This is a genomic window from Nocardioides sp. Bht2, from assembly GCF_047308515.1.
Taxonomy (GTDB): domain Bacteria; phylum Actinomycetota; class Actinomycetes; order Propionibacteriales; family Nocardioidaceae; genus Nocardioides.
In genome coordinates this window covers 788084-843938 of record NZ_JBLBWI010000001.1, presented here as the reverse complement: position 1 = coordinate 843938, position 55855 = coordinate 788084, and the positions used below count along the sequence as shown (strand labels likewise).

Sequence of the window (55855 nt, the reverse complement as noted above, 5' to 3'; positions counted from 1 at the left end):
TTTTCGAATCAAATCCTTCGGTGGCAACGAAGTCCATGCCCAAAAACTCTTCGACTTGCTCCTCGGTGGCTTCCTTGTAGAGAGTGTCGATCCCTTGGAAAAGTCCTGAGATGCTTGCTAGGTCGCGAAATACCAAGGTATCCGCGGCGGGGAAGTAGGCAGCATCGGGAAGGTCATTGACAATGATCCTTCTCGAGGAGGTGTCGATGATCGCCACGTCGCCGAAAGTGACAGTCTTCTTCCGCATAAAAGCGGCAGGCCTGACTCGCTGGAAATAGTAGGCGCCGTCTTGAGCGGATATTAGGACATTGATGTCGTCAAATTCGGTCCGAGTAAGATTCGCATAATCGGCAGACATGGTCCCGGCTGGCATGAAATTCGGATAGTAATCTCTAGCGCTGAAATGTGGGACGCCGAACCATTCGTCCTCGCTCAGCGTGGTGGCGCTGCTGTACTCGATGGTGGAGTCTACGGCGATATCGAGCGGAGTGTATAGCCGCGCGTCGGAGGCAACCTTGCGAATGGGGTCACGCCTGAGTCGCTTGAGTTTCGCGTAGACATTATCCATTTGGGTTCCTCTCGAAGAAGGTGTAGCCATTGATGCGGCGTGCAACAGGAACTTGAACCTCGCTGGGGATGCGGTACTGGCTCTTTGTGATCAAAAAGATTGCCGTTCCGGACCGGGTGGTTGCGTCGTAGAACGAGTAGCCGTACAGCAGGAATAGCGGATTGAAGTACAGTGCTTGCGACTTATATGTAAAGGCAAAAAGGACGAGGTAGACGAAAATGAGAGTCTTGATGTCGGGAATGCTAAGTGATACAAAGAAGTAACCCAGATAGCTCGGCAAGAAGGCATTGTTTGCATGCGAAATCGTCTGGATGTCACCGGGCTCAAAAGCGTCCTTCGAGAGGCCTTTGCTTGCAATAATGCTGGCACCCGTGAGTGCTATCGGCACAAAAGCGTAGCCTAGGAACAAGGTAACCTGAAGGTATCCAGATGAGTCGGCAAAGAACAGTGGAGATTTGACCTGATAAACGACGAGAAGAAGTGATGTCGCGTTAAAGGTAAGGAGTAAGCGAAAAGGAATCTCGAGGATCTGCTTGCTTCCCTTCCCGGTTTGGCGTCGTCTTCGCCAGCTTCCTGATTGCGCTAGCGGCGCTGTGCTCTAGGCTCGGCGCATATAGTACCGCGATGCGTCGTGATGCTTTGCAGCTTCGATCAAAGTTCTGGATGGTGGTCTAGTGCGCCCTCGTGCATCTGTCTTGGGTCCGAGTGCGATTGAACTGCTCCGCTGCGCGTCGCCGGGCGGACTTCTCTGCGGCGCGAGTGCTTGGTGCGCCTTGATCTAGCTCGGTGCGACCAATCTAGGCCTTGCATTCGCAGCGTCACCTCCTGCGGGTGCGTCTCTTCTCTTTCCTGTGAATCGCTGCATTGAGGTTTGCCGTTGCCGCTGCAAGAAGCCTTCACCTGATGGTTGAGAGCGTCATTGCGCGCTGCGTAAGTCCTGCTCGATCTGGTGTCTTGGACAGATAAGTGGCGCCGCAGGTTCCTAGTTCTCGCCCGCCTTCAACCCACCCACTGCCAGCTCCACCAGATGCCCGACGACCGCGTCCAGTTCGCGTTCGCCGTTGACGATCGCCAACGCCCACTGCTGTTCGAACGCGGCCAGGGCAGAGGTCGACATGTTGAGCACCAGGCTGATCCGGGTCAGTGCGGTGGTTGGCGCGAGGTGGGTGAGTTCGCGCTGCATCCGGTTGGCCAGTTCGGTGTGCAGGGTGCGGACGGCGAGCAGGGCCGGGTCGGTGAAGTCGACGGTGGGGGAGACGCGGGCGAGGAACTGCAGGTAGGTCGAGTTCGGTCCTGCTGCGCGTAGGTGCTCGGCCAGCGGCAGGATCATCGCTTCCAGAAGAGCCCGCAATGGATCGTCGCCGGTCGCGTCGAGTGCGGCGACCATCTCTTGGCGGCGCTCGTTGATCACCAGCATCCGCCGCCGGAACACATCGCGCACCAAGCCGTCGCGGCCGCCGAAGTGGTAGTGGACGGCGGAGTTGTTGCGTTGCCCGGCCGCCTTGGCGATCTCGCGCATGGAGACGCCGTCCAGGCCGTGCTCGGCGAAGAGTCGTTCGGCGGCGTCGACGAGGGCGTCCTTCGGCCCCGTATCGCCCGCTACACGCTCGCTCACTCGGGAACCGTACCCAATCCACACCCCGAGTGAGACGCCGCGTCCCAACATTTAAAGCATTGACTTAATCTGGCGATGTCGAACATCCGTCCACCCTGGAGTGACCCATGACCGAGCCCACCTTCCAAGGCCGCATCGTCGACGCGATGTCGCAGTCCGAACCCTGGTGGCCGCCGCGCGCAGCCGCTCCCGAAGGTGCGCCGAACGTCGTCGTGATGATCGTCGACGACATGGGCTACTCCGACCTCGCCTCGTTCGGCTCGGAGATCCCGACCCCGCACCTGGACGCCGTCGCCGGTGAAGGCCTGCGACTCGCCAACTTCCACGTCACCCCGACCTGCTCGCCCACCCGCGCAGCCCTGATGACCGGGCGCAACTCCCACGCCGTCGGCGTCGGCGGCGTCGCCAACATCGACCCCGGCTTCCCCGGCTACGCCGCCGAACTGCCCGCCAACCAGCCCACCATCGCCGAGACCCTGCGCGACCAGGGATACAGCACCTTGATGATCGGCAAGTGGCACCTCTGCAAGGAGAGCGATCTCGGGCCCGGCAGCGACCGGCACTCCTGGCCGTTGCAGCGCGGCTTCGACCAGTTCTACGGATTCCTCGAAGCGCAGACGAACTTCTTCCACCCGCACCAGATGTACGAAGGCAACAGCCTCGTCAACGTCGACCAGTACCCCGACGGCTACTACCTCACCGACGACCTCACCCAGCGCGCCGTCGAGATGATCTCCGAGGTCGTCACCGACGAACCCGAGAAGCCGTTCTTCCTCTACTTCGGCCACGGCGCCGTGCACACCCCGCTGCACGCCAAGCCCGAAGAGATCGCCAAGTTCCGTGGCGCCTACGACCAGGGCTGGGATGCCGTCCGGGAGCAGCGTTTCGCGCGCCAGAAGGAGCTCGGCCTGGTCTCTCCCGACGCCGTCCTCGCGCCGATCAACGACGAGACCGGACCCGACGTACCGACCTGGGACGAACTCGACGCCGACGGCCGGCGGCTCGCCGCGCGCTATCAGGAGGTCTTCGCGGCGATGGTGACCTCGATCGACGACTCGGTCGGTCGGATCCGCGATCTCCTTGCCCGCTTGGGGAAACTCGACAACACGATCTTCGTCTTCCTCTCCGACAACGGTGCGGCCAGCGACGGCGGCACCGACATCGGCAAGTTCAACCACCTCTCCGCGATGCACAAGCCGTCGCAGCGTTCGGTCGCCGAACGGATCCCCGGCGACCTCGCGCGCATCGACGAGATCGGCGGCCCGACCAGCTGGCCCGCCAACCCCGTCGGCTGGGCCACGACAGCGAACACGCCGTTCCGTCGGCACAAGTTCTCCTCGTTCCGCGGCGGCAACCAGGTCCCGTTCCTGATCTCCTGGCCTGCCGGACTGGACGGCGTCGGCGGCGAGATCCGGCACGAGTACGCCCACGTCACCGACCTGATGCCGAGCCTGCTCGATCTGGCCGGTGTGCCGGTCGCCACCAGTCGCAAGGGATTGGCGGCCGAGCCCCTCGATGGCGTCTCGTTCGTGCCGACGTTGCGTGACGGATCTGCGCCGACCGCGCACACCGAGCAGTACCTGGAGTGCTTCGGTGAGCGCTCGTACTACCGCGACGGTTGGGAGGCGGTGGCGATCCGGAAGCCGGTGACGCCGTTCGCGAGCGACCGGTGGGAGCTCTACAACACCCTTGCCGACCCGACCCAGATGCGTGACCTGGCAGCCGAGAACCCTGACCTGGTTGAGGATCTGGTCGCGGCGTGGACCGCGGCGGCGGGCGAGAACCAGGTGCTGCCGATGGCCGACGGGACGCCGGTGCACTGGTTCCAGCGCCCGCCCAGCGACGAACGTTTCGTCCGTGAGACCGTCCTGCTTCCCGAGGTCGGGATGGTCGAGCGGTTCCGTTCGGCGCAGCTGATCGATGGTCGCGGCTTCACCATCGAAGCGACCTTGCCCGGCTACCGCGCCGGCGACGCAGGTGTGTTGGTGTCGCACGGCGGGCAGGAAGCCGGCTATGTGCTGTACATCGAGGATGGCTCCGTCATCTTCGCGCAGAACGCCTTTGCCGACTCGACCCTGGCGACGACCCCGGTCCTGGTGCCGGAGGGTGCGCGGTCGATCGAGGTTCGGGTCACCGCGCCCGGGGGCAGCCGTTGGCTGGTCGACCTGGCGATCGACGGAACCGTCGTCGTCGAGCAGGCCGAGATGGCTCAACTGACCTGGCTCGTTCCCTTCAACGGGATCAGCGTCGGGATGGACCGCCGTTCGCCGGTGCTGTGGGAGCTGCACCAGAAGTACGGCACCTTCGCCTGGACCGGCGCGCTCGACGCCGTCACCTATCGTCCCGGTGAGCTCGCACCGGACGCGTTCGCGGTGATGATCGACCACTTCCGCAAGCTGGGGCGCGCCACGCAGTAGGGCGACCCGCCGCCCGACTGCTCGCGCTCGCGGGCAGTCGGGGGCAGTATCGAGCCCATGGCGCGACCGGTGGGTTCACTGCGGGCATGGATCGCCACGCATCCCGAAGAGATCGTGGACGTCTTCGTCTACGTCGTGGTGCTCAACCTGGCGATCCAGTTCCTGCCGCAGGTGATCAGCGAGAGCTTCCTGCACTCGTTGCTCACTGCGGTCCTGCTGAAGATCGCTCTGGAGGGTGTCCTTCTGTTGAAGGGCGCGGTCATGGCTCGGCTCCGCGGTGCGCCGACGCGACGCGGGAAGGTCGTGTTCGGTGTGGCGCTCTGGGGCGTCGCCGTGGGTAGCAAGCTCGTCGTGCTGTGGCTGATCGACGTCGCCTTCGGAGGCGCGGTGAGCCTCGGTGGTTTCCTGCCGGTCACTCTGCTCGTGCTGGTTCTGCTGGCGTCGCGCTCGGCTGTCCGGAGGCTGCTCTATGGAGATTCCGGCGGCTGAGTACGGGCGTCAGTCGGCAGTGTTGGTACCGATGTTCTTGGACCAGAGGGGCGTGGTGCCGACCACCTGCGGCGGACCGGCGAGCAGGTGCTCGGAGTCGGCGAGGTAGGCGCGGTACTGCTCGGTGGTGAGGAAGGCGGCAGCGTCGGCCCGTGATCGGTACTGCTGGAAGACCATCAGCGCGTCAGGGTCGTCGTCGATCGCGGTGTACACGTAGGCCTCATGGGCGTCGTTGGCGGTGACGGCGGCAGGCATGTGCCGCTCCCAGGCGGCGATCAGCTCAGCGCGGCGGCCGGGAAGGGCGTGGTGGGTGAGGAAAAGTCCGTAGCTCATGGGTCGAGGCTACGAAAGACCTCCGACGGAAGTGGTGCGGTTTTCCGCGGTCCAGCGGGCTGGCGACGTTGTGTCGGAGGTCACTTCTAGTGTCGTGGTGTGCTCGGACGAAGGGTTCGAGCCGCTGGATCTGACGGTGCTGGAGGTGTGTGATGCCGCGACTTCTCGACGTTCCCGGAGGGCGTCGCGTCATCGGCCAAGCGCGCTCCTGTGCCTTGCCGCGACCGCGGTGCACCGTCGATGAGGTGCCGCCGACGACGGAGCACCCGATCTGTGCGGCGCTCGGCTCGATCGCGGAGGCCCTGAGGGACGCCGACGCTTGTAGTCCCGTCTTCCTCTCCACGGTGGAGAAGGCAGTGGTCCTGCTCCAACTACCGGGTTTGTTGGCGCGGCTCACCGAGCTGAACCTTCGGGTGATGGCGTGCGCCGACGACGTCGCCGAAGCACACGGTGCCCGCAACATCGGCGACTTCATCGCCCACGAGACCCGGCAGAGCCCGGGTGCCACGGCCCGCGAGCTCCGGCTCGCCAAGGAGCTCGACGACCGGCGACCGCTGTTGCGGGCCGCGCTCAACGAAGGCCGGGTCAACCTCGCCCAAGCCGTCGAGATCGTCCGAGCCCTGCACGCTCTCCCGGGTGACCTCGACATCGAGATCGTCGCCAGGGCAGAGGCAGCGCTGGTCGAGCACGCCGCCACCTTCAATCCGGCCGAACTGCGCCGCCTCGGCAAGCGGATCATCGACGTCGCCGCCCCTGAACTCGCCGAAGCTTTGGAGGGTGAACGGCTGGCCGACGAGGAGCGGTCCGCGCGCGAGCGGCAGCGGCTCATCCTGAAGCCACAAGGCGACGGCACGACCAGGATCTCCGGTCTGCTCACCGATCTGTGCGCCAACCGGCTCGCGACCGCCCTGAATGCGATCACCAACCCGCGACGAGATCGGCTCGCTCCGCCGCCGTGTGGCTGTGTGCCGGCCGACGACGGGCGCTACGCCGACTCCTGCGGCGATCTGGAGTGCCCCGGCCGCGACCCGCACCACGACAGCGACCTGCGTCGCGACGAGCTGGGTGCCGTTTCGCCTGCCGGCGCGGCGCCACTGCGCAGACTCTCCACCCCGCAACGCAACGCCCGCGCGCTCAACACCTTGCTGGAGAGCCTCGACCCGAAGCGACTCCCGCTCCACGGCGGCGATGCGACCACCGTTGTGGTCACGATCGGCCTCGACGCACTGCGCACCGGTCTCGGCACGGCCGCCATCGGCAGCCAGCGCGACGCGTGGCATGACCGGATCTCCGCGGGCGAGGCGCGGCGGTTGGCCTGTACGGCACAGATCCTGCCGGCGGTGCTCGATGGGCGGTCGCTGCTGCTGGACCTCGGCCGAGCCAAACGGCTCTACTCCTGGGCACAGCGCCGGGCGTTGGCGATCCAACATCCCTACTGTCAGGCCGAAGGCTGCCGCATCCCCAGCAGTTGGTGCGAAGCGCACCACGCGATCCCCTGGTCCGAAGGCGGTGCGACCGACCTCGCCAACGCTCTCCTGCTCTGCAGCAAACACCATCACTTCGCGCACGACCCTGCCTATCGGCTGGAGCGACATCCATGCGGTGTCGTCCGCTTCACGCGGCACACCTAGCGCCGCCCGGGCAGCCGGGTCGGTCGAGGAATGCGGAGGCGCAGCATCAATGACTCGACCTCTTAAAGCAACAAAGCGTTGCTTTACAAAGTCGAGTGCAGGCGCACGCGTTCGGCTCGCCTAGGATTTCTCCGGCGATTGGAGGGGTCATGACCGTCAAGGAGCGGCAGCGCAGCGGTGGGCGCAGCGAGCAGGTCCGACTCGCGGTCGGGCGTGCGGTTCTCGAACTGCTGGCCGAGGAGCGGATCGCCTTCACCACCGTCGAGGTCGCCGAGCGGGCCGGGGTCAACCGGCGCACGATCTACCGGTGGTGGCCGACCCAGGATCTGCTGCTGGCCGAGGCGCTCAGCCAGCACGCCCGCGACCTCGACGTCCCCGACCTGGGCTCCCTCGCCGACGACGTCCGCGCCTTCGCGCACCGGGTGGCACTCTTCGCTGCCGACCCGGTCGACCTCACGATGACCCGGATCATGGTCTCGGGCAGCCACCCGGAGTTCAACCAGGCGATCATCGACCACTTCGCTCCGATCATGGCCGGCTGGTACGAGATGCTCGACCGCGCGGTCGAGCGCGGGGACGCCAACCAGCGTCACCTCCCGGAGACGGTGATCAACTCGTTGGTCTCGCCGCTCTTCCTGGCACCGCTCACCGGGGGTGAGGCGCTGATCCCGGCGCGGGTCGACCAGGTCGTCGACCTGATCCTGGACGCGGTCGGCGCGGTCCCCCGCTGAGTGGCGCCGACATCCCAGTTTCTTGGACGTAGTCCGACATTCGGCCTCGGTGGCAGTAGATTGTTGCCCGTTCCCGTGCGGATCTCGGGGTCGGCTGACTGTTCCGCGCGACCCCTGCGCTGAGGACCCTCGTGAACTTCAAGAAGAGTCGTACCGCTTTTACCTCCGCGATCCTGACGTTCGGTGTCGCGTTCGGCACCGTGGCGACCGGGCTGGTCGTCACGGCACCTTCCGCAGAGGCGGCGGTGGTGCGGCCCTTCGCCTTGAACTACAACGAGACCGTCCCTGGCGACGTCATGCAGGTCGGCAACGGCAACATGATCTGTCCTGGGGCCACTGCGCCGGTCGACCCGTTCGGCGAGCCGATCGCCACCTGCGCCGGCGCCCAGGCCGGAACGAACACCTCTGCGTCCGCTATCAACGACTCGTACTACATGCAGTGGGTGGACGTCGACTCCAGCGCGGCCACCTACAACTCCAGCCAGGCCACTGTGACGATCCCCTCTGGTGCGAGTGTCTCCTTCGCGCGCCTGCGCTGGAGCGGGGACACCGGCACCATCCGCCTCGCGGACAGCACCATCTCCACTTTGCCCGGGTGCAACACCCGCCAGTTCCTTGGCGGAGCGGGAACCGCGGTCCTGCCGAGCGGCACCCCGGAGAGCACCTCGGCCCGCCTCACCGTCGGCGCGGGCAGCACTACCGCCGTCGCCCCGCAAGTGATCAGCCGCGACGCCCTCGCGAATGTCCCGGCCAGCCAGCCCCAGCTCTACGCCGCCCAGGCAACCGTGACCAACCAGTTCGCGGGAATCGCGACGGGAGTTCCGGTGCCGATCACGGTCGGCAACCTGTGGACTCCGCAGGGCTTCGGGTGCTACGCCGGGTGGTCGCTCACCCTGGTCTACTCCTTCGGCGACGACGACATGACGACGCCGTCGAAGCAGATCTTCATCTACGACGGTCACGTGCGGCAGTCCTCGGTGGACCCGCCGACCAGTGTGCCGGTCTCGGGGCTCCTGGCAGCGGGGCCAGGCTCGCGCGTCTCGCTGACCGCCTTCGAGGGTGACGGCAACATCGGCGGCGACCAGTTCCTGGTTAACGGCACCAACACCGCCGAGCCCCTGACCGGCGCCACGTCGAACTTCTTCAACTCCAGAGCCGAGGGCGCCACCAACCCGGCGGCCGTCGCCAGCAACCTGAGTGTCGACTCTAAGAGCCTGACGGTTCCGATCGCCTCGGGAGCGACCGCGGCGACGTTCAGCTTCACCAGCGCCGGCGACACCTACCTCGCGAGCGGCCTGGTGTTGGCTGTGCCCCGCGCCACGCTCAGGATCAACGCCTCCGCCCCCGCTGGCCCGCATCGTGCGGGCGACTCGATCGAGTACACCATCACCGTGCGTTCCCCGGCGCACGCCGCGAGCGGCGTGGCCGTCGACAGCGAGATCCCGGGTTGTGACCGCAATATCGGCGCTCTCGCCGCGGACGTGCCGCATACGTACACCTGCACCGCGCCAGCGCCAGGAAGTGATACCACCTACGCCAACGTGGTGAGTGGCGACGGTAGTTTCGGCCAGTCCATGGAGGCCAGCCGGAACGTCGCCGTCGCCGTCGTCAACCCGGCGATCGAGATCACCAAGACCGCGGACAAGGCCAACTACCTGGCGGGCGAGACGATCACCTTCTCCATCGAGGTCGTCAACGCCGGCGACGTTCCCCTCACCTCCATCGCGGTGACCGACGCCAAGGTGCCTGCCTGCGACAACACTCATGCCGCGTTGGCGGTCGGCGCCTCGCTTACCTACACCTGCACCGCGATCGCGCCCATCGCCGGGAACTCGAACACTGCTTCGGTGAACGCGACCTCGCCTGTCGGCGCCGTCAGCGACAGCTCGACCGTCGCCGTCCCGATGGTCGGCACGATCAGCGGTCGGGTCTTCGCGGATCGCAACGGCAACGGGCAGATCGACGCCGGCGACACCGGGATCAGCGGCGTCACGCTCACCTTGACCGGTCCACAGCCCAACCGGACCACGACCAGCGGCCCGGACGGCGGTTACTCCTTCGCCGGCGTTCCGGGCGGAACGTACACGCTCACCCAGACCCAGCCCGCCGGATTCGACGACGGCATCGACACGGCCGGCAGCAATGCCGCCCTGAACGGCAACGACACCATGGTCGTCACCCTGAGCGACGGCGCAAGCAGTGCCGGCGCCCTCTTCGCGGAGCGGCCGACCGCCAGCCTGGCCGGAGCCGTCTATGTCGACCGGGACCGCAGCGGCACCCGCGATGGCGGAGAGCCCGGGGTCCGTAGCGTGACCATGCTGTTGAACGGTGAGGACGAGGACGGCAACGCCGTGACGCTGAGCACCGTCACGGATCCGGGCACCGGGGAGTACCGGTTCGCCAGCCTGCGCGCGGGCAGCTACGAGATCGCCCAGATGCAGCCGACCGGGTACGGCGACGGCTCCGCGGTGGCGGGTACCGCGGGTGGCAGCGCCGACAACAACGCCATCTCCGACATCGACCTGTCGGCGCGGACGGCGGGCACCGGCTACCTGTTCGGCGAGACCGTCGGCTCGCTCGCTGGCGGCGTCTATGCAGACAGCGACCGCGACGGAACGCGTGACCCCGGCGAGTCCGGGATCGGGGGTGTGACCGTGACTCTGACCGGGACCGACCCGGACGGTTCGATCTCCCCGATTCAGACGACCACCCGAACCGATGGCAGCTACCGGTTCGAAGACCTGCTGGCCGGCACCTACGCGATCACCAAGACGCCGCCGTCCGGCTATCGCGAAGGCTCCCCGACGCTCGGCTCGGCCGGCGGCAATGTCTCGTCGTCCACCCTCATCTCCGGGATCGACCTGGAGGCGGCCGGGCGGGCCACCGGATACCTGTTCGGGCAGGAGCGCGGGTCGCTGGCCGGGACGGTCTGGTCCGACGACAACGGCAACGGCGTCCGCGACGCCGGCGAGAGCGGCGTCGAGGACGTGGCCGTGCGCCTCTACTCCGCAACCCCCTCGGCTCCGGCGACCCAGGTCGCCGACGCCGGTGCGCCGGTCGCGACCGTGCGGACCGACGCGGACGGCGACTACTCGTTCGGTGACCTCGCCGGCGGCTCCTACCAGGTCGGGGTGGAGCTCGCCGCCGACCAGGCGCTGACCGTTCCGGGGCGCGGCGACGCGCAGACCGGATCGGACATCGACTGGATCGCCGGGCTGAGCGACGAGCTCGTGATCGACTACGCCAGCGACGTGAGCGCGAACCTGCGCGACCTCGACGCCGGTCTGATCGTGCGGGCCGACGACCTCGCCGTCGATCTTCAGCTGCAGCAGGGCGCTGCGAAGGCTGCCGGCAAGGCGCGGATGAAGGCCGGTACAGGCCTCAAGGTGGGAGACACCGTGGACCTGGCCGCGACCGTGACCAACCGGGGAGCTTCGCCCGCGATGGGCGTCCGACTCACGGTGACTCTCCCGTCAGGTCTGCGTCCCGACAGCGCGGACGGCGACGACTGGACCTGCACCACCGCCGCCCAGAGCACCGAGTGCCTCACCGCGGAACCTGTGCTTCCCGGCGATGCGCTGCCGACGGTGACCCTCAGAGGTACCGCGGTCTCGACGGGAACCGGCTCGATCTCCGCTGTGGTCGCCTTCACCAACGGATCCACCGACGTCACTCAGGCCGACAACGTCGCCGCCGCGGCGCTCACCATCAAGGCCGCCCCGGTCCCGCCGGTCGACCCGGACGACGAGACCGACGACCCCGAGGAGACCGACGACCCGGACGGCACGCCTGGGCCGACCGGCACCGGCGCCCTCCCGCAGGTCGGCGCCGGGGCGACGATGGGCCCGGCGATCGGCGCCGGCCTGGTGCTCCTGGCAGCCGGCCTGCTGGTGATGCGCCGACGCCGGAGGTTGACGGGACGCTGAGCCGGCGTGGGTCTACTCCTTGTCGAGGCCTAGGGCGATCGCGGCCTCCAGGATGAACTGCGGGTCGGTCAGTCGCTCGCCGTAGACCTCGCGCAGCTTGCCGACGCGGTACCGGATCGTCTGCGGGTGGACGAAGAGCGCGGTGGCGATCTCGTCGCGGCGTCCTTGGTGCAGGATCCACGCCCGTAGGGTCTCGGTGAGCCGGGCCTTCGTGGTGGGACGCACGGAGTCCAGCGGCTCCAGGACCCGGTCGCGAAGATCCGCCAGAGCCGCTGAGTCGGCGGTCAGTACCAGCGGGACCAGATGGTCCTCGGAGTCCGACGAGATGCCGGGCCGGGCGACGTCGAGGACGATCGCCCGCAGGGCGCGCCGGTACGAGGTGCGTGCGTCCTGCCAGGGGCGCGGCGGACCCACGATCGCCTGGCGTTCGGCCAGCTGGGTGACCAAGGCGCTGCGGCCGGCCGGCGACAGGTCGGGGATCAGCAACACGGTCAGGTCCTGGTGGGCCTCGAGCCCGGGTGCATCGGAGCCGGCGTGCAGGGTCCGCGCCTCGTGTTGCGCGCGGACGATCGCGCTCGCCGACGACGGAGCGATCACCGCCGTCAGTGTGGACGGCGGTGCCCAGTCGGCGCGTTCGGCGAGCGCTGCCAGGCCGGCGGGGTCGAGGCCGGTCAGGATGCCGTGCGCCAGCCGCTCCCGATGGCGTTCGCGGACCCGGCCGGAGGTGGCCAGTTCGTCCGCGTGGCCGGAGACGCTGGCCGCCGAGAGTTGGTCGATGTAGTCGAAGACGAACTCGGCGAACTTCGCCACGTCGGCGGCTGGGAGGTCGTTCTCGACAGCGGTGTGGGACAGGTCGTGCCAGGCGGCTCGTCCGCCGACGCGGTAGGCGGCGGCCAGGGCGTCCATGCTCCGTCCGCTGCGCGCCTCGCCGCGGCCCAGTGCGTAGGCGGCCTCGAAGACCGACTCGACCATCGATCCGCGCTCCACGCCGGAGGCGGTGGTGGCCATGTCGAGGAAGCCGCCGAGTGCCAGCGTCACCGCATTCTCGATGTTGCGGCCCATCCGTCCGCGGAACGGTTCGGAGTACTGCGGGACCTCTTTGATCACTGCCGCGATGCACCGTTCCGAGGCGGCCGGGAGCTCGGCGCGGATCGCCGCGACCACCGTTTCTGGCAGGCGGAGCCCTGACGTGGACCGAGAAACCATCGAATCAGACCCTTCTTTATTCTCTACGTACAAAAGACTAGCGGGGATTCACGCGGGCAAGGTCATGAGTTCACCGAGATTGCTAGGCAAGATAGCTACATGGCCACCCTGGATGCTCACCGTGCACCTCGCCGGATGCGGGACGTCGTCGTCCGCGCCGTCGAGGCCGCGACGACACCTCTGCTTCCCGCCGACTACCTCGACCTCTTCGCGCCGCTGCGCTCCGGTGCCGACCTGCGCGGTCGGATCGTCTCCGTCGAGGCTGAGACCGCGGACGCCGCCACCCTGGTGATCAAGCCGGGTGCGGACTGGGCCGGCCACATCCCCGGTCAGTACCTGCGGATCGGCGTCGACGTCGACGGCGTCCGCCAGTGGCGCGCCTACTCGCTCACCCACGGCCCGCGTCGCGACGGCAACATCTCGATCACGGTCAAGGCTGTGCCCGACGGCCTGGTCAGCAACCATCTGGTGCACCGCGCCAGCGCCGGCACGCTGGTCCACCTCGAGCAGGCCACCGGCGACTTCGTCCTCCCCGAACTGGAGGCACAGGCGCACAAGTTCCTCTTCGTCACCGCGGGCTCCGGGGTCACCCCGGTGATCGGCATGCTGCGCAATCTCTTCCCGGTCACCGACGCGGGCGTCGTCCGGTTCGAGCGCAGTAATCGCCTCGACATCACTGTCGTCCACGTCGCCCCCAGCGAACCCGACTCGATCTTCCTGCAGAACCTACGGGAACTCGACGCCGCCGGTGCAGTGAATCTGATTGCTCGCTACGACGACGTACACGGCATCCTCGACGTCGCCCAACTCGGCGAACTGGTCCCGGACCTCGCCGAGCGGACCACCTACGCCTGCGGCCCGGGTGGGCTCCTCGACGCGCTGGAGGCGCACCACACCGAGCGTGGCCTCGACCTCTTCACCGAGAAGTTCCGCGCGGCCCCGATCGTCGCCGGCGAAGGCGGCTCGGTGAGCTTCGGCGTCTCCGGTGTCGACCTGGAGCTGGACGGCACCACCACGATCCTCGACGCCGCCGAAGAGGCCGGCATGTTGATGCCCAGCGGATGTCGGATGGGCATCTGCATGGGTTGCGTGCTGCCGATGAAGGAAGGCGCCGTCCGCGACCTGCGCAACGGCGAGATCACCACCGCCACCCCCGGCGAGACCGACCCTGGCGGCGTGATGATCCAGACCTGCATCAGCGCCCCCGCCGGAGCCTGCCAGATCGAGCACTAGCCAGGCCCGCGTCACCAGCCCGCATCACCGCCCCGATCCACCCCACGAACTGCCCGAACGGCAGAAGCGGAGTACCCGATGACCACGATCACCAAGAAGCCCGTCAACCCGACCGCGCACCTCACCGCGGCTGACATCGAAGCCCTCGGCGCGGCGCTGGACGCGATCCGGCAGGACGTTCTGGACACCCGCGGCGAGAGCGACGCCCGCTACATCCGCAAGGTGGTGGACGTGCAGCGCAAGCTCGAACTCGGCAGCCGCGCCGTCCTGCTCTTCAGCATCTTCCCGCCGGCCTGGATCGTCGGTACCGCCGGTCTGAGCGTGGCCAAGATCCTGGAGAACATGGAGATCGGCCACAACGTCATGCACGGTCAGTGGGACTGGATGCGTGACCCGAAGATCCACTCGACCACCTGGGAGTGGGACAACGCTTCCACCTCGGAGAGCTGGAAGCACTCGCACAACCAGGTGCACCACACCTACACGAACATCGTCGGCAAGGACAACGACCTCGGCTACGGCATCATGCGCGTCGACGAGGACCAGCGTTGGGCGCCGATGCACCTCGGCCAGCCGCTGTGGAGCTTCATCAACGCCTGCTTCTTCGAGTACGGCATCGCTGCCTACGACCTGCAGCTCGGCAAGAACCTGAAGATCCCCAAGGAGAAGCGTTCCGCGGAGTTCAAGCGCAACGTGAAGTCGACCCTGAAGAAGATCCGCAAGCAGGCCACCAAGGACTACGTCGTGCATCCGGCGCTGTCGATTCCGACCGGCTCCTTCCTCCCGACGCTGGCCGCGAACTTCACCGCCAACCTGGTCCGCAACCTGTGGACCAACTCGGTGATCCTCTGCGGTCACTTCCCCGAAGGTGTCGAGACCTTCGAGCGGGCCGCGATCCCGGAGAAGGAGACCCGCGGCGAGTGGTACCTGCGTCAGATGCTCGGCTCGGCCAACATCTCCGGCTCCAAGGCGATGCACCTGATGACCGGCAACCTCTCGCACCAGATCGAGCACCACCTCTTCCCGGACCTGCCCTCGAACCGGTACGCCGAGGTGGCTCCGAAGGTGAAGGCGCTCTTCGAGCAGTACGGCCTCAACTACCACGAGGCGTCGCTGCCCAAGCAGGTCGCCAGCGCCTGGCACAAGATCTTCCGGCTCTCGCTGCCCAACGGCTGGATGGCCAACACCAACGCCAAGAACCTGCCGCAGCAGCTCGGAGTTCTGCACAAGCTCGCGACCGGTGGACCGAAGGTTCGCCGTGCCTACGACGCCGTCCAGCGTCGCGCCGAGCGTCAGCAGCGTGAGGCTGCTCAGGCGGCCTGAGTCAGCCTGCCGTCTTCTCCGACGGCCCGAACGGGTGATTGCCGAAGTGGGCGATCACCCGTTCCATCTTCTCCGCGGTTCTGGTGAAGATCACGTACCGCTTGTTCCCTGCCCCCTGTACCGGACGGAAGTCGACCTGCGCGTCGATGCCGCGAGCGATCAGCTGCAAGGAACGCGGTGTGTAGAGCGACGTGTGGTCGGGGTAGAACGCATAGCGCTGCTGCACCAGCGGCCTGGCGCTGCGTAGCGTCGTGCCGCAGACCAGGACGCCGTCCTCGCCGACGAACTGCATCAACTTCGGGAAGTCGGTGGTCGGGTTCCGGAAATGCTCGATCACCTCGCTGGCCACCACCACATCGAAGGTGCGGGTCGCGGGCCTGTTCGCGTCGTGGAACTCCATGTCGGCACGGGCGTTCATGATGTCGCCGATCGCGACGTGGCCGGTGGAGTCCAGGGCGGCGATGTGGTGGTTACGGAGCTTCGCGCGGAGCCTGCTGGCGAGCGGTCGGGCACGTGCCATGGCCTTCGTTCCTTCAGGATCGACGCATTCGCAAGCACTGTAACCAGCGCTCGGTGGCTGCGCCGGCGGATTCGGTGAAGAGGGGAGGGGCCGCGTTGCGTGGCATTCCCGGCGATCGCCTGCGGGATGCGGCTGCTCGGAGCCAGAGTTAGCGGCGACGTACAGAGGCGAGCCGAGGAGCGTGCGCGATGACCGATCAGCAGGCAGGGGCCGATCTGTCGGGAGCGGCTGAGCCGGGCCCGAAGATCGCGCTGACGGCGGAGGAGTCCACCCCGTGGCACCCGGCGCGTCCGCGCCCGGCAGGAAAGCCCAACGTGCTGGTGGTCCTGCTCGACGACGTCGGCTTCGGTCAGTTGGGGGCGTTCGGCGCGGAGATCGCAACGCCCAACATCGACCGGCTCGCTGCCTCCGGCCTGCGCTACAACCGGTTTCACGTCACCGCGATGTGTTCGCCGACCCGCGCGGCGTTGCTGACCGGCCGCAACGCGCACGCGGTCGGCGTCGGCTTCCTCGCCGACATGCCGACCGGATACCCCGGCTACAGCGGGCGCATCCCGCGCTCGGCGGCGACCATCGCCCGGACCCTGCGTGACCAGGGCTGGAGCACGATGGCCGTCGGCAAGTGGCACCTGACCCCGCGCAACGATCGCAGCGCTGCCGGACCCTACGACACCTGGCCTTTGGCGCAGGGGTTCGAGCACTACTACGGCTTCCTGCACGGCGACGCGAACCAGTGGACCCCGACGCTCTACCGCGACAATTCGCCGGTTGAGCCGCCGAGCACCCCGGAGCAGGGCTACCACCTGACCGAGGATCTGGTCGACCAAGCGTTGCGGATAGTCCGCGACCAGAAGCATGCCGCGCCTGAGAAACCGTTCTTCTGCTACTTCGCGCCCGGCGTCGGCCATGCTCCGCATCAGGCGCCGCGCGAGTGGATCGAGAGGTACGCCGGTCACTTCGACGACGGCTGGGAGGCCGTGCGGGAACGGGTCTTCGCGCGGCAGGTCGCCGACGGAGTGGTGCCGGAGGGAACCGAGCTGAGCCCGCGGCCGGAGTGGATCCAGGACTGGGCGGAGCTCAGTGACGAGGAGCGCACCCTCTACGCCCGCTATGCCGAGGCCCACGCGGGCTTCCTCAGCCACTTCGACCACCACTTCGGTCGCCTGCTGGCGGGGCTGGAGGAACTGGGCATCGCCGACAACACGATGATCGTGCTGACCAGCGACAACGGCGCCAGTGCAGAGGGCGGCCGCCACGGCTCCCTCAACGAGCACCGCTTCGGCTTCGGCGTCGCGGACTCCCTGGACGACAACCTCGCAGCAGTCGACGAGATCGGTGGGTTCGAGGCGTACAACCACTATCCGTGGGGATGGGCCTGGGCGGGGAACGCGCCGTTCCACCTCTGGAAGCGGTACTCCTGGTTGGGCGGCACCCGGGTTCCGATGATCCTCAAGCCGGCTGGCGGCACGGCCGACGCCGGCGCCATCCGCGAGCAGTGGTGTCACGTGGTCGACCTCTTCCCGACCATCCTGGAGACCTGTGGTGTCGAGCTGCCGGAACAGGTCGACGGCGTCGAGCAGCAGCCGCTGGCCGGGGCTTCGTTGTTGCCGAGCGTCCGCGACGGTTCGGCGCCGCCGGCCCGCGAGACCCAGTACTTCGAGACCCTCGGCTCGCGCTCGATCATCCATCGGGGGTGGAAGGCGACCACCGACCACCGTTCGCTCGGCGTCGACGACGAGGAGATGATCCCGGGCAGCCGAGAGTTCGGCACCGACACCTGGCACCTCTTCGCCCCCGACGACTTCGCCGAGCGGGTCGACGTCGGTGCCGAGTACCCGGAGCGGCTCGCGGAGTTGGAGCGGCTCTGGTGGGCGGAGGCTGAGGCGAACCACGTGCTGCCGCTGACCGACGGGCTCTACGGTCACCTGGTCGGCCTCGAGCCGGCGTTGTGGCCGATCAGTGACCGCCTGGTCGTGGTGCCGGGGGCGAACCCGGTGGTCGACGAGGTGGTGCCGTCGCTCGCGGCGGGCACGCTGTTGGAGGCGGAGACCGAGGTTCCCCCGGGTGGCGGTGAGGGGGTTCTGGCGGCGATGGGCGACTGGTCGAACGGGTGGGCGCTGTTGGTGCGCGAGGGGCGGCCGGAGCTGCTGCTCAACGTGACGAGTACGCCGTACCGGGTCCGCGCCGAGTTGGTTCTGGAGCCGGGCACGCGGGTGGTGGGCTTCCGGTTCCTCGGCGCGCACGGCGTCGGCGTCCTCCTCGTCGACGGCGTCGAGGTGGCGCGGACGGTCCTGCCGCAGGGCATGGGGGCGGGCGGTATCCAGATCGGCGGCGGCGGGCTGCGCCTGGGCCACGACGCGGGCTTCCCGGTCAGCGCGGACTACCTGCCGCCGTTCGCCTGGACCGGGCAGTTGCGGCGGGTGATCTTCACCGGCGGCAGCGCCCTGGCCGAAGCGGACGCCGTCCGGTTGCGGGCCAGTCTGGCTGCCGAGTAGCCCACGCGGGGTGGACCGGGTCAGAAGGAGAAGGTGGTCTGCCCGTGCGGGGACTTGGCGAAGGCCAGAACCTTGTGCGGCCGGACGACGAAGACATCGGCGTGGTCGTCGCCCTCGCCGAAGCCTTCCTCGGTCGCCTCGAACGCCCAGTCGTCTCCATACTTGGCCAGGTAGGCGGCGGCCAGCGGCGACAGTGCATCGCGGCCACGGAGCTGGACGGCGTCACCCTCGACGACCACGTCCAGGCCGGCGTCCCAGGTGTTGTCGCCGACCGTGACACAGAGTCCGGGTGAGGTCGCCAGGTTGCGCCGCTTCTGCTCGTCGGGGCCGGTGCAGAAGACGAAGGTGTCGTCGGTCCAGAGACCGACCAGGGGCGTGACGTGCGGGCGTCCGTCGGCACGCACTGTCGTCAGCCAGTAGAGCGGCGCGGCGGCCAGCCGATCGGAGGCGGTCGGCCACGGGAGAGCCTCCGCGCCGTCGCTGCTGAAGCGGGGGTCGAGCCGGGCGGTCGGTTGTGCGGGCATGGTCGCTCCAGGGGTAGTCGGTACCAGGTGGACCCCTCCGGCCACACGGAATCATCGGACCGGGTGCCTGCCGCACGACCCTTCCCGAATTGAATCTCGTTCAGTAAGCTCGGTCGGGTGACCACTCCAGAGCATGTTGACGTCCTGATCATCGGTGCCGGCCTGTCCGGGATCGGTGCCGCCGCGATGCTCAGCACCGAGCACCCCGACCGGAGCTACCTGGTGCTCGAACGGCGCGCCGCGAGCGGTGGCACCTGGGATCTCTTCCGCTATCCGGGGATCCGGTCCGACTCCGACATGTTCACGCTCGGCTACCGGTTCAAGCCGTGGACCGACGACCGCGCCCTGGCCGACGGGCCGTCGATCCTCGAGTACGTGCGCGACACCGCGATCGAGTACGGCGTCGACAAGCGGATCCGCTACGGGCACTACGTGCAGGGTGCGGACTGGGACAGTGCGAAGAAGCAGTGGACCCTGACCGCCACAGTCGACGGCGAGGAGGTCCAGTACACCGCGAACTTCCTGTGGAGCTGCAGCGGCTACTACGACTACGACCAGGGCTACAGCCCCGAGTTCGCCGGGCAGGAGCAGTTCACCGGCACCGTGGTCCACCCGCAGGCCTGGCCCGAGGATCTCGACTACAGCGGCAAGCGGGTCGTGGTGATCGGTTCGGGCGCCACCGCCGTCACCCTGGTGCCGTCGATGGTGAAGCCGGACGCCGCGCAGCGGGCCGCCCACGTGACGATGCTGCAGCGCTCGCCCACCTACATCCTGGCGGTCCCGTCGAAGGACCCGCTCGCCAACCGGTTGCGCAAGGTGGTCGGCGAGAAGCGTGCCTACGACCTGGTCCGGCTCAAGAACGTGGCCCAGGCCAGCCTGCTCTACAACGTCAGCCAGAAACAACCCAAGCTGGTCCGCAAGGCGATCCGGGCGATGACCACCAAGATGCTGCCCGACGGCTACCCGGTCGACGTCCACTTCAAGCCGACCTACGGTCCGTGGGACCAGCGGCTCTGCCTGGTCCCCAGCGGTGACCTCTTCCGGGCGATCAGCCGGGGCGACGCTTCGGTGGCCACCGACACCATCGAGACCTTCACCCCCGACGGCCTGCGGCTCAGCTCCGGCGAGGAGCTCAAGGCCGACATCGTGGTCACCGCGACCGGGCTCAATCTGCTCGCGTTCGGCGGCATCGAGCTCTCCATCGACGGCGAGAAGAAGCCGCTGCCGGAGACGATGGCCTACCGCGCGCTGATGCTCAGCGACATCCCGAACTTCGCCTACACGATCGGCTACACGAACGCCTCGTGGACGTTGAAGGCCGACCTGGTCGCGGAGTTCGTCTGCCGTGTCCTTGGCCACATGGACGCCACCAATACCTCGGTCGTGGTGCCCCGGCGGGACCCGTCGATCGGCGAAGAGCCGTTCATGGACTTCGAGGCCGGCTACGTGCTCCGGGCCCTGGATCGCCTGCCCAAGCAGGGATCCGTGGCTCCCTGGAAGCTCAAGCAGAGCTACTTCCACGACGTCCGCTCGATCCGGAAGTCCGAGCTAGACGACGGCGTCCTCAGCTTTTCCTAAACCTCATCATCCGGCGGGCGTGGGCGATCTCACGTCCGCCGGATGGCTGTTCTCTGGACGCCATCCACTACCGTGGCAGGTAATCGGGCCGACCAGTCTTGCCGTGGCCCGATCGACGTTGCCCCCAACGGTTGTTCCAACCCCCGGGCGCCACAGTCCCTCGATCACGAGGCACTTTCTCGCTGTCACAGCGAATGAGTTTGGTGAGACAACACCAACGAAGAGATTCCCCTTGTCTGCACAGTCCTTCTCCGATCTTGGCGTGCCCACTGACCTGGTCATCGCGCTCTCCAAGCTCGACATCGTTACGCCGACCCCGATCCAGGCCGCGACCCTGCCGGACTCGCTCGCTGGACGCGACGTGCTCGGCCGTGGCCGCACCGGCTCCGGCAAGACCTACGGCTTCCTGTTGCCGTTGGTCGCTCGGCTCTCCGCTTCGAAGCGCCAGGCCCGCAGCGGCGCACCCCGCGCGCTGATCCTGGCTCCGACCCGCGAGCTGGTCGGCCAGATCGAGGCCTCGCTGGAGCCGCTGGCCTATGCCGCCGGTCTCACCTCGCGCACCATCTTCGGTGGCGTCGGGCAGAACCCGCAGGTCCAGGCGCTGAAGAAGGGCGTCGACGTCATCATCGCCTGCCCGGGTCGCCTCGAGGACCTCATCAACCAGGGCCACTGCACCCTGGCCGACATCGAGATCACCGTGCTCGACGAAGCCGACCACATGGCTGACCTCGGTTTCCTGCCGGCCGTCCGCCGTCTGCTCGACAAGACCCCCGCCAACAGCCAGCGCCTGCTCTTTTCGGCGACCCTGGACAAGGCGATCGACGTCCTGGTCAAGCGGTTCCTGAACAACCCGGTGACCCACGAGGCCGACTCGGCTCAGTCGCCGGTCGCCACCATGGCCCACCACGTGCTGCACCTCCACCGCGACCAGCGGGTTCCGGTCCTCGTCGACCTGACCAGTGCACCCGGCCGCACGGTGGTCTTCACCCGGACCAAGCACGGCGCCAAGGCGCTGGCCCGCCAGCTCAACAAGAACGGTGTCCCCGCCGTCGAGCTGCACGGAAACCTGAGCCAGAACGCCCGTACTCGCAACATGGACGCCTTCCACAGCGGCCAGGCGACCGCGTTGATCGCGACCGACATCGCTGCCCGGGGTATTCACGTCGACGACGTCGCACTGGTCGTGCACGCCGACCCGCCGGCCGAGCACAAGGCGTACCTGCACCGTTCGGGCCGCACCGCTCGGGCCGGCAACGAGGGTGTCGTGATCACCCTGATGACCGACGACCAGGTGCGCGACGTCCGGGACCTGACCCGGGCTGCGGGCATCAAGCCCACCACCACCCGGATCGACGGCCCGAGCCACCCGGTGCTGGTCGACCTCGCTCCCGGCGAGCGGAGCCGCCCCGGCGCGATCATCTTCGAAGGCGTGCAGGCGACGCAGCCCAAGACGTCGGCCGGCAACGGTCGACGCGCCCGGCGGTCGGTTGCCAACGCCAACAACAAGGCCGGAAGCGGCACCAAGTCCGGCGCGGGCGAGGGCGGACGCCGCAGCGGCGGCGAGCGTGCCGCAGGCGGCCCCGGCCGCAGTCAGCGCAGCGGCGAGGGCCAGCAGCGCTCGCAGAAGCCTGCCGGTGCCGGCTCGGGCGGTCGTCGTGGCGGAGGCCGCTCCGGCGGTCGCGCCGGTGGCCAGGCCGGTGGGTCCGGCCAGGGCGGCGGGCACAGCGCCGCCTCTTTCAGCACGGGGCGCCGCTCGGGGCGCTGAGCCCAACCAGCACGCACGCGAGCCCGCTGTCATCGTGACGGCGGGCTCGTCGCGTCTCAGCTCCGGCTGGCCAGGCGGAACGGGTGGCCGGGGTAGACGCCGAGGACGGTGAGCTCGGTGGTGTAGAACTCCAGCTCCTCCAGCGCCCGGGCCAGGCCGATCTCGTCGGGGTGGCCCTCGACGTCGGCCAGGAAGACGGTCGCGGTGAACTCGCCGTCGACCATGTAGCTCTCCAGCTTGGTCATGTTGACGCCGTTGGTGGCGAAGCCGCCGAGCGCCTTGTAGAGCGCGGCCGGCAGGTTGCGGACCCGGAAGACGAAGGTCGTCACCGTCAGGTCGCCGTTGACCGGGGGGATCTCCGACTCGCGGGCCAGCACCACGAAGCGGGTGGTGTTGTGCTCGGCGTCCTCGACGTTGCTGGCCAGCGGCACCAGGCCGTAGACCTCACCGGCCAGCGGCGGGGCCAGCGCGGCGACGGTCGGGTCGCCGAACTCGGCGACCTCGCGGGCCGAGCCGGCGGTGTCGCCGGCGATCACGGGACGCAGCCCGTACTTGCTGATCACGTTGCGGCATTGACCCAGCGCATGCACGTGGCTGCGCACGGTCTTGAGCATCTCCGGGGTGGTCCCCGGCAGCGCCAGCAGGTCGAAGTGGATCGGCAGGAAGTACTCGCCGACGATGTGCAGCCCCGAGGTGGGCAGGTAGTGGTGGATGTCGGCCACCCGGCCCGCCAGCGAGTTGTCGATCGGGATCATCGCGAGGTCGGCGACCCCGTTCTGGACCGCGGTGAAGGCGTCCTCGAACGAGGCGCAGGGCAGCGACTCCCAGTCCGGATAGACGTCGCGGCAGGCGATGTCGGAGTTGGCGCCCGGCTCGCCCTGGTAGGCGATCTTCTTCGTGGTCACGCCGCCTATCGTCGCAGTTCTCGGCCGACGCCGTCGCGGCGGTCACCCAGCGGGCGGTTCCGGGCGCCCTCCGTTCAGCTCCGTCGGCGGCCGGACCACGTCCACGGGTACTGCTCGTCCCGACAGGCGGCGGCGGCCTCGCCGAGCAACAACGGGGCGAAGGTGTCGACCATGACGGCGGTCTCGTCGAAGTACTCGGCGCCGAGTGAGGCTTCGATCGCCGCGGGCTGGGGACCGTGGGCGTAGCCGCCGGGGTGCAGCGAGATGGAGCCCAGCCCGATCCCGGATCCCTTGCGCGCCTCGTAGTCGCCGGCGACGTAGAACATCACCTCGTCGGAGTCGACGTTCGAGTGGTAGTAGGGCACCGGGACCGATAGCGGGTGGTAGTCGACCTTGCGCGGCACGAAGTTGCAGATCACAAAATTGTGGCCTTCGAAGACCTGGTGCGCGGGTGGCGGCTGGTGCACCTTGCCGGTGATCGGCATGTAGTCCTCGATGTTGAAGGTGTAGGGGTAGAGGCATCCGTCCCAGCCGACGACGTCGAACGGGTGGTCGGCATAGGTCATCCGGGTGCCACCGATGCCGCCCGGCAACGTGGCGACCCGATGCTTGACGAGGACCTCGACGTCCTGACCTTCGGCCAGGAACAGTTCGCTGGGTCCGTGCAGGTCGCGCTCGCAGTACGGGGCGTGTTCCAACAGTTGACCGAAGCGCGACAGGTAGCGCTTCGGCGGAGCGATGTGGCTGTTGGCCTCGATGGCGTAGAGCTGCGACGTCGTCTCGGGCACCCAACGGTGGGTCGTGGCGCGGGGGATGAGCACGTAGTCGCCGCGGCGGTAGGGGAGGGCGCCGAAGATGGTCTCCACGACGCCGGAGCCCTCTTCGACGTAGACGCACTCGTCGCCGATCGCGTTGCGGTACAGCGGGGACGGGGCTGCGGTGCGGACGTAGTAGAGGCGGACGTCGGAGTTGCCGAGCAGGAGCCGCCGACCGGTCACCGCATCGATCGCCTCCGGGTCGAATTCTGCGGTCAGCTGGTGGAGCCGCAGGTGGTGGACGAGCAGCGGGTGGTTCGCGACCATCTCGTGGGGCCCGAGATCCCACGGCTGCGAATCGACGATCGCCGAGGGCACCGTGCGGTGGTAGAGCAACGACGAGTCGGAGGAGAACCCCTCCTCGCCCATCAGCTCCTCGTAGAGCAGGGCGCCCGCGTCGTCGCGATGCTGGATGTGTCGCTTGTTCGGCAATGAGCCGACTGCTCGGTAGTACGCCATCTCCCGCTCCGTTCGAATATCGACCATGAGAGTGCGACCTTCGAACAGATTGTGCCACGGTTGGCTAGTGCCGAGCGGGCGGAGCGTTCAGGCGCCGTCCGGCTCGTTCTCTGCGACCATCCGCTCGATCCGGTTCCGCACCGACTTGGTGACCGCCTTCTCGTAGGCGTTGACCAGGCCGGCTGTGGTGATCGGCTTCATCGCCTCGACGGCGGTGCGGAGGTCCTCGGGGCTGGCGCCTGAGGCCCGGTAGGCCGGCCAGACCAGGGTATGGAACATCTCGTTGAGGGTGTCGGCGATCGCGGTGGCGTGCTCGTCGAAGAGGTTCCGTGCCAGCAGCGCGGCCTCGGCCGGGTAGTCGTAGCGGATCAATGCGAGCGAGGTGTCCAGGTTGCCGATCGAGACGTCATAGGTGTCGGCGTCGGGCTCCTCGCCGTCGGCGGCCTGGTGGGGCGCGATCACGTCGAGCATGTGCAGCACCTCGATCTCCCGGTCGCTGATGCTGCGACCGGCGCGGGCGTCCAGCTCGCTACGGTGCATCACCCCGGGGTGGCCCGCGGCCCAGGGTGCGAGCAGGGTGCGGTGCAGCCGGATCGCGTCGGGCGTGGCGTTCTCCGGGATCCGCGCCACGTAGCGCTCGATCGCGGCCAGGGTGAACCCGTGGGCCTGCAACTCGTTGACGAGCTCCAGGCGGGCGACGTGGGTCGAATCGTAGTAACCCTGGCGGCCGCGCTTCAGCGGCGGCGGGACGAGGCCGCGGGAGGTGTAGAAGCGGACGTTGCGGACGCTCATGCCGAGCCGCTCGCAGACCTCGTCGAGGGTCAGCAGCTCCGCGGCTCCGGTCAGATCCGACAATGCAAACACCTCATTTTGTGACTCAGGACACTGTTCTTGACCACGCTGACACCAATAGTGTCACAATCTATGGTGGTGGTGCCGCAAGGTGGCGCCAGCAATCAGGTACCGACTCTAGGGATGGTCATGGCAGAAGCATTCGTGTACGACCACATTCGTACGCCGCGAGGTAAGGGTAAGAAGAACGGCTCGCTGCACGAGGTGAAGCCTGTCGATCTGGTGGTGGGCCTGATCGACGAGCTGCGGGATCGCAACCCGAACCTCGATACCGAGCGCATCGACGACGTCGTGCTGGGTGTTGTCTCCCCGATCGGTGACCAGGGTGGTGACATCGCCAAGACCGCCGCGCTCAAGGCCGGTCTCCCCGAGACCACGGCCGGTGTGCAGCTCAACCGCTTCTGCGCCTCGGGCCTGGAGGCCGTCAACCAGGCCGCATCCCGTGTCCGCGGTGGCTTCGAGGACCTGATCGTCGCCGGTGGCGTCGAGTCGATGAGCCGCGTTCCGATGGGTGCCGACGGTGGCGCCTGGGCCTCCGACCCGGCCACCGCGCTGCAGGCGAGCTTCGTCCCGCAGGGCATCGGTGCCGACCTGATCGCCACTATCGAGGGCTGGAGCCGCGAGGACGTCGACGCTTACGCCGCCGAGTCCAACGCGCGTGCCGCCAAGGCCTGGGCCAACGGCTATTTCGCCAAGTCGGTCGCTCCCGTCAAGGACCTCAACGGCCTGACCATCCTGGACCACGACGAGTTCATCCGCCCCGGCACGACGGTGGAGAGCCTCTCGACCCTGAAGCCGAGCTTCGCCCAGCTCGGTGCCGACGCCGGCTTCGACGACGTCGCGCTGGAGAAGTACCACTGGCTCGAGCGGATCAACCACGTCCACCACGCCGGTAACTCCTCGGGCATCGTCGACGGCTCCGCGCTGGTCGCGATCGGTTCCGAGCAGGTCGGCAAGGACCTCGGCCTGACCCCGCGCGCCCGGATCGTCTCGGCAGCCGTCTCCGGCGCCGACCCGGTGATCATGCTGACCGGCCCCGCTCCCGCCGCCCGCAAGGCGCTGGCCAAGGCCAACCTCACCGTCGAGGACATCGACCTCTTCGAGATCAACGAGGCGTTCGCCGCCGTGGCGATGCGCTTCATGCGCGACATGGGCATCACCTCCGACATCACCAACGTCAACGGTGGCGCGATCGCGATGGGTCACCCGCTCGGTGCGACCGGCGCGATGATCCTCGGCACCCTCATCGATGAGCTTGAGCGCCGCGACCTGAAGCGCGGCCTCGCCACGCTCTGTGTCGGCGGCGGCATGGGCATCGCCACCATCGTCGAACTCGTCTGACCCGGACCCGGAACTCGAAGGACTCACCAGAAAATGACTGAGAACAACCAGAGCGCGGTCCGCTACGAGCGCGACGCCGACGGCATCGTCACCCTCACCCTGGACGACCCGGGTGCCAGCGCCAACACCATGAACGAGCTGTACCGCTCCTCGATGAACGAGGCTGTGGACCGGCTCTACGCCGAGGTCGACGACGTCACCGGCGTGGTGATCGCCTCGGCCAAGAAGACCTTCTTCGCCGGCGGCAACCTGAAGTCCATGGTGCAGACCACCAAGGACGACGCCGCGGACGTCTTCGCGATGGCCGAGGACGTCAAGGCCGGCCTGCGCCGGATCGAGCTGTTCCCCCGCCCCGTCGTCGCCGCGATCAACGGCGCCGCCCTCGGCGGTGGCTTCGAGATCTGCCTGGCCACCAACCACCGCATCGCCGTCGACGACCGCTCGGTCAAGGTCGGGCTGCCGGAGGCCTCGCTGGGCCTGCTGCCCGGTGGTGGCGGCGTCACCCGCGTGGTGCGTCTCCTCGGCCTGCAGAGCGCGCTGATGGACGTCCTGCTCCAGGGCCCGCAGTTCAACCCGGCCACGGCCAAGGAGAAGGGTCTGGTCGATGAGCTCGTCGCGACCCGCGAGGAGCTCATCCCGGCCGCCAAGGCGTGGATCGCCGCCAACAAGGAGAACGCCGACGCGGCGCTCAACCCGTGGGACCGCAAGGGCTACCGGATGCCGGGCGGCCTGCCGTCCTCGCCGGCCCTCGCCGGATTCCTGCCGGCCTTCCCGGCGCTGCTCCGCAAGCAGCTCAAGGGTGCCGACTTCCCGGCCCAGAAGGCGATCCTCTCGGCCGCCGTCGAAGGTGCTCAGGTCGACTTCGACACCGCGTCGCGGATCGAGTCGCGTTACCTGACCAAGCTGGTCGTCGGTCAGCAGTCGAAGGGCATGATCCAGGCCTTCTTCTTCGACCTGCAGGCGATCGGTTCGGGCGCGCAGCGTCCCGACGGCATCGAGAAGTACAAGGCCACCAAGGTCGGCGTCCTCGGCGCCGGCATGATGGGCGCCGGTATCGCCTATGTCTGTGCCCAGGCGGGTATGGAGGTCGTGCTCAAGGACGTCGAGCAGGCCAACGCCGAGAAGGGCAAGGCCTACAGTGAGAGCCTGCTGGACAAGGCGATCAAGCGCGGCCGCAGCACCGAGGAGAAGAAGGCTGCCTTCCTCGCTCGGATCACCCCGACCGCCGACCCGGCCGACCTCAAGGGTTGCGACCTGGTGATCGAGGCCGTCTTCGAGGACGTCGCGCTCAAGCAGAAGGTGTTCGCCGAGATCGCCGAGCACGTCAACCCCGACGCGCTGCTCTGCTCCAACACCTCGACCCTGCCGATCTCCGAGCTCGCCGGCGGCATCGACCGTCCGGCCGACTTCATCGGTCTGCACTTCTTCAGCCCGGTCGACAAGATGCCGCTGGTGGAGATCATCCGCGGCAAGGAGACCTCCGACGAGGCGCTGGCCAAGGCGTACGACGTCGTCCAGCAGATCCGCAAGACGCCGATCGTGGTCAACGACAGCCGTGGCTTCTACACCTCGCGGGTGATCGGTACCCAGATCAACGAAGGCCTGGCCATGCTCGGCGAGGGCGTGCGCCCGATGTCGGTGGAGCGTGCCGCGACCCAGGCCGGCTACCCGGTCGGTCCGCTGCAGATCAGCGACGAGCTGAACATGGAGCTGATGGCGAAGATCCGCAAGGCGACCGCGGACGCCGCGGCTCGCGACGGCATCGAGCTGGGCAACGACCCGGCCGGCGACGTGATCACCAAGATGATCGAGATCGGTCGCCCGTCGCGTCTTGCCGGTGGTGGCTTCTACGACTACGACGGCGGCCGCCGGACGGGTCTGTGGAGCGGCATCACCGAGACGTTCCCGCCTGCCGAGGAGCAGATCCCGTTCCAGGACGTCAAGGACCGGATGATGTTCATCGAGGCGCTGGAGACGGCGAAGTGCTTCGAGGAGGGCGTGCTGACCTCGTCGGTCGACGCCAACATCGGCTCGATCATGGGCATCGGTTTCCCGGCCAACACCGGTGGTGCCGCACAGTTCATGACCGGTTACGAGGGCGCTGACGGCGAGATCGGCCTGGGGGCGTTCATCAAGCGCGCCGAGGAACTTGCCGCCGCGTACGGCGAGCGTTTCGAGCCCACCGCCTGGTTGCGTGAGCGCGCTGCCGGCGAGGGCCTGCCCGCCTGATCCGCAGATCGCTGACGAACGCCCCCGAGCCCTTGCTCGGGGGCGTTCTGCGTTCCCAGTGCTGATCTCGACAAGCTCGATCAACGGTTGTGCGCCTACCCGGTGGTCGAGCTTGTCGAGACCACGCACGGTGGGACGGACACGTAGGGTCGCCCCATGACGTCCACCGATACGAAGCGCGTGTTGATCACCGGTGCCGGATCGGGTCTCGGGGCCGCCCTCGCCGATGCCTACCAGAGCCGCGGCGCACGGGTGTTCGCTACCGATCGCGACCCGGCGGGCGTCGGCTCGCGCACGCACCACCTGGCCCTGGACATCACCTCGCCGGACGACTGGTCCGCAGCCCGCGACTGGGTCGAGCGGAATTGGGGCGGGGTCGACCTCTTGGTCAACAACGCCGGGATCGCAGGTGGTGGGCGGCTCGACGTGGCCGGCGTCGACGAGTGGCGCACGCTCTTCGAGATCAACCTCTTCGGGATGGTCGCAGGGCTCACCGAGTTCGTCCCGCTCTTCAAGCGCCAGCAGTCCGGCCGGATCGTCAACGTGGCCTCCCTGGCCGGCTTCGTCCACCCCGGCGGGATGGGCGCCTACAACGCCGTCAAGGCCGCCGTCGTCGCGTTGAGCGAGACGACCGGGCACGAGCTCGCCGAGTACGGGGTCGGCTGCTCGGTGGTGGCGCCGTCCTACTTCCAGACGAACCTGATGAACGACGTCGCCGGTGCCGACTCGGCGTTGACCGAGGTGATGCGGAGCCTGGTCGAAGGATCGCGACTGACCGCGGCTGACATCGCGGCTGCCGTGGTGGAGGGCGTCGAGCGGGGCGAGGAGATCATCGTGCCCGACGATGCCGCGCGCGCTGCGATCGCGCTGAAGGCCGACGACCGCGCCGGATACAACGCGGTGATGCGGCGTCAGGCGGCGAAGCTGAACCGCCAGTAACTTTGAAGGAAAGCCTCCGCGCTCTGTCGGTTATGCAACACAATGACGAACGCACCAGTGCGTGGCCCCACGCACACCGAACAGAGGGACTGATGGCGACGATGTGCCGATCGGTTGAGCAGGCGGACCGCTGATGGGTCAGCTGCTGTTGGTTCGTCACGGCCAGGCGTCGTGGGGGACCGACGACTACGACGTGCTCTCCCCGTTGGGGTGGGAGCAGGGCCGGATCCTCGGGGCTGCGATGGCGCGGCGCGGGGTCAAGCCGGACCGGGTCGTGATCGGTGGGATGCAGCGCCACCGGGAGACCTGCGAAGCCCTCTTCGACGGTGCCGGCTGGAGCGACCTGAACGTCCGCAGCGACGAGGGCTGGGACGAGTACGACCACTTGGCCATGCTCGATCTCGTGCCCGCTCCGTTCGAGGGTGAGTCGCCGACCCGGGCCGAGTTCCAGCAGTGGTTCGAGTTGGCCACCGACCGGTGGATCGGGATCGACGACCCCAACGGCGCGGCACCGACCGAGGGGTACGCGGAGAGCTTCGGGACCTTCGGGGAGCGGGTGACCCGAGCCCTGCGCCGGGTGGTGCTCTCGATGGGCCGCACCGAGACCGCGGTGGTGATCACCTCCGGAGGACCGATCGCCTCGGTGACGGCATCACTGTTGGAGCCTGAAGGACCGCGGCCCACGCTCTGGTCGCAGCTGAACAAGGTCGTGGTGAACACCTCGGTGACCAAGGTCGTGGTCGGGGGACGCGGGACCAGCGTCGTCTCGTTCAACGAGCATTCGCATCTCGAAGGCGAAGGCCTCACCTACCGCTGAGGTGGCCATGCATGGCGTGCCCGACTCTGGGTACCGCAGGGGCATGGCAACGGAAGCGAACCTGAACTACACCGTCCCGGGTCTCGACGAGAAGAGTGCCCGCACCATCATCGACATCCTGCAGGGGCGGCTGCACGCCCTCAACGACCTGCAGTTGACGCTCAAACACGTGCACTGGAACGTGGTCGGGCCGCACTTCATCGCGGTCCACGAGATGATCGACCCCCAGGTCGACCAGGTCCGAGCGATGGCCGACGCCACCGCGGAACGGATCGCCACGCTCGGCGGCGCACCGTGGGGTACCCCAGGAGCCTTGGTCGAGGCGCGGACCTGGAACGACTACGACATCGGCCGCGCACCGACCCAGGAACACCTGGCCGCGCTCGACGTCGTCTACCAGGGCGTCGTCTCCTCGCACCGGGAGGGGATCACCGCGCTTGAGGAGTTGGACCCGGTGACCCAGGACATGCTGATCGGCCAGGCCGACAAGCTCGAGCTCTTCCACTGGTTCGTCCGCGCGCACCTGGAGGACCAGGGCGGCCGGCTGCGGACCGGTGAGCTGACCGACAAGCGCAACGACTGACACCCGCACCGCGAACGGGCCACTGGGACGACCCGGTGGCCCGTTTGCCTGCCCGGTGAACTCAGCCCAGGAGCCGCAGCACCGCGAGCTCCGCGGGTCGCGAGATCGCCTCGCCCGCAGCCCGGGCGGCCAGCCGGGCATCCATCGTGCTGCCCTCCTCGTAGAGGTCGATCAGGCGTGGGTCCACGTACGAGGTGCGGGCCTGTGTCGGCGTGTTGCCGAGCAGGGCCGCGGCGTCCTCCATCGCCTGCCGGATGGCACGACGCCTGCGCGCTGCGGCTGTCTGGACGCCGCTCATCGCCAGCGACGAGGCCGCCACCACGCTGGCGTGCCAGGTGCGGAAGTCCTTGGCGCTGACGCCTAGCCCGGTCACCTCGGCGATGTAGGCGTTCACCAGCGTCGAGTTGAGGGCGCGCCAGCGGCGACCGTCGCGGAATGCCAGCAGCGATGGGTCGTCGGTCCGGCGGCGTCGCATGACGGAGAGCGCCTCCACCGCCTCGGGATCGTCGATCTCCAGATGGTGTTCGACCCCTGACTTCCCGGCGAAGTCGAAGAGCATCTTCTTGCCACGACGGCGCAGGTGGCGGCGTTCGAGCGTGGTCAGGCCGAAGCTCCCGTACTCGTCGGCATAGATGTCGTTCCCGACCCGTAAGCAACCGAGGTCGAGCAGCCGGAACGCTGTCGCGCAGGCGCGCTCGAGGCTGACGCCGTCTGCGTTGAGATCGCGTCCGACGCGCGTCCTGGTCCGGCCGAGACGGCGACCCAACTCAGCGGCGCGCAGGTACTTCTCGGCGTCGCGCTGTTCACGCCACGCGGGGTGGTACAGGTACTGACGACGTCCGGCCTGGTCGGTGCCGACGGCCTGGAGATGGCCGTTGGGATAGGGGCAGATCCAGACCTCCTCCCACGCGGGCGGGATGGCCAGCTGTTGGATCCGGTCGCGCTCCCTGCCGGGCACCGAGGCGCCGTCGGCGTCGAGGTAGCGGAAACCGCGCCCGGACCTGCGCCGGGTCCACCCGACCTGGTCGGCGGAGGTCCTGCGCAGGCGGGTCATTCGGCGTGCCGGCGTCGCGCTGTGCGGTAGGCAGGGCTGCGGAGCAGCCTGACCCAGGAGTATTGATCGAGCCCAGGAGGAAGGTTGCCGATCGGGTCGAAGTCGAGCTCGCGCTGGACCCTCTCGCCCAGCCGCAGGCGACCGCAGAGGCGCCAAGGTCCGGTGCCGTGCGCAACGGCGAACTCGTAGTCGGGGGCTGCGCCGACGGTCCCCGACGGTTGCGGGCTGAGCGCGAAGACGACGGGGTGTGCCGTGCCGCGGTAGGGAAGCAGCGTGGTTAGCCGGTGCTGGTCCGGATGGCGAGTCGGCGCTAGGAGGAAACGGGTCAGCGGTCCGGTCCCGGTACTGGCCAGGAGCAGATCGGCTCTACGCAGCGCGACATGGCGCCCGCCGACCGGACGATCCGCGAGTGAGAATCGGAGGGCTATTCCCGCCACGTCCGGCCAACCGGGGCGGAGCCCGATCGCGGTCGAGACCCGGAGTTCCACCCGGTCTGTCATGACATCGGTGAGCCAGACGACGTCGGGATGTCGGGAGAGGTCGGGTGCCGGGGCGAACCGAGCCGTCCAGACTTCGCCGCGTGGATGCAGCGGCTTGGCGGCGGTCCGTGCCTTGGCGATCAGCGCGGTGGCGGCCGCCAGGAGGCCACCGCCGAGCCGGGCGGTGCCGTCACGTGCGACGGCGCCTGCCCGCTCGACGTCCGGCCAGTTGATCAAAGGATGTCGTTGACCTTCTTGGTCACCTCGTCCTTGGCCTCCTTGGCCTTGTCCTTGAGGTCCTCGATCTTGCCCTTGATCCCAGCCTCGGCCTGGTCGGCCTGACCTTCGGACTTCAGGGACTCGTTGTCGGTGGCCGCACCGACGGCTTCCTTGCCCCGTCCGGTGAGGTCCTGTGCCTTGTTGTGGATCTTGTCATCGATACCCATGAGGCCTCCTTCTGAGTGGTTGGACACCGGTCCGGTACCCAGCGCGCACGGGAGTACACGTGCGTCGCCGGGTTCACCGCGCCGGCGTCAACGGTTCGCCGTGGCGGACCAGGTCGACGGTGAGCTCCCGGCTCTCCCAATCGATGACGGCGTGCTCGATCGGCACGAAGCGGGCGCGACGGTGGAGCCGGCGCAACAGCGCCGAGACCATGATCGGACCGTCGACCTTCGCGCGGTCGTAGCCCAGCAGGCCGCCGATGTTGTGCCGGTCTACCACCAGCCCGGCGACGGCGAGAGCACCGTTCCCCGGTTGCAGTCGTAGGCGGACGTCGAGGACCCGGCCGGCATGCAACCCGTCGGGTAGCCGCACCGTGCTGGTCATCAGTTGCCCGACCCGGTGGCGCTGCGCGCGATCGTCGCGGGGCCGAAGCAGCCCTCTGCGAGCAACCGACAATGCGACCTGCGAGGTCACCGTCGCCACCTGGGCGATGTCGACGACGCTGGGATCGGTGGGGTGAGCCTGCGTCACCTTCACCGCTCCGTAATGGCGCAGCAACCATCCGCCCGCGCGCCCGCCTAGGCGGGGGATCAGCGCGGCCGGGCCGGTCAGCAGGCCGGTGACGACCAGATCGTCGCCGTCCGGGGTGAGTTCGACGTCGTCGACCTTGGCCACCGCCAGCCCGTCAACGTCGACGATCTGCCGGTCCAACAGATGCAACGCGGCGTCGTAGGCGCCGTCTGCCCACTCCAGCTCTGCGGTCATGAGCCCATTCCCGTCGCGATCATCAAGGGGAGCGCGGCAACCGCCGCCACGCAGACCAGGATCAGATAGACCGAACCCAACGCGTTTGCGAACCGGCCGTTCACATGCCTGCCCAGGTAGTCGGGATCGTTGGCGATCAGCAGGATCGGGAAGTAGGTGAGCGGAAGGGCGATTGCGGAGAAGACCACCGAGAACTCGGTGACCATGATCGGATCGACGCCGGTCATCAGTACGCCGACCCCGATCAACGTGCAGGTCAACATGGTGACGTGGAAGGCTCCGGCCTGAGCAGGCCGGACGTACTTGCCCCATTGCCAACCGAGGTACTGGGCCAGGCTGTAGCCCACCGAGAGCCCGGTCTCGCAGGCGGCGCCGAAGGTCGCCGCCACGAAGCCGACGATCGCGAAGGCGACACCGACCTTGCCCAGCGCGATCGCGACCGGCAGCCCCACCTCGCCGAGGCTGTCGACGGTGATCCCGGCAGGTTGCAGGGTCAGTCCGGCTGCTGCGGCGATGGCCAGCGAGAGCACCCCGCCGAGCGGGAAACCGATGAAGACGTTGGTGCGCATCACCGAGATGTCGCGACTCGACCAGCGCTCCTCGACACCGCCGCTGGAGAAGAAGAAGACCTCGTAGGGCGTCATCGCGGCACCGAAGAGAGCGACGGCGAAGTAGGAGTAGGTCAGCCAGGACTCGGCTTCCGGCTTGTCCGCGGTCACCAGCTGCGAGCTCAGTTCGCTCCAGTCCGGCCCGAGTTGCCAGACCGCGACCGCGAAGACGATCAGCACCAGGCCGAGCAGCCCGAGCGAGTTCTCCAGGAAGGAGAACTTCGCCCGCCAGAGCAGGGCTGCCAGCAGCAGCGCGATGAACGGAACGATCAGCAGGTAGTGCACGGAGGAGACCAGGCTGAGAGCCAACGCCACACCCCCGATCTCGGCGATGAAGGTCAGCAGGGTGACCGCCATCGACCCGAACAGGTTGAGCAGACCGATCCGTGGGCCGAGCCGTTCTCGGATCAGGTCGAAGGTGGCCCTCTGGCTGACCGCCGCGATCCGGCCGGACATCTCCGCGAAGACGCAGATGCCGATGACCCCGACCACGACGACCAGGCCGAGCGACATTCCGAACCGGGCGCCGACCTGCGCGTTGGTGACAAGGTCTCCGATGTCGACGAAGCCGCCGATCGCGGTGAGCACGCCGAGTGCGACGGCAAGATAGCGCTTCACTCGAGCTCACCCGCCGCACGGTCGAGCTCGGTGATCAGGGTGTCTATCTCCCGGAGCAGGGTCTCCGGAACCGGATCCCGGTCGACGACCAGGACGCGCACCTCCCGTTGGGCGTCGACGGCCTCGCCGAGCAACGTGAGCAGATCACTCGAACGCTGGCGGTCGGCGTCGGGTGGTTGCAGCGTGGCCAGGCTGCTCTCCGCCTTGGCGAGCCCCTCTTCCTTCCCGCTCAGCAGGGTGACCGCGTACCGGACCGGGAGGTTGCCGCGGCGTTGCTCGGTGACGACGACGCGGGTGGTGGCGAGCGCAGCGGAGGCGTCCTCCAGGCTGTGCACCGCGCTGTCGCGCCATGCGCTCTGATCCGGTTGGCTGACCACCCCGCAGGCCGTGGTTCCCACGACCAACGCGATCAGTAGCCAGAAGATCCGCATATCGGGAGGTACCCCCGAAAGCGGACGGGCAAACGGCGCCGGCTACCTCGGCGGAGGGAGTTAGAGGTACATGCCGCCGTTGTGGGGCGAGTCGCCACTCTCCTCGGCGGCGTGCGGTGCTTGCTGGCCCATCCCCGGCGCCCCGGGCTGCAGCGGGTGACCGGGCTGACCGCCGGGCGCCTGCGGCAGGGCCCGACGCATCTGTTCCAGCTGCGCTCGCGACGCCATCTGCTGGGCGTAGATCGCCGTCTGGATGCCGTGGAAGAGACCCTCGAGCCAGCCGACCAGCTGCGCCTGCGCGATCCGCAGCTCGCTCTCGCTGGGCACCGCGTCGTCAGCGAACGGGAGGGAGAGTCGCTCCAGCTCCTCGACGAGCTCGGGGGCCAGACCGGCCTCCAGCTCCTTGATCGAGGACTTGTGGATCTCCTTCAACCGGTTCCGGCTCGCCTCGTCGAGGGGCGCGGCCTTCACCTCTTCGAGGAGCTGCTTGATCATGCTCCCGATCCGCATCACCTTGGCCGGCTGTTCCACCAGCTCGGTGATGTGGCGCTCGCTCTCCTCGGACCCCTGGTCCTCGGCCTGATTGAGCGCGTCGGCGGGGATGGTTCCGATCGGCTGACCGTCGGGACCGACTACGACCACGTGCTGCTCGGCATCCTGCTGCTCGCTCATGCCCCCACCATACTGAGCAGCACCTTGCCGACGTGTGCGCTGTCGTCGAGCAGTTGGTGGGCCCGCCCGGCTTCGGCGAGAGGAAGCACGGTGTGCACCATCGGCCGGATCTCGCCCGAAGCGATCAGCGGCCATACGTGCTCGGCCACCGACGCGCAGATGGCGGCCTTCTCCTCCGCCGGACGCCCACGCAACGAGGTGGCCAGGATCGCGCCGCGCTTGTTGAGCAGCTTGGCGATGTTGAGCTCGCCCTTGACGCCGCCCTGCATACCGATGATCACCAGTCGGCCCTGCGTGGCGAGTGCGGTGACGTTGCGGTCCAGGTACTTGCCGCCCATGTTGTCGAGGATGACGTCGGCGCCGCCGTCCGCGGTGAGCACCTCGACGAAATCCTCGTCGCGGTAGTTGATGGTGACGTCGGCGCCGAGTTCGGCACAGACCGCCAGCTTTTCCGCCGACCCGGCGGTGGTGAAGACCTTCGCCGAGAGCGCGGTGGCCAACTGGATGGCGAAGGTGCCGATCCCGCCGCCGCCACCGTGGACCAGGAACCGCTCACCCGGCTGCAATCCGGCCAACATGAAGACGTTCGACCAGACCGTGCAGGCGACCTCGGGGAGCGCGGCCGCCTCAATGAGGTCGACGCCGTCCGGGACGGGAAGCAGTTGGCCCGCCGTCACCCGCACCTGGTCGGCGTAGCCGCCGCTGGCCAGCAGAGCGCAGACCCGGTCACCGACCGCCCACCCGGTGACGTCGTCGGCGACGGCGGCGATGGTGCCGCTGCACTCCAGGCCGAGGACGTCGGACTCGCCGGGTGGCGGCGGGTAGAACCCCTGACGCTGCAAGGTGTCCGCCTTGTTGACGCCGGCCGCGGCCACGGCGATCACCACTTCGCCGGGCCCCGGAACCAGGTCAGGAAGATCGACGACGGAGAGGACCTCGGGGCCACCCGGCTGGGAGGCGATCACTGCGCGCATGGTGTCGAGCCTAGTGTCCCGGGTTGAAGGTTGTGGGCGGCCCGTTACCGGACGGTGGCCTCCTCCGGTTCCTCCTGGTCATCGTCCTCGGCCGCATCCGGGGTGGCGTCGGCGACGTCGGCGCTGTGGTCGACCGCGCTGTCGTCGGGGATCGGGTCGTCGACGTCGTCCGGATCGGGCGCATCGGCGGGGCGTTCCCAGTTGACGGCGAGCGCGGTGGCCCGGGCGGCGAGCTGCTCCAGCTCCTCCACACTGGCGCCGGCGGCACCGGCCGCGTAGCCCAGGAGGAAGGTGGAGATAGGGGCCGCCGGGCGGACCACATTGTGCGCGGCGTCGCGCGCCAGGTCGAGGATCAGAGCCTCATCAACTTCGATCTCGATGTCGAGCACATCGCACAGTTCATCGATCCAGTCGTGCAGGTTCATAACTCCCAGATTCGTACGGCGGCGGCGTTGTGGCAAGGGCCCTGACCGTCAGTCCAGGTCGAACGGCGCATCGAACTGCTCGCGGGCCTCGGCCAGATCGGCCCAACTGTCGATGTCGCGGAACTCCTGGTCGCGACCCGGCACCTCGATCAGATCCAACGGCGCCAGCAGCCGATGCAACGGCAGGCCGTGCCGCTCGTCGTAGGGCGGGATCACCCCGCGTAGTCGTTCGGTGTCCAGCACCATCGCCAGTTGGCGGCGTCCGGAGAGGTCGGTCAACGCGGCGCCGTCGCGGCCCTCAGCGCCGGACCGGAGCCGGTCCATCGTCCGCATCGTCACGAACGGCATGTCGACGGCGAGCACCGCGAGACTGCGCGGAGGACGGCTGAACGCCTCCAGCCCGGCGATCAGCCCGGCCGCCGGACCACCCCCCGCCGGGTCCTCGCGGGTGAAGGTGACCGGACGTTCGGTGGGCACCCAGTCGCCGAGCACCACGACCTCGCCGGCATCGATGACGGCGTCGAGCGCCCAGGTGAGCAGGGTGCGACCTGCCAACTCGATGGAGGCCTTGTCGGCACCGCCCAGACGGGCAGCGGTGCCGCCGGCCAGGATCACGGCACCGAGAGCGATCGGAGGCGGAGTCATGTCGGCATCCTTGCAGGTGGCAGGCTGGCTGTATGAGTGGAATGGGTGAGCAAGTCCAGATCGCGCTGGTCCAGCAGGCCTCGTCCTTGGAGCCCGCGCTCAACCTGGCGGCGGTGCGCGAGCTCGGCCACCATCCAGCGGTCGCCGAGGCCGACCTGGTGGTGCTGCCCGAGGCGTTCGCCCGGGATTTCGGGTCGCCCCGTGACCAGCTGGCGAAGTTCGCCGAGCCGTTGACCGGCCCGTTCGCGACCGCGGTCGAAGAGTTCGCCAGCGACCAGCGGACCGTTGTCGCCGGGATGTTCGAGCAGTCCGACGACCCGGACCGGCCCTTCAACACGCTGCTGGTTCGCGGTGCCGTGCACGCCGAGTACCGCAAGATCCATCTCTACGACTCGTTCGGCTACCGCGAGTCGGACCGGCTCACCCCGGGCGGCTGGACGCCGGTCACCTTCCGTCTCGGTGGCTTCACCGTCGGGCTGTTGACCTGTTACGACCTGCGGTTCCCCGAACTGGCCCGGGCGCTCGTCGATCAGGGCGCAGACCTGTTGGTGATCCCGGCCGCCTGGGTCGCCGGCCGCGACGAGGATGAACACCGGCTCAAGGTGCACCACTGGGAGACGTTGGTGCGGGCCCGCGCGATCGAGAACGTCTGCTACGTGGCGGCGGTGGGGCAGCCCGGGCCGCGCTATACCGGTCACTCGATGGTGGTCGACCCGCGCGGCGAGGTGGTGGTGCGGGCCGGCGCCGGTGAACAGGTGCTCAGCGCACTCCTCGACCCGGACGCGGTGGCCACCGCCCGCGCGGCCAACCCCTCGCTCGCCAACCGTCGACCGACCGCCGGGTAACCTTCGCCTGTGTCCAGCCGATCTGCCCCCGGGAAGCGTGCGGCCGAACGACCGCCGTCACGTCTGGCCCGAGCCGGGGTGGCCCGTCGCCCCCGGGCTGGTTCGTTGTGGGGCGTCGTCGCCGTTCTGGTGGTCGTCGGCTTCCTCGCGGAGCTGCTGAGCATCGCCGAGTTCGGTCCGCAGTGGCTGGACCAGGCGGGAGCGGTGGCGATCACCGGCGGCTTCACCGCAGCGCTCGCCGCCCGCACCGGGGGCCGACCTGTGGTGGCCGGAGCGTTGGCCCTGCTCTACGGTCTGGTGGCGGTGGTCTGGGGCAACGAGACGGTGCTCGCCGGCGCGACCGTCGGCAGTGCCGTGGTGACCACCGTGCTCGCGGTGATGTTGACGGTGCCTGCGGCCCGCTTCCTCTATGCCGCCCGGGAGGTGCTCATCGCACTCGCGGTCTCCGGCGTCGGTGCGTTCGCCGTCGTCGGGATGCGGCCGCACGCCTCGTTGGACGCCTTCGACTTCGTCACCCTCGCCCTGGCTTTCCTGTTGGCGCTCGGACTGGTCTTCCGTCTCGGTGCCGGTTTCCACGGCGTCGGACGCCGCGGCCTGGTGATGCTTCTGGTCGGCGGCGGCCTGGTGATCGTGGCGATCACCTACGCCGAGGTCTTCCGTCGCTACGGTTCGCCGGCGTTGCTCGACCCGGTCTTCGACGCGGTCCGCTGGTGGCGTGCCGAGCTGGGCGCGGTGCCGCGCCCGATCGTCACGCTGGTCGGTGTTCCGGCCTTGCTCTGGGGCTGCCACATGCGTGCGCGTCGGCGTCAGGGATGGTGGCTCTGCGTCTTCGGAGTCGCAGCCACCAGCAACGTCGCCACGGTTCTGTTGAATCCGGAGACCGGCTGGCTCGAGGCGCTGTTGATCATCGTCTACTCGGTGCTGCCGGGCCTCGCCCTGGGCTACGCGGTGGTCCGCTTGGACCAGCGTCTGACCGGTCCCCGCGGAGCCCGTGCCCGCCGGGCCGAGGAGGCGTTGGCGGTCCGTCCGGAGCCGCGTCGGTTCAGTCCGCTGCTCTGAGCCGGTGACGTCGCCGCTGCCCCCATCCGCGGTGTGATTCATTCACCGGCCCGCGTACCTGCGGGTAATGGTCGGGGGCGAGTAAGTTCAAGGTATGCGGGAGCAAGCAACAGATATCGTCGCCGAGATGGTGGCCAACGTGATGTCGGTGACTGTCGAGATCGGTGACAAGGTGGCAGTCGGGGACCAGGTGATCCTCCTGGAGTCCATGAAGATGGAGATCCCCGTGCTCGCCGAGGTCGGCGGCACTGTGCGCCAGATCCGCGTGACCGCAGGTGACGTCGTGCAGGAGGGCGACGTCCTGGTGACCGTCGCCTGACCGGATCGGTCCTTGGCAGAGGGAGCGGGATTCGAACCCGCGGTAGGTCTCCCTACGACCGCTTTCAAGGCGGTTCCGATCGGCCACTCCGGCACCCCTCCACGCACCGGCGAACCGGTGCAGGCGTCAGTCTAGTGGCATGGCCGGGCGGCGAGAGCTCGCCCGGTCGGTCAGTGCTGGCGCCGACTCACTCAGAGCCGCCGAGCTCGATCTCGACGTCGTCGTAGACCAGGTCGTGGATCCGCTGGCGGTGGTGGGTGACGTCGGCGAGCAGGCGGCGCAGGTCGTGGCGCACGTCGTCCGGGTCCGGCGTCTCCAGGACGGACGGTGAGAGGGTCGCCATGCGGTGCAGCAGCGAGTTGCGTTCGCGCAGCACGTGGCCCTCGCGCGCCATCAACCAACCGTCGGTGGTGAAGCCGGACTCATGTGCCAGGTCGTCACGGAGCGCGGCCAGGCGCTGTCGAACCGTCCAACGCCAGTTGCCGAGCGCCGTCCCGGTCTGCCGCGGCGCGTCGAGGAGTTGGGCAAGCTCGGCCATCGAATGCTGTAGTCGGTCTTTCACCGCGTTCTCCCCTCCTCGGGGTTTCGAGTGTGTCCTACGTCACCGAGGGGCGCAAGGGCGGATTGGTTAAGTGCGGCGTGGCAAGGGAGAATTCACTCCATGTTCTCTGAGTATCGCCTCGCCCAGCCCGTTGCTGCCCGCCTGTTGGGGGTGACCATCGTCGGTTTCGCGTTGGCGGTACTGGCGGCGACGGCGATCGTGATGCTCTTCGCCACCTCGATCCTGGTGCTGACGGTCGCCATCGTGGGCACCATCGTCGGGCTCTTCACCATCGGCTGGTACCTGACCCAGCGGGCCTGGGTGGTCCGGCTCAACAGTGACGGTTACCAGGTGCGCTTCGTCCGCGGCGCGGGCACGAAGTCGGCGCGTTGGGCCGACGTCGAGGAGGTCGTCACCGACACCGTGGCCGGCGCTCCGTGTCTGATCCTGCGGCTCCGCAGTGGTGACGCGACGGTGATTCCGGTCGAGGTGCTGGCGGTCGACCGCGAGCAGTTCGTCCGCGAAGTCAGCACCTATCTGCCTGCCTGAGTGACGTCGTCCGTCCGGAACCGGGGGCCGATTCTGCGCGACCGGCCCTGTGCGGCTAGAGTGACTCGCGCATCTGGAGGCGTCGCCTAGTCCGGTCTATGGCGCCCGCCTGCTAAGCGGGTTTGGGGCTAAAACCCCATCGAGGGTTCAAATCCCTCCGCCTCCGCCAGTTGCGAACGAAACCCGGTCCTGCCGCGCAGGGCCGGGTTTCGTCGTCTCCCACGCTCAATGTGACCTCAGCGTCGCGTTTCGTCCCGAAACCGCGCGCTGAGGTCACATTGAGCGCGCGGTAGGCTGCAGGTTCGTGCAATGCACATTTGTGCAGTCCGATTTGTGGTGCGTTTGCGCAGGAATGCAGCACACTGGATTTTGGGGCACCGTTCACCGCTGATCACTTGGGGGAGAGCTCGTGAAGCAGATCAAGAAGACGATCGCGATCATCGCCGTCACCGTCGGCCTTGCCGTCGGTACGCAGGTCGGTACGCCCGTTCAGACCGCTGCGGATACCGGTTGGGGCCAGATCGTGGCACCCGGCGACTCGGGCGGCAGCACCGTTCCGGTCGAGGCTCCTAAGCCACCGCGAGGAAAGAAGTTCAACAGCTGAACCCAGTGCCGGGGGTCGGCTGAACAACTGAAGACCTGAGACGGGGACCAACTCAACCCCCCCACATGTTCGGTCCCAGTGCCATCCCCCGGCCCGTCTCAGATGCGAGGGCAGCGACGCGGTCGTTGCCCTCGCAGTCTGTTCTCAGGCGCCGTGATCCTGGTGCGCGGCGTCCTGGCCGAGCAGATAGCCGAGCTGGAACCGGGTCTCCGCGTCATACTCACGCTTGAGGTCTGCGACGTACGCGGCATAGGTGCGAGGGCTGACTCCCAAGCGCTTGGCGCAGGTGGCGTCTGAATGGCCCTCGATCAGCAGCCGGATCGTCATCGCCCGCTGCTCCTCGGCTATGCTCTGGATGACGGAGGTGTCGCGGCTGGTGAAGGGGCGTCCGCGTTCCCAGGAACGCTCGAACATGTCGACGAGGTAGGCGATCAGGCCGCGGTCGCGGATCACCAGTGCCACCGAGAGATTGTCGCCGCTGGGGATCAGTGCCACCTCACGGTCGACGACGATCAGCCGGTTGAAGAACTCGTCGAGCGTGCGGACCTCGGCACCTTGCGAGGTCACCTCGGCGACATAGGCACGGGTGGCGCGGTTGCGTCGGGCTGCGTGCTGGTAGATCGTCCGCATCGTCACGCCACGTTTGAGTGCGGCGACGTCGCGGTCGGAGGCGATCCTCTGCTGGGTGTTGCTGTGCCCGGTCTGTGGCTGGGCGGTCAGCAGTTCGGACTGGGCGCTGGGCACGACCGAGGCGAGGAAGTGGTCGATCTCGTCGCCGTGCAGTTCGGTGACCTGGCCGATCTGGGTCGACGGCGAGCGGCGGTAGGTCTGGCCGAGGGTGGAGTAGATCTGTGACCAGGCACTCGACTCGGAGATCAGCCGCGCACCCTGGCTGCTGAGCGGGGCGATCACCTGGGCCTGGACCGTGTTCGGGTCGACCGCTGCGTAGCGCTCGTTGTCGAGACGGAGCAGGCCGGCGTCGAGGAGCAGGGTGGTGGCTTCGGGGGCGGAGGTGACGAGCGGATCGGTGACGGCGACGCCGCCACGCTGCGCGATCTCTTCGAACAGGGGAGCGGCGAGCCTCTCGAACTGCTCGCGCCGGTGTTCAAGCTCGTGATCGGCCACGACCCTCCCTTTCTCAACCGCCCTGTGGCCATTGTGCCCGACCGGCGCCGCCGGGCCCCGATTTCGTTCGAACGGCGAAGATCGGCTAAGCTTCACGAGTCCTTGTGACGAGCGCCTGTAGCTCAACGGATAGAGCATCTGACTACGGATCAGAAGGTTTGGGGTTCGAATCCCTACAGGCGCGCAGAGCCAAGAGGCCCTCACTTAACGGTGAGGGCCTCTTGCGTTTCATTCGAAGTGTGTCGGGTATGACTGGTTGCGGTATACACATTTCGGAAGGAACCCCATGAACCTCAAGCGCCTCTCGGCTGCTACCGCCACTGGCGTCCTGACCCTCGGCCTCGCGCTCGGTGCGCCCGCCACCGCCAACGCCGCCGTGAAGGCCGGCGACGTCCCGAGCAAGGGCGACATCGTCAAGATCTTCCCTGAGCTCAAGGGTGGTGAGTTCACCAACGTGAAGGCGAAGAAGCTCGAGGTGCCCACCGCGAAGTGCGGCACCACCAAGAAGATCAGCGTGAAGTCCAGCTACAGCACGGCGGGCAACGCCGTCTCCGAGGCGCGGATCACCGTGATCGGTTCGGGAGTCGCCGAGTTCAAGTCGGTGGCGGCCGCGAAGTCGTACTTCAAGGCCCAGAAGGCGATGGTGAAGAAGTGCAAGAGCTTCACCGCCCACGGCGTGAAGGTCACCCTCAAGTCGGTCAAGGCACCCGCCGTCGGCCAGGAGCGCCTGGCAACGGCTGAGACCTACTCCCTGATGGGTGGCAAGTCCTACGGTGCTTCCGTGGTGATCCGGCACGGCAAGCGCGTCGCCGTGATCAGCGTGGGCGACAGCAAGAAGCCGTCCAGCGCCAAGATGAACAAGATCGCGAAGGTCGCCGCCAAGAAGATGAAGTGACGCCTCCCGCGTGACCTGGCCAGCGCCGTCCTCCGGTGTCAGTAACTGACACGGGAGGGCGGCGTTGCTGGTGGAGCCGGTCGCGGCGCGGTGCCTCGGCGGTACTCTGCGCTCGGTACGCGCGATCAGCGGGGCTGTGGGTGAGTGGAGGTAAGGACGATGCCGGAGGCGCGACTGGACGAGTCCAGCGTGTTGGCGAAGGTGATGAAGGTGCTGCACGCCTTCACCCTGGAGGACCACGGCGTCGGTTTCGCGGAGTTGCAGCGGCGCACGGGGTTGGCGAAGGCGACCCTGCATCGGCTGCTCGGCGACATGGTGATCGCCCGACTCCTCGACCGTGACGAGTCGGGCAGCTACCGGCTCGGTGGGAACCTGTTCGAGCTCGGTATGCGGGCCTCCGTCGAGCGCACGTTGCTGGAGGTCGCCACGCCGTTCCTCGAAGATCTCTACGAGCGAACCCACGAGACGGTGCACCTCGGGGTCCGAGAGGGGACCGAGGTGGTCTACGTCGCCAAGGTGACCGGGCATCGCAAGGTCGACGCGCCGTCGCGGGTGGGCGGTCGTCAGCCGCTGCACTCGACGGCGTTGGGCAAGTCGTTGCTCGCCTTCGCCCCGGACGCCGTCCGCCGCGAGGTGCTCGGAGAACCGCTGGCCCGGATCGCGCCGCGGACCATCGTCGCGCCGGGGCGGCTCGCCGCGCAGTTGGCAGAGGTGAGGTCGCAGGGCGTCGCCTTCGAGTTCGAGGAGTCGCGGGTCGGCGTCGTCTGCGTCGGCGCCCCGATCCTGCTGGACGGCGACCGCGCCGTCGGTGCGATCAGTGTCACCGGTCCGATCACCCGGTTCGAGCCGCAGCGTCACGCGGCCGCGATCAAGGTGGCCGCGTCCGGAATTGCAGCTCTCCTCGCCCGGGGTGACGCGCTCAATGTGACCTGAGCGTCGCGAAATCGCCCGGAAGACAGCGCTGAGGTCACATTGAGCTGTTCTAGTCACCGGAACTCGGAGGTGGCTGTGGGCGCGGATCCGGGTGAGGCTAAGGGTTATGAACTGCCCGCCCGTCCCACTCCAGGAGGAAGCAGCATGAGCGCTGCACCACGGACCAAGGTCGCCATCATCGGCTCCGGCAACATCGGCACCGACCTGATGATCAAGGTCATGCGCACCAGCCAGCACCTCGAGATGGGTGCGATGGTCGGTATCGACCCCGAGTCCGACGGCCTCGCCCGCGCGGCCCGCTTCGGCTTCGCGACCACCCACGAGGGTGTCGACGGCCTGATGGCGCTGCCCAACTTCGACGAGATCGAGATCGTCTTCGACGCCACCTCCGCCAAGGCGCACGTGGCCAACGCTGCCAAGCTGCAGCCGCTCGGCAAGCGGATGATCGACCTCACCCCGGCCTCGATCGGCCCCTACGTCGTCCCCGCCGTCAACCTTGACGAGCACCTCGACGCGCCGAACGTGAACATGGTGACCTGTGGTGGCCAGGCGACGATCCCGATCGTCGCCGCCGTCTCCCGCGTCGTGCCGGTGGCCTACGCCGAGATCGTCGCCTCCATCGCCTCGAAGTCGGCCGGCCCGGGCACCCGCGCCAACATCGACGAGTTCACCGAGACCACCTCGGCCGCGATCGTCTCCGTCGGTGGCGCTGCTCGCGGCAAGGCGGTGATCATCCTGAACCCGGCCGAGCCGCCGCTGATCATGCGCGACACCGTCTTCTGCCTGGTCAACGCCGAGGGCGAGGACGTGCAGGAGCAGATCCGCGCCAGCGTCGAGAAGATGGTCGCCGACGTCGCGGCCTACGTTCCCGGTTACCGGCTCAAGCAGAAGGTGCAGATCACCCCGATCCCCGCCGACCAGCCGGTGGAGACGCTGCTCGCCGAGGGTTCCACCGAGCGCCCCACCCACCAGGTGTCGGTCTTCCTCGAGGTCGAGGGCGCCGCGCACTACCTCCCGGCCTACGCCGGAAACCTCGACATCATGACCTCGGCCGGCCTGCAGGTCGCCGAGCGCATCGCTGCTGGAAAGGCGGCCCAGGCATGAGCAAGACCCCCATCTTCGTTCAGGACGTCACCCTGCGTGACGGCATGCACGCGGTCCGTCACCGGATCACCCCCGAGGACGTGCGCCGCATCGTCAAGGCGCTCGACGACGCCGGTGTGGACGCCATCGAGGTCGCTCACGGCGACGGTCTGGCCGGTTCGTCGGTCAACTACGGCCCCGGATCGAACACCGACTGGGAGTGGATCGAGGCTGCCGCCGACGTTCTGGAGAACGCGCGGCTGACCACGCTGCTGCTGCCGGGCGTGGGCACCATCCACGACCTCAAGAAGGCCTACGACCTGGGCGTTCGCTCGGTCCGGATCGCCACCCACTGCACCGAGGCCGACGTCTCCGCGCAGCACATCGACGCCGCTCGCGAGCTCGGCATGGACGTCTCCGGCTTCCTGATGCTCTCGCACATGGCGCCGGCCGAGGAACTCGCCAAGCAGGCCAAGCTGATGGAGTCCTACGGCGCGCACTGCGTCTACGTCACCGACTCCGGTGGCCGGCTCACCATGAACGACGTCGCTGAGCGGGTCAAGGCCTACCGGGGCGCGCTGAACGCGGAGACCGAGATCGGTATCCACGCGCACGAGAACCTCTCGCTCTCCGTTGCGAACTCCGTCGTTGCCGTCGAGAACGGTGTCTACCGGGTCGACGCCTCGCTGGCCGGTCACGGTGCCGGTGCCGGCAACTGCCCGCTGGAGGCGTTCATCGCGGTGGCCGACCTGGTCGACTTCGAGCACCGCTGCGACCTGTTCGCCCTGCAGGACGCCGCCGACGACATCGTCCGCCCGCTGCAGGACCGCCCGGTCCGGGTGGACCGCGAGACGCTGACCCTCGGCTACGCCGGTGTCTACTCGTCGTTCCTGCGCCACGCCGAGCGTGCGGCCGAGCAGTACGGCGTCGACGTCCGCGACGTGCTGATGGAGTGCGGTCGCCGTCGTCTGGTCGGTGGCCAGGAGGACATGATCATCGACATCGCGCTCAACTTGGTCGAGGCCCGCGAAGGCCAGGCCAGCTGACCTAGGTCGAGCTGAACGGGCGGCGGGTGGAGCTTCCACCCGCCGTCCGCTGCATTTCGGGCACGCGCTCAGCAGTAGTCGAGCATCTCGCGCAGTGCGGCGATCTCGCTGGCGTCTGCGGTGAGCCTCCACTCGTGCTTGATCGCGATCCAGCGGACCGCGTAGGCGCACTGGTACGCCTTGCGTGGGCGCCACGCGGCCGGATCGTCGGCGCCCTTGCTGGCGTTGGTCGGGCCGTCGACCGCGAGCAGGACCGCGAGATCGTTGGCGAACTCCGCGCGGCGCTGCGCCGTCCAGGACGACGCGCCTGAGGCCCAGGCCTCGGCGAGCGGAACGATGTGTTATCTGGTAGCCCCAAGCGTGTGCCGCCGACCACGTTCACTGCCTCCTTGAGAGCCCAGTTGGACCGTCACAGTGGGACGTATCCGTCAATCGTCCAAGTTCATCATCGACGTCTTCGACACGCCGTAGTCGGTGCCCGGGATCCCGTCGATTCGTGCGTAGCGTCCCAAGCAAGCAGGAGGGCAGATGGCAGACACCCAACGAGTGACAGTGGCGATCGGCCCTCCAACCTGGACTGTGGTCGATCAGCGGTACACGATCGTAGAGCCGGTCGAGGTCTTCTTGGAGTTCCTGCGGCAGAGCGACTATTCGCACAACACGGTGAAGTCGTACGCGCGAGCTCTGGCGCTGTGGTGGTCGTTCCTGGAGGGCCGCGATGGATCGTGGCAACAGGTGCACCTGAGGGACTTCGGGTCCTTCATGCAGGCCGTGCGGGCTGGGACGGTCGGGGTTGGCGTGACCGCCCTACCAGAGGTTACGGCGGTGTCAGATGCGACCGTGGCTGTCCGGATGCGTGCCGTGATGTCGTTCTACCGGTTCCACGCCGCTAACGGAGTCGAGGTGGCAGCTGCGCTGTACGAGAAGGTCAGGGCTCCTGGCTCGGCCTACCTGCCGTTCCTGGAGCACATTGCACGTCGCGAGGGCCGGACCGTATCGCGGCTACGTCTGCGGACCACTCGCAGTGAGACGCCGATCCTGCTTCCCTCGCAGATCACTGGTCTGATGGAGCACGAGGCCGTGTGGGACCCGTCCACCGCGACGTGGCTCGGCGACCTTCGCTACCGGCTGTTCTGGGCCTTCTTGGCCGAGACCGGCGCCCGCCTCGGCGAGACCCTTAGCGTTCGGCACTGCGACTGGGTGACCAGCCGGGGCGGCACGCCTTTCGTTCGCCTCACACCGACCGACAACCATCCGCACCACCACCGCCTGAAGACCGGCGCTCGGAAGGTCTTCATCAGTACGCGACTCGATCGCCTGTACGGCGAATTCGTGTGGGCCCTATGCGAAGCCGGGGCCGAGTCGCGAATCCCCGATTGGGACAATGGCTACGTCTTTGTCAACACGCTACGCGAGCCGCTGTACGCGCCGCTGCGGTCAGAGTCGGTGTACGCGCACCTGCGGTCCTTGAAGCGACGGGGCCTGGACCTGCCGCAGAGGATGACTCCGCACTGGTTCCGGCACACGCACGCTACGGCGCTCCTGCTGGCCGACGTGCCGCTGCACGTCGTGAGCCGACGACTGGGCCACCGGGACGTGCAAACAACGATCAACACCTACGGGCATGTGACTGAGGACGCCGAACTCGCCTCGTTGGCCAACTGGCAGGACTTCACGAGAGGCTGGGTGAGCAGTGCCGAACTCGCGCCCTGACACGCTCGCAACGGAGCGCGAGCCGCGCCGTCAAGATCGCCGGGATCCCCGGCTGCCGATGTCGGACCTGTTCAATGCAGAGGTCGCCCGACGCCTGTGGGAATCGCTGCCCGACGACTGCCGAGTCACGGCGTTCACCAGCGCGACGATGCCGAGACACTATTGGGGTGCGATCCGCCCCCGCAACGCGGGACCACCGTCAGCGACTGGCCGCGAGTACACCTCAGTGGCGATCAACTTCAGCAGCCTGCCCAAGACCATGACCTGGGAACTGGCGTGGCTCGTCGGCCGTGAGATCGAACTCGGTCGCATGGTCGACCCGCTCCACTACCGAGCCGCGATCGGCGCGTTGCGGGCCGCGACGAGCCAAGGCACGACCCGCGGACGGTCCGCGCCCTCCCTCCTGTCACTCACGCCTGACGAGTGGATCCGAGAGGTCCACGCGGCCAGGATGCGCGGAGGTTCGTTCGGTGTGTCGTCCGAGGACCATGCTCACGCGACCTTGAAGCGCTTCCAAGACTTGCTTTGCTACGCCTACCACCGGGGCGAGTGGTGGCAACTCAACGTATGGAACCCGGTCCTCGACAAGCGCATCCCTCAGCGCGACCATGAGCCCCACGGGAACCACGTCGCCAACTTCTCGCACCTGACGTCGGAATGGCTCAGAGAGGGCGTGAAGTGGTGGCTGTCGACGATGCTCGAAACTCAGCGCTACTCGTGGAGCACCATCAAGACACGTCTCGACGGGATGAAGTGGCTCCAACGCCACATCGACAACCAAGGCGACCTTGGCCCCATCCTGACGGCTGACCCTGACGACCTCCGGCCCTTCTTCCGCTCCTTCACAGCCGCCATGCGCGACCACCGAGTGATGTCCGGGCGTACCAAGGGAAGGCCGCTGGGTGACACAGTGCGACGACAGACGATGACCACGATCGAGTCGTTCTACCGCCACATGTATGACGAGCGCAGCGAGGCCGCACGGGCCCTCGGCGACGATCGCTGGCTGCGGCTGCGGCCCGAGCACACGGTGCCGTTCCGCCCGGAGGACAAGCCACGACTGGTCAATCGCCCACCAGACGACAAGGTCCTGGAGGACGAAGTGGTTTCCCAGGTCGTCGCTGGCGCCGACCTGCTCGCACGCCCAACGACCGACGGTGGGATCGGTGACATCCAGGCGTTCCACGCGCTCGCTTTGCTCCTACGCACGGGCAGGCGGCTCAACGAGGTCCTGATGATGGACTTCGACCCGCTTCTGCCCCTCGTTGGCGCGACTCCGGAAGACATCGAAGCGGAAGGTGATGGCGCGCTCGTTGCACGGCTCCGTTACCAACTCACCAAGGTCACCGGGGCGGATGCCACGCCGACCATCCCGGTCGACGACGAGATCGTCAGGATCGTCCAGACGCAGCAAGCCGTGGCCCGCGACATGCTCCGCAGCAATGGGGTCACCACCGAACCCCGGTACCTCTTCCTTCGCACGCGCGTGAACCGCTTTGGGCAGGTCCCCTACGCGGCCGCGACCTTCAACTCACGCCTAAGCGAGTTGGCGAAGCGACTCGATGTCAGAGATAGGACGGGGCGACAGGTGCAGATCAGCCAGACCCACCAGTTCCGACACACCAAGGCGACCAGCCTCCTGAACGCGGGCGTGCCACTGCACGTCGTTATGCGCTACTTCGGTCACGTCACCCCGGCCATGACCATGCACTACGCGAAGACCCTCAGCCAGACCGCCGAACGTGAGTTCCTGCGATACCAGAAGGTGACGGCCGACGGTCGCACGCTGCCGATCGACACGTCCGACCTGTTCGACCTGCTGCATCTGGAGCAGCGCGCCGACCGAGTCCTACCCAACGGGTGGTGCATGTTGCCGCCCCGGCAGACATGCGAGCGTGGAAACGCCTGCCTGAGTTGCAGCATGTTCACCACCGACGAGTCGCACCGCCCGGACCTGGAGCAGCAACTTGGCGACACGGAGCGGCTCATCGAAGGCCGTCAAGCGGCATTCGAGGCGAGGAACGGCTGTTCGATGCCCGTCGACAACGTGTGGCTGGTAGGCCGTCGCGGTGAGGCGCGAGCGATTCGTCAGGTGCTTGTCGCCTTGGACAACGTAAGGATTCGGCCCGGCATCGCGGTACAAGGGGCCGGAGTGACCGACCGAACGACGGGAGCGTGACCGAATGGCATCTGACCACTTGAACCGCGCAGCGGCCGAGCGAACCAAAGCCGCGAGCACACGAGCGCGCCGTGCACTGAAGGAAATGGTCACGGAGGACGTCCCGGTGACCTTCGCGTCGGTCGCACGCCGCGCCGGAGTGTCGACGGATTTCCTGTATCGCCAGGCCGACTTCCGGCGGCAGATCGAACGGCTGCGAGCCGCGCCCGGCGGCCGACAAACACAGGTCGCCGAGACAACCCACGATGACGGCTCAACCAGCAGCGCCGTCCTGGCGCTGGCTCGGCAACTTCGCGAGGAGCGGTCGAGGCGCTCCAGCGAAATCGCGGAGTTGAGGAACGCGTTGGCCGCCGCTCACGGGGAAAACCTCAAGCTGCGGCGTCGATTGCGGACCTACGAATAGGCGATCGGATCGATGACGCACTGGTCCCGCGATTCAGTGAGTGCCCTGTTCTCGTGAATCGCGCAGCGAGAGAGGTTGCCCACGTTAAGCTCACCCACAGCGCAAGTGTTCGGGTCGACCACAGGGAAGGCCTGTCGGTGGCCAAGGCTTCCAACTTCACACCAACCCGCTCTGGCACTTACATGAAGAAGTCGATGGCCGCGGTCGCTGCATCCGCGGCGGTCGCAGTGACTATCGGTGGTGTCCTGTACCTCGGAGACGCCGTCGGTGCGTCGCCGGAGAACGAAGCCCAGCAAGACCGTGCACCGGTCGCCGCAGCCGCCGCGCCGGAGATCGCAGCCGTCCCAGAACTCAGCTCGGCCGCTGTCGCTGGCATCAAGACGGAGGGCCCTCTGATTGACGTCCTCAGTGAGGCTGAGGCAGCACGCGCCGAAGGCGTTGTTCCCCGCTCGGAGATAGTCAAGAACGCTCTGGCGGCAGCTTGAGGTGAGTTTGACGCTCCTGAACTTACCGAGGTGTCCTTGGCGCGGGTGACCGTTCCCAACTATGGCAGGTCAATGGACAAGACAGACGACCCCAACAAGCCGCTCGATCTTGACTTGATCATCAGGGATCGCCTGGTCTGGGCCGTGCCGGCTCACATGAAGAATGTCCCTATGTCTCTCGGCGGCTCAGCCCCAAAAACCGACGAGGAGGCGTTGGGGCGAAAGAAGATCCCCGCACCTGTCTTTGATCGAGCGTTCGTCCTCGAGACGCCACAGCTCCGCGGCGGCCTTGGTGCTTTTCTCGATGTAGACACTGGTCACGTCACCCGGGCGGCCAGTGAACGGGCCCCGGCGCCCGGTGCGCAGATGGTCTTCGACCCTGGCCAGGAACTCGGGAGAGCCGCCGGAACGTTGGGGCTGGGTGCGCCACGCGTACCAGGACCAGAGCGGGTCGCGGGGTCGCGGGCGATGAACTCGCTGGCGCCGGTGCGGTCGTATCACCGAACGTAGTCGGTGTCGTTGACCTCGGGGTCTGCCAGCTCGGCCGCCTCGTGGCGGCGCCGGATCTCGTCCTTAGCATCCTGGTACTGCTGCGCGACCTCGTCGACCTGGTCGACCAGGAGCTGACGAACGCCCGCCGCCTCCCAAGAGGCGCACCCATCGCTACCCAACTCCGAGCCGCTCTCCAGCCACAGCATGCAAATTTCCGTGACATGTGTCACATTGATGGCCTGGAAGGTACAAGGGGATCTCATGAAGTTCCGCAAAACGATCGTTGCTGGCTTGGGCTTAGCCCTGGTGCCTGGAGTTCTTACCGTGGCCTTGGCGAACGGCACGGCGCAAGCCCAGCCTGATCCAAGCGAGGATCCGGGTGGTGCCAATCTGGTTGCGGGGATCCCCGCGGAGGAGCAAGCCGACTTACGCGCGATCGCAAGAGACGAAGGCATCAGCTTCGACCAAGCGGTTGATCTCTATGGCTGGCAGAATGAGTACGCTGCCGCAGCCGGAGCACTCGAAAATGCCTACCCCGGCAGTTACGCCGGGTCCTCGATGAATGTCGGCGGAACGCCAGGAGCAACTTTTAGGTTCGTTGGAAAAGTGCCCGCTGGTGTCGAGAAACTCACTCAAGCCATCCCTGTCGCAGTTCACTTCACTGGCGAGGCGGACTACACAAAGGAAGAGATCCGTGTCGCCGTCGAGAAGGCACACACGGCAGTTTTCGAGGCCAGCCACTCGCTCAAGGGACAAGAGGTTTCGACAGAGTACGACGAGGCCAACAAGACAGTTGAAGTGACAGTGGCTGTGGAAGCGAGCAGCTCCGACGCACGCGGTGCGCTGATCAGTGTCGCTGAAGCTGCCCTGCAAGCGACACGACTGCAGATCCCCGCACGCGTATCGGCTGCCGCCCCCGGCTCGACCGGCGACGACGTTGTTCGAGGCGGCGTGGTGCTAGGCGGAAGCTCCAGCGCGTCGTACTCATGCACGTCTGGCTGGCCCGTCAAAGAAATTGGAGTGGCGCGTCAAGGTCTGATTACGGCTGATCATTGCCCAAACTCGATGAGCTACGTGGGAAGAAACGTACTCACTTACCGCAGCCGCCTGCCTTCTAGCAGCGGCGACATCCAATACATGAGCAGCACCGAGGAGGTCGGCAGGGAGTTCTATTGGAAGGTCGGCTCCTACCGCACTGTCACCGGCCTCAGCGCACCTGCCAATGACCTCCGACTTTGCAAGTTCGGGCGCAGCTCTAACGAGACGTGCGACAGCGTGCGCGACACCACCACCTGCCGGGACTCGTACTGCAACCTGGTGTCCATGGACGACCGCGAAGCGGCGTCAGGGGACAGCGGGGGCCCCTGGTACTACGGAACGATCGCCTACGGCGTTCACTCGGGCTACCACACCCATCTGCTCCAGAAGCGCGACCAGTTCACACCGCTCTACAACACGCTCAACGACGTCGGCGTCAAACTTCGGACCGGCTGACGTGCGGGCCTGGGTGACTGCTCTCGTTTGCGCTCCGCTGGCGCTGGCGTTGAGTTGCTCCGAGGACAGCAGCGGCCAACGGAGACCTGATCAGATCGACCTCGGACTTAAGATCCTTCTCAGCGACAGCGATGACCCCGGTTCCGGATCGGATGTTCAGTTCAACGGCACGATCGTCTCCGTGGGCTCGTGCTTCGGACTCGAGTCCGAAGGGGTGTCCGTCCCCATAGTTTGGCGCCCTGGCACAACAGCAAGCCACGGCGGAATTGCCCTCAAGGATGACGAAGGGACCTTGAAGCTGATGGACGTCGTCACGGGAGACGGGGCCTTCCTACCTGCTTCTGCGAAAGCGGAGGGCATACCGGTCATTCCCGACGGGTGCATGTCCATTACAGGAGAAGTTCTGCTGGTCCAGCGGATTTCGAAGTCCGACTAGCGGATCTCCTTCGACCTGCTGCGGCGGCCAGAAAGCACGCCATAGCCAAGCACCCCCGCGCCCGCGCCACCGCTGACGAGAGACACCAAACGCCTCTCGCTACGCGACTTCGAGCAAGCCTCATCAACGCCCCTGACGTCTGACTGGCTCGGGGCCAGAACACTTCCACAAGCCCCAGCGTCGGATTCGACCGGCGCCAAGGAGAAGGCCAACCCAATGAGACAGAGGGTTCCGCCTACCAGAAGCGATGCCACGTTGACCGGATGCTCGGTTCTTCTCACTGAGGCTCCTTTGCTTGGACCTAGGATGTTCGAGAATTACGCTGGGACCAGTGCCCCGTTGCCTGGAGCCCTCAAGCGCCAGGGACCTCGTTGTAACGATATGCCGGTTCCGAGTTCCCGCCCAGATCATTTTGACTCTCCTGGCCCCGACACAGTTCCTTAGGAACAAGTGGGTCGGAGTTCGCCCGGCGAGCAGGTCGTCACGGGAGCCAACCCAACTCGCGAAATCGGCTCACCTGTCTCGTTGCCCGCCCCTTCCGAGCCCGCGATTGCTCACCCGCCTTCACCTACCCAAGAGAGGCTCTGCCGGCTGAGTTGAGTTCGTGCTCAGTGAAGGTGATTCGGGCGAGCGCGTTCGGTCGCTTCGGTGGCTCGGACTCGCCGATAGCTCGGCGAGTCTGTGCAGGCAGCATGGCTACCCGGTGTACGAGAAGTGAGATGTCGTACCTAACCCGGGCCGAGCAAGAGTTGAAACGAGCCGACTGTCAGCGACATGCCGGTGACGGTCTGAACTGCATCTATGTGTCTAGCTTGCGACGTAGGTATGGATTATACGTGGTCGATCTGGACCGCCTGAGCCTGTGACGGGTTCTTGAGGTCGTCGAGCTGCAACGTGCGGCCCGAGTATGGGTCGCGCCAGGTGCCGGCCAGGACGTCGTGGTCGCAACGGCCCTGCTGTTGGACCCGGGTACTGCCGGGGACGGCATCGCGGAGCAGGACGTCGTCCCGCTGGTTGCAGCCGTTGCGGTCGGTATCGCGCCACGCACTCCCGAACGCCTTGCGCTGGTAGTCGGTCGGCCGCGCGCGAGGCGCTTGGCGCAAGCCGTCGAGCAGGGTGGCGGCGCGTTCGGGGGAGAGCGGAGGAGCAGTGCCCGGCGTGACGGAGGCATCGGTGGTGTCGCTGAAGTCGACGTCGAGAGTGCAGGCGGAGAGGGTGAAGCCGAGGGCGATCACCAAGGGCGCG

General features: G+C 67.5%; 54 protein-coding genes and 3 tRNA genes (2 of these 57 cut by a window edge). 31 read left to right on the top strand and 26 right to left on the bottom strand.

The window, feature by feature from the left end:
* The 3 genes from ACLM5J_RS04035 to ACLM5J_RS04025 all read right to left on the bottom strand — a co-directional run.
* Positions 1-568: the 5' portion of an ATP F0F1 synthase synthase gene (locus ACLM5J_RS04035; protein ID WP_413654765.1), read on the bottom strand. Its footprint begins 260 nt before the window's first position; only the first 568 of its 828 coding nucleotides appear in the window; its start codon is at positions 566-568; its stop codon lies beyond the left edge, outside the window.
* On the bottom strand, positions 561-956 hold the full coding sequence (locus tag ACLM5J_RS04030; protein WP_413654764.1) for a hypothetical protein: 396 nt from the start codon (positions 954-956) through the stop codon (positions 561-563). Before ACLM5J_RS04030 ends, ACLM5J_RS04035 begins: the two co-directional genes overlap by 8 nt.
* Positions 957-1550: 594 nt before the next feature.
* Positions 1551-2183 carry a TetR/AcrR family transcriptional regulator gene (locus ACLM5J_RS04025; RefSeq protein ID WP_413654763.1) on the bottom strand — a complete coding sequence of 211 codons (633 nt, stop codon included), beginning with the start codon at positions 2181-2183 and terminating at the stop codon, positions 1551-1553.
* A 107-nt stretch (positions 2184-2290) separates the two neighbouring features.
* Here ACLM5J_RS04025 and ACLM5J_RS04020 point away from each other — a divergent pair, with 107 nt between their 5' ends.
* Positions 2291-4600: an arylsulfatase gene (locus tag ACLM5J_RS04020; protein ID WP_413654762.1), complete on the top strand. Its 2310-nt coding sequence runs from the start codon at positions 2291-2293 to the stop codon at positions 4598-4600.
* A 57-nt stretch (positions 4601-4657) separates the two neighbouring features.
* Positions 4658-5089 (top strand): hypothetical protein, encoded by a 432-nt coding sequence (locus ACLM5J_RS04015; RefSeq protein WP_413654761.1) that lies wholly within the window; start codon positions 4658-4660, stop codon positions 5087-5089.
* Between the two features lie 9 nt (positions 5090-5098).
* Here ACLM5J_RS04015 and ACLM5J_RS04010 read toward each other — a convergent pair whose 3' ends face one another.
* The gene (locus tag ACLM5J_RS04010; protein WP_413654760.1) at positions 5099-5422 is read right to left on the bottom strand and encodes a putative quinol monooxygenase; all 324 of its coding nucleotides are present in this window, start codon (positions 5420-5422) and stop codon (positions 5099-5101) included.
* A 152-nt stretch (positions 5423-5574) separates the two neighbouring features.
* On the opposite strand from ACLM5J_RS04010, the gene ACLM5J_RS04005 reads away from it, so the two are divergent.
* The 3 genes from ACLM5J_RS04005 to ACLM5J_RS03995 all read left to right on the top strand — a co-directional run bounded on the left by ACLM5J_RS04005 (position 5575) and on the right by ACLM5J_RS03995 (position 11710).
* Positions 5575-7053 (top strand): DUF222 domain-containing protein, encoded by a 1479-nt coding sequence (locus tag ACLM5J_RS04005; RefSeq protein WP_413654759.1) that lies wholly within the window; start codon positions 5575-5577, stop codon positions 7051-7053.
* A gap of 149 nt (positions 7054-7202) precedes the next feature.
* The gene (locus tag ACLM5J_RS04000; RefSeq protein ID WP_413654758.1) at positions 7203-7784 is read left to right on the top strand and encodes a TetR/AcrR family transcriptional regulator; all 582 of its coding nucleotides are present in this window, start codon (positions 7203-7205) and stop codon (positions 7782-7784) included.
* Between the two features lie 131 nt (positions 7785-7915).
* Positions 7916-11710 (top strand): SdrD B-like domain-containing protein, encoded by a 3795-nt coding sequence (locus ACLM5J_RS03995; RefSeq protein WP_413654757.1) that lies wholly within the window; start codon positions 7916-7918, stop codon positions 11708-11710.
* A gap of 12 nt (positions 11711-11722) precedes the next feature.
* Here the strand turns inward: ACLM5J_RS03995 and ACLM5J_RS03990 are convergent, their stop codons facing one another.
* On the bottom strand, positions 11723-12916 hold the full coding sequence (locus tag ACLM5J_RS03990) for a PucR family transcriptional regulator (protein WP_413654756.1): 1194 nt from the start codon (positions 12914-12916) through the stop codon (positions 11723-11725).
* A gap of 99 nt (positions 12917-13015) precedes the next feature.
* Between ACLM5J_RS03990 and ACLM5J_RS03985 the strand changes: the two genes are divergently transcribed.
* On the top strand, positions 13016-14149 hold the full coding sequence (locus ACLM5J_RS03985; RefSeq protein ID WP_413654755.1) for a ferredoxin reductase: 1134 nt from the start codon (positions 13016-13018) through the stop codon (positions 14147-14149).
* Between the two features lie 78 nt (positions 14150-14227).
* Positions 14228-15472 (top strand): fatty acid desaturase family protein, encoded by a 1245-nt coding sequence (locus ACLM5J_RS03980; protein WP_413654754.1) that lies wholly within the window; start codon positions 14228-14230, stop codon positions 15470-15472.
* Between the two features lies 1 nt (position 15473).
* Here the strand turns inward: ACLM5J_RS03980 and ACLM5J_RS03975 are convergent, their stop codons facing one another.
* Positions 15474-15992: a methyltransferase domain-containing protein gene (locus tag ACLM5J_RS03975; protein WP_413654753.1), complete on the bottom strand. Its 519-nt coding sequence runs from the start codon at positions 15990-15992 to the stop codon at positions 15474-15476.
* A gap of 188 nt (positions 15993-16180) precedes the next feature.
* Here ACLM5J_RS03975 and ACLM5J_RS03970 point away from each other — a divergent pair, with 188 nt between their 5' ends.
* Positions 16181-18487: an arylsulfatase gene (locus tag ACLM5J_RS03970; RefSeq protein WP_413654752.1), complete on the top strand. Its 2307-nt coding sequence runs from the start codon at positions 16181-16183 to the stop codon at positions 18485-18487.
* A gap of 20 nt (positions 18488-18507) precedes the next feature.
* Here ACLM5J_RS03970 and ACLM5J_RS03965 read toward each other — a convergent pair whose 3' ends face one another.
* Positions 18508-19011: a pyridoxamine 5'-phosphate oxidase family protein gene (locus ACLM5J_RS03965; RefSeq protein ID WP_413654751.1), complete on the bottom strand. Its 504-nt coding sequence runs from the start codon at positions 19009-19011 to the stop codon at positions 18508-18510.
* A 117-nt stretch (positions 19012-19128) separates the two neighbouring features.
* Between ACLM5J_RS03965 and ACLM5J_RS03960 the strand changes: the two genes are divergently transcribed.
* Together ACLM5J_RS03960 and ACLM5J_RS03955 are read left to right on the top strand one after the other, a co-directional pair.
* Entirely contained in the window at positions 19129-20589 is a 1461-nt protein-coding gene (locus ACLM5J_RS03960; protein ID WP_413654750.1) for a flavin-containing monooxygenase, read from the top strand.
* 262 nt (positions 20590-20851) lie between these two features.
* Positions 20852-22354 (top strand): DEAD/DEAH box helicase, encoded by a 1503-nt coding sequence (locus tag ACLM5J_RS03955; protein ID WP_413654749.1) that lies wholly within the window; start codon positions 20852-20854, stop codon positions 22352-22354.
* A gap of 56 nt (positions 22355-22410) precedes the next feature.
* On the opposite strand, the gene ACLM5J_RS03950 is transcribed toward ACLM5J_RS03955, so the two are convergent.
* The 3 genes from ACLM5J_RS03950 to ACLM5J_RS03940 form a co-directional block, all read right to left on the bottom strand.
* Positions 22411-23259 carry a prephenate dehydratase gene (locus tag ACLM5J_RS03950; protein WP_413654748.1) on the bottom strand — a complete coding sequence of 283 codons (849 nt, stop codon included), beginning with the start codon at positions 23257-23259 and terminating at the stop codon, positions 22411-22413.
* A gap of 74 nt (positions 23260-23333) precedes the next feature.
* Entirely contained in the window at positions 23334-24533 is a 1200-nt protein-coding gene (locus ACLM5J_RS03945) for a homogentisate 1,2-dioxygenase (RefSeq protein ID WP_413655006.1), read from the bottom strand.
* Between the two features lie 87 nt (positions 24534-24620).
* Positions 24621-25397: a MerR family transcriptional regulator gene (locus tag ACLM5J_RS03940; protein ID WP_413654747.1), complete on the bottom strand. Its 777-nt coding sequence runs from the start codon at positions 25395-25397 to the stop codon at positions 24621-24623.
* Positions 25398-25514: 117 nt separating this feature from the next.
* Between ACLM5J_RS03940 and ACLM5J_RS03935 the strand changes: the two genes are divergently transcribed.
* The 5 genes from ACLM5J_RS03935 (at position 25515) to ACLM5J_RS03915 (ending at position 31294) form a co-directional block, all read left to right on the top strand.
* Complete coding sequence (locus ACLM5J_RS03935) at positions 25515-26726, top strand: acetyl-CoA C-acetyltransferase (RefSeq protein WP_413654746.1); 1212 nt, start codon at positions 25515-25517, stop codon at positions 26724-26726.
* Between the two features lie 33 nt (positions 26727-26759).
* On the top strand, positions 26760-28955 hold the full coding sequence (locus ACLM5J_RS03930) for a 3-hydroxyacyl-CoA dehydrogenase NAD-binding domain-containing protein (protein WP_413654745.1): 2196 nt from the start codon (positions 26760-26762) through the stop codon (positions 28953-28955).
* A gap of 156 nt (positions 28956-29111) precedes the next feature.
* On the top strand, positions 29112-29894 hold the full coding sequence (locus ACLM5J_RS03925; protein ID WP_413654744.1) for an SDR family NAD(P)-dependent oxidoreductase: 783 nt from the start codon (positions 29112-29114) through the stop codon (positions 29892-29894).
* Between the two features lie 133 nt (positions 29895-30027).
* Positions 30028-30711: a histidine phosphatase family protein gene (locus ACLM5J_RS03920; RefSeq protein ID WP_413654743.1), complete on the top strand. Its 684-nt coding sequence runs from the start codon at positions 30028-30030 to the stop codon at positions 30709-30711.
* 43 nt (positions 30712-30754) lie between these two features.
* Positions 30755-31294: a Dps family protein gene (locus ACLM5J_RS03915; RefSeq protein WP_413654742.1), complete on the top strand. Its 540-nt coding sequence runs from the start codon at positions 30755-30757 to the stop codon at positions 31292-31294.
* Positions 31295-31355: 61 nt separating this feature from the next.
* On the opposite strand, the gene ACLM5J_RS03910 is transcribed toward ACLM5J_RS03915, so the two are convergent.
* The 10 genes from ACLM5J_RS03910 to ACLM5J_RS03865 form a co-directional block, all read right to left on the bottom strand.
* Positions 31356-32348, bottom strand: a complete 993-nt coding sequence (locus ACLM5J_RS03910; protein WP_413654741.1) for a DNA topoisomerase IB — start codon at positions 32346-32348, stop codon at positions 31356-31358.
* Positions 32345-33064, bottom strand: coding sequence for a hypothetical protein (locus ACLM5J_RS03905; RefSeq protein ID WP_413654740.1), 720 nt, complete (start codon positions 33062-33064; stop codon positions 32345-32347). Before ACLM5J_RS03905 ends, ACLM5J_RS03910 begins: the two co-directional genes overlap by 4 nt.
* Positions 33061-33273, bottom strand: a complete 213-nt coding sequence (locus tag ACLM5J_RS03900) for a CsbD family protein (protein ID WP_413654739.1) — start codon at positions 33271-33273, stop codon at positions 33061-33063. The genes ACLM5J_RS03905 and ACLM5J_RS03900 overlap by 4 nt, the downstream gene beginning before the upstream one ends.
* 73 nt (positions 33274-33346) lie before the next feature.
* Positions 33347-34036 (bottom strand): hypothetical protein, encoded by a 690-nt coding sequence (locus ACLM5J_RS03895; RefSeq protein ID WP_413654738.1) that lies wholly within the window; start codon positions 34034-34036, stop codon positions 33347-33349.
* Positions 34033-35262: an NRAMP family divalent metal transporter gene (locus ACLM5J_RS03890; RefSeq protein WP_413654737.1), complete on the bottom strand. Its 1230-nt coding sequence runs from the start codon at positions 35260-35262 to the stop codon at positions 34033-34035. The genes ACLM5J_RS03895 and ACLM5J_RS03890 overlap by 4 nt, the downstream gene beginning before the upstream one ends.
* Complete coding sequence (locus tag ACLM5J_RS03885; protein WP_413654736.1) at positions 35259-35693, bottom strand: hypothetical protein; 435 nt, start codon at positions 35691-35693, stop codon at positions 35259-35261. The genes ACLM5J_RS03890 and ACLM5J_RS03885 overlap by 4 nt, the downstream gene beginning before the upstream one ends.
* A 60-nt stretch (positions 35694-35753) precedes the next feature.
* Positions 35754-36365, bottom strand: coding sequence for a bacterial proteasome activator family protein (locus tag ACLM5J_RS03880; protein ID WP_413654735.1), 612 nt, complete (start codon positions 36363-36365; stop codon positions 35754-35756).
* Complete coding sequence (locus ACLM5J_RS03875; protein WP_413654734.1) at positions 36362-37339, bottom strand: NAD(P)H-quinone oxidoreductase; 978 nt, start codon at positions 37337-37339, stop codon at positions 36362-36364. The genes ACLM5J_RS03880 and ACLM5J_RS03875 overlap by 4 nt, the downstream gene beginning before the upstream one ends.
* Before the next feature lie 44 nt (positions 37340-37383).
* Positions 37384-37764, bottom strand: coding sequence for a DUF6457 domain-containing protein (locus ACLM5J_RS03870; RefSeq protein ID WP_413654733.1), 381 nt, complete (start codon positions 37762-37764; stop codon positions 37384-37386).
* A 48-nt stretch (positions 37765-37812) separates the two neighbouring features.
* A complete protein-coding gene (locus ACLM5J_RS03865) occupies positions 37813-38409 on the bottom strand; it encodes a molybdenum cofactor guanylyltransferase (RefSeq protein WP_413654732.1) in 597 nt (198 codons plus the stop codon).
* Positions 38410-38450: 41 nt separating this feature from the next.
* Here ACLM5J_RS03865 and ACLM5J_RS03860 point away from each other — a divergent pair, with 41 nt between their 5' ends.
* The 3 genes from ACLM5J_RS03860 (at position 38451) to ACLM5J_RS03850 (ending at position 40632) form a co-directional block, all read left to right on the top strand.
* Complete coding sequence (locus ACLM5J_RS03860) at positions 38451-39254, top strand: carbon-nitrogen hydrolase family protein (protein WP_413654731.1); 804 nt, start codon at positions 38451-38453, stop codon at positions 39252-39254.
* Positions 39255-39263: 9 nt separating this feature from the next.
* Entirely contained in the window at positions 39264-40313 is a 1050-nt protein-coding gene (locus ACLM5J_RS03855; protein ID WP_413654730.1) for a hypothetical protein, read from the top strand.
* 94 nt (positions 40314-40407) lie between these two features.
* The gene (locus tag ACLM5J_RS03850) at positions 40408-40632 is read left to right on the top strand and encodes a biotin/lipoyl-binding carrier protein (RefSeq protein ID WP_413654729.1); all 225 of its coding nucleotides are present in this window, start codon (positions 40408-40410) and stop codon (positions 40630-40632) included.
* Positions 40633-40645: 13 nt separating this feature from the next.
* On the opposite strand, the gene ACLM5J_RS03845 is transcribed toward ACLM5J_RS03850, so the two are convergent.
* A tRNA-Ser gene (locus tag ACLM5J_RS03845) sits at positions 40646-40733 on the bottom strand.
* 86 nt (positions 40734-40819) lie between these two features.
* A complete protein-coding gene (locus ACLM5J_RS03840; RefSeq protein ID WP_413654728.1) occupies positions 40820-41194 on the bottom strand; it encodes a hypothetical protein in 375 nt (124 codons plus the stop codon).
* A gap of 99 nt (positions 41195-41293) precedes the next feature.
* Between ACLM5J_RS03840 and ACLM5J_RS03835 the strand changes: the two genes are divergently transcribed.
* The 3 genes from ACLM5J_RS03835 to ACLM5J_RS03825 all read left to right on the top strand — a co-directional run bounded on the left by ACLM5J_RS03835 (position 41294) and on the right by ACLM5J_RS03825 (position 42326).
* Positions 41294-41722: a hypothetical protein gene (locus ACLM5J_RS03835; RefSeq protein ID WP_413654727.1), complete on the top strand. Its 429-nt coding sequence runs from the start codon at positions 41294-41296 to the stop codon at positions 41720-41722.
* A gap of 75 nt (positions 41723-41797) precedes the next feature.
* Positions 41798-41891 (top strand) — tRNA-Ser (locus ACLM5J_RS03830).
* 240 nt (positions 41892-42131) lie between these two features.
* On the top strand, positions 42132-42326 hold the full coding sequence (locus ACLM5J_RS03825; protein ID WP_413654726.1) for a hypothetical protein: 195 nt from the start codon (positions 42132-42134) through the stop codon (positions 42324-42326).
* 144 nt (positions 42327-42470) lie between these two features.
* Here ACLM5J_RS03825 and ACLM5J_RS03820 read toward each other — a convergent pair whose 3' ends face one another.
* Entirely contained in the window at positions 42471-43451 is a 981-nt protein-coding gene (locus ACLM5J_RS03820) for a LuxR family transcriptional regulator (protein WP_413654725.1), read from the bottom strand.
* A 111-nt stretch (positions 43452-43562) separates the two neighbouring features.
* Between ACLM5J_RS03820 and ACLM5J_RS03815 the strand changes: the two genes are divergently transcribed.
* The 5 genes from ACLM5J_RS03815 to dmpG all read left to right on the top strand — a co-directional run bounded on the left by ACLM5J_RS03815 (position 43563) and on the right by dmpG (position 47408).
* Positions 43563-43635 (top strand) — tRNA-Arg (locus ACLM5J_RS03815).
* Positions 43636-43737: 102 nt separating this feature from the next.
* On the top strand, positions 43738-44346 hold the full coding sequence (locus ACLM5J_RS03810; RefSeq protein ID WP_413654724.1) for a hypothetical protein: 609 nt from the start codon (positions 43738-43740) through the stop codon (positions 44344-44346).
* A 159-nt stretch (positions 44347-44505) separates the two neighbouring features.
* On the top strand, positions 44506-45279 hold the full coding sequence (locus tag ACLM5J_RS03805; RefSeq protein ID WP_413654723.1) for an IclR family transcriptional regulator: 774 nt from the start codon (positions 44506-44508) through the stop codon (positions 45277-45279).
* Between the two features lie 144 nt (positions 45280-45423).
* Positions 45424-46383 (top strand): acetaldehyde dehydrogenase (acetylating), encoded by a 960-nt coding sequence (locus ACLM5J_RS03800; RefSeq protein ID WP_413654722.1) that lies wholly within the window; start codon positions 45424-45426, stop codon positions 46381-46383.
* On the top strand, positions 46380-47408 hold the full coding sequence (gene dmpG, locus ACLM5J_RS03795; RefSeq protein WP_413654721.1) for a 4-hydroxy-2-oxovalerate aldolase: 1029 nt from the start codon (positions 46380-46382) through the stop codon (positions 47406-47408). Before ACLM5J_RS03800 ends, dmpG begins: the two co-directional genes overlap by 4 nt.
* Positions 47409-47476: 68 nt before the next feature.
* Here the strand turns inward: dmpG and ACLM5J_RS03790 are convergent, their stop codons facing one another.
* The gene (locus ACLM5J_RS03790; RefSeq protein WP_413655005.1) at positions 47477-47746 is read right to left on the bottom strand and encodes a DUF1524 domain-containing protein; all 270 of its coding nucleotides are present in this window, start codon (positions 47744-47746) and stop codon (positions 47477-47479) included.
* A gap of 190 nt (positions 47747-47936) precedes the next feature.
* Here ACLM5J_RS03790 and ACLM5J_RS03785 point away from each other — a divergent pair, with 190 nt between their 5' ends.
* Genes ACLM5J_RS03785 through ACLM5J_RS03770 form a run of 4 tightly spaced genes read left to right on the top strand, consistent with a single transcriptional unit; the run spans position 47937 to position 52188 of the window.
* Positions 47937-49121, top strand: a complete 1185-nt coding sequence (locus ACLM5J_RS03785) for a tyrosine-type recombinase/integrase (protein ID WP_413654720.1) — start codon at positions 47937-47939, stop codon at positions 49119-49121.
* A gap of 58 nt (positions 49122-49179) precedes the next feature.
* Positions 49180-51300: a tyrosine-type recombinase/integrase gene (locus tag ACLM5J_RS03780; protein WP_413654719.1), complete on the top strand. Its 2121-nt coding sequence runs from the start codon at positions 49180-49182 to the stop codon at positions 51298-51300.
* Between the two features lie 4 nt (positions 51301-51304).
* A complete protein-coding gene (locus ACLM5J_RS03775; protein WP_413654718.1) occupies positions 51305-51703 on the top strand; it encodes a DUF6262 family protein in 399 nt (132 codons plus the stop codon).
* Positions 51704-51756: 53 nt separating this feature from the next.
* The gene (locus ACLM5J_RS03770) at positions 51757-52188 is read left to right on the top strand and encodes a hypothetical protein (protein ID WP_413654717.1); all 432 of its coding nucleotides are present in this window, start codon (positions 51757-51759) and stop codon (positions 52186-52188) included.
* 497 nt (positions 52189-52685) lie between these two features.
* Here ACLM5J_RS03770 and ACLM5J_RS03765 read toward each other — a convergent pair whose 3' ends face one another.
* A complete protein-coding gene (locus ACLM5J_RS03765; RefSeq protein WP_413654716.1) occupies positions 52686-52886 on the bottom strand; it encodes a hypothetical protein in 201 nt (66 codons plus the stop codon).
* Between the two features lie 55 nt (positions 52887-52941).
* Here ACLM5J_RS03765 and ACLM5J_RS03760 point away from each other — a divergent pair, with 55 nt between their 5' ends.
* Positions 52942-54174, top strand: coding sequence for a hypothetical protein (locus ACLM5J_RS03760; protein ID WP_413654715.1), 1233 nt, complete (start codon positions 52942-52944; stop codon positions 54172-54174).
* A 1266-nt stretch (positions 54175-55440) separates the two neighbouring features.
* On the opposite strand, the gene ACLM5J_RS03755 is transcribed toward ACLM5J_RS03760, so the two are convergent.
* A protein-coding gene (locus ACLM5J_RS03755) for a hypothetical protein (RefSeq protein ID WP_413654714.1) crosses the window boundary here: on the bottom strand, positions 55441-55855 show its 3' portion. The gene runs 26 nt beyond the window's last position; only the last 415 of its 441 coding nucleotides appear in the window; the start codon falls outside the window, past its right edge — the gene reads right to left on this strand; the stop codon is at positions 55441-55443.

Bases quoted from the DNA above. Each gene is read 5' to 3' on its own strand.
- ACLM5J_RS04000 (WP_413654758.1), top strand. From the start codon at position 7,203: ATGACCGTCAAGGAGCGGCAGCGCAGCGGTGGGCGCAGCGAGCAGGTC.
- ACLM5J_RS03935 (WP_413654746.1), top strand. From the start codon at position 25,515: ATGGCAGAAGCATTCGTGTACGACCACATTCGTACGCCGCGAGGTAAG.
- ACLM5J_RS03925 (WP_413654744.1), top strand. From the start codon at position 29,112: ATGACGTCCACCGATACGAAGCGCGTGTTGATCACCGGTGCCGGATCG.
- ACLM5J_RS03800 (WP_413654722.1), top strand. From the start codon at position 45,424: ATGAGCGCTGCACCACGGACCAAGGTCGCCATCATCGGCTCCGGCAAC.
- ACLM5J_RS03810 (WP_413654724.1), top strand. From the start codon at position 43,738: ATGAACCTCAAGCGCCTCTCGGCTGCTACCGCCACTGGCGTCCTGACC.
- ACLM5J_RS03885 (WP_413654736.1), bottom strand. From the start codon at position 35,693: ATGCGGATCTTCTGGCTACTGATCGCGTTGGTCGTGGGAACCACGGCC.
- ACLM5J_RS03805 (WP_413654723.1), top strand. From the start codon at position 44,506: ATGCCGGAGGCGCGACTGGACGAGTCCAGCGTGTTGGCGAAGGTGATG.
- ACLM5J_RS03920 (WP_413654743.1), top strand. From the start codon at position 30,028: ATGGGTCAGCTGCTGTTGGTTCGTCACGGCCAGGCGTCGTGGGGGACC.
- ACLM5J_RS03865 (WP_413654732.1), bottom strand. From the start codon at position 38,409: ATGACTCCGCCTCCGATCGCTCTCGGTGCCGTGATCCTGGCCGGCGGC.
- dmpG (WP_413654721.1), top strand. From the start codon at position 46,380: ATGAGCAAGACCCCCATCTTCGTTCAGGACGTCACCCTGCGTGACGGC.
- ACLM5J_RS03970 (WP_413654752.1), top strand. From the start codon at position 16,181: ATGACCGATCAGCAGGCAGGGGCCGATCTGTCGGGAGCGGCTGAGCCG.
- ACLM5J_RS03915 (WP_413654742.1), top strand. From the start codon at position 30,755: ATGGCAACGGAAGCGAACCTGAACTACACCGTCCCGGGTCTCGACGAG.
- ACLM5J_RS03965 (WP_413654751.1), bottom strand. From the start codon at position 19,011: ATGCCCGCACAACCGACCGCCCGGCTCGACCCCCGCTTCAGCAGCGAC.
- ACLM5J_RS04015 (WP_413654761.1), top strand. From the start codon at position 4,658: ATGGCGCGACCGGTGGGTTCACTGCGGGCATGGATCGCCACGCATCCC.
- ACLM5J_RS03860 (WP_413654731.1), top strand. From the start codon at position 38,451: ATGGGTGAGCAAGTCCAGATCGCGCTGGTCCAGCAGGCCTCGTCCTTG.
- ACLM5J_RS03765 (WP_413654716.1), bottom strand. From the start codon at position 52,886: ATGCTGTGGCTGGAGAGCGGCTCGGAGTTGGGTAGCGATGGGTGCGCC.
- ACLM5J_RS04005 (WP_413654759.1), top strand. From the start codon at position 5,575: ATGCCGCGACTTCTCGACGTTCCCGGAGGGCGTCGCGTCATCGGCCAA.
- ACLM5J_RS03760 (WP_413654715.1), top strand. From the start codon at position 52,942: ATGAAGTTCCGCAAAACGATCGTTGCTGGCTTGGGCTTAGCCCTGGTG.
- ACLM5J_RS03985 (WP_413654755.1), top strand. From the start codon at position 13,016: ATGGCCACCCTGGATGCTCACCGTGCACCTCGCCGGATGCGGGACGTC.
- ACLM5J_RS03785 (WP_413654720.1), top strand. From the start codon at position 47,937: ATGGCAGACACCCAACGAGTGACAGTGGCGATCGGCCCTCCAACCTGG.
- ACLM5J_RS03980 (WP_413654754.1), top strand. From the start codon at position 14,228: ATGACCACGATCACCAAGAAGCCCGTCAACCCGACCGCGCACCTCACC.
- ACLM5J_RS03895 (WP_413654738.1), bottom strand. From the start codon at position 34,036: ATGACCGCAGAGCTGGAGTGGGCAGACGGCGCCTACGACGCCGCGTTG.
- ACLM5J_RS03835 (WP_413654727.1), top strand. From the start codon at position 41,294: ATGTTCTCTGAGTATCGCCTCGCCCAGCCCGTTGCTGCCCGCCTGTTG.
- ACLM5J_RS04020 (WP_413654762.1), top strand. From the start codon at position 2,291: ATGACCGAGCCCACCTTCCAAGGCCGCATCGTCGACGCGATGTCGCAG.
- ACLM5J_RS03870 (WP_413654733.1), bottom strand. From the start codon at position 37,764: ATGAACCTGCACGACTGGATCGATGAACTGTGCGATGTGCTCGACATC.
- ACLM5J_RS03945 (WP_413655006.1), bottom strand. From the start codon at position 24,533: ATGGCGTACTACCGAGCAGTCGGCTCATTGCCGAACAAGCGACACATC.
- ACLM5J_RS03880 (WP_413654735.1), bottom strand. From the start codon at position 36,365: ATGAGCGAGCAGCAGGATGCCGAGCAGCACGTGGTCGTAGTCGGTCCC.
- ACLM5J_RS03875 (WP_413654734.1), bottom strand. From the start codon at position 37,339: ATGCGCGCAGTGATCGCCTCCCAGCCGGGTGGCCCCGAGGTCCTCTCC.
- ACLM5J_RS04010 (WP_413654760.1), bottom strand. From the start codon at position 5,422: ATGAGCTACGGACTTTTCCTCACCCACCACGCCCTTCCCGGCCGCCGC.
- ACLM5J_RS03780 (WP_413654719.1), top strand. From the start codon at position 49,180: ATGTCGGACCTGTTCAATGCAGAGGTCGCCCGACGCCTGTGGGAATCG.
- ACLM5J_RS03775 (WP_413654718.1), top strand. From the start codon at position 51,305: ATGGCATCTGACCACTTGAACCGCGCAGCGGCCGAGCGAACCAAAGCC.
- ACLM5J_RS03900 (WP_413654739.1), bottom strand. From the start codon at position 33,273: ATGGGTATCGATGACAAGATCCACAACAAGGCACAGGACCTCACCGGA.
- ACLM5J_RS03910 (WP_413654741.1), bottom strand. From the start codon at position 32,348: ATGACCCGCCTGCGCAGGACCTCCGCCGACCAGGTCGGGTGGACCCGG.
- ACLM5J_RS03975 (WP_413654753.1), bottom strand. From the start codon at position 15,992: ATGGCACGTGCCCGACCGCTCGCCAGCAGGCTCCGCGCGAAGCTCCGT.
- ACLM5J_RS03850 (WP_413654729.1), top strand. From the start codon at position 40,408: ATGCGGGAGCAAGCAACAGATATCGTCGCCGAGATGGTGGCCAACGTG.
- ACLM5J_RS03990 (WP_413654756.1), bottom strand. From the start codon at position 12,916: ATGGTTTCTCGGTCCACGTCAGGGCTCCGCCTGCCAGAAACGGTGGTC.
- ACLM5J_RS03930 (WP_413654745.1), top strand. From the start codon at position 26,760: ATGACTGAGAACAACCAGAGCGCGGTCCGCTACGAGCGCGACGCCGAC.